The organism is Allolucifera butyrica, from assembly GCF_900476375.1.
GTDB lineage: Bacteria > Bacillota > Negativicutes > Sporomusales > UPPP01 > Lucifera > Lucifera butyrica.
This window is the reverse complement of record NZ_UPPP01000061.1, coordinates 57,672-115,342: the sequence shown is the minus strand read 5'-3', so window position 1 is coordinate 115,342 and position 57,671 is coordinate 57,672. Positions and strand designations below refer to the sequence as shown.

The window sequence follows — 57,671 nt, the reverse complement described above, 5'->3', positions numbered from 1 at the left end:
CGGCATTATTTTCGCCGAAATTCTTCAACAGCCCCGTTCAAAACAGATATTGAAAAGCCGCTTTCCCCGGCGCCGCTAAGAAAATAAATGATTTTTTGCCGCTTGAAGTTGTCAAAAATTTAGCAATTTCAAAGCGGCATTTTTTTTCCGTTTTCGCTAACACTAAAATAACAAATTGAAAATTCGACGAAAAAAGGGGGGCAGACACATGTCACAATATAAAGGCCGGTTAACCTATGCAAAGGGAACGTATGTGGAATTTGTCGTTGCTCCTGCTGAAGATGTTGACTTTGGGGATATTTTGGTTATTGAAGGAAAAAATCAGGACCGATTTTATGTGCGGGCTTATGATTTTAAAGTAAAATCCCGCTGGTCAGGAATAAACGGGGTTGGTTATTTGATGAGCAAACTGGATGAAAATGGCCAGGTAGTCAACCAAGAAGAACTGGACTTTTATTTAGGCGGCAACCATACCGTAAAGATTGCCATGGCTGAACAATTATGCTATGCCGATGCCAGGGGACACCTCTTAAATCCAAAGACTTGCCCGGATTTCTTTTGTGAAGTCCGCGATCTGAGTACGAGTGATACGGCCCTGTTATCGGAAATTAAGGGTGACTTGGAAATTGGTTATTTGAAGAGCGGACGGGGTATTCTCAATCTGCCCGTAGGGCTTTATGGTTCCAAGGCAATTACCGAACATATCGGCATATTTGGTACCACCGGTTCAGGCAAAAGCAATCTTGTAAAGGTACTGGCCGGTTCGGTTCTGGATAATGGAAATTACGGCTTGCTGGTTTTTGATGTTCATAATGAATATTCGCAAGATCTGTCTGGGCATCGCAAGGCCAACGAACGCCTGATTATTTACGATGCGAAGCCGGAAGACGATTCGGTACGCAGACTTGCCTTTAATTATGCCGAAGTCGAACCGGAAGACATTGTTGCCTGTGCCACCTTTACGGAACCCCAACTGGATGCCCTTTACAAGTTGTTTTCTATTTGGCGGGCCAATTGGCTGCAGTATGTTCTTAAATATGACACGGCGGATATTATTGATGAGCTGGCCGGCAGCACCGGACAAAAATTCCAATCCCGTACGATCAGCAAGATTAAAAGCATTTGCTGGAATTTACAGCAGGAATTGAATATCCAGGAACAAGAAGCAGAATCCGTGGTAGGCGATATGTTAAAAGAAATTGAAACCGGAAAAGTTGTTCTGATTGAACTAAAACACATTTCACCGCTTGGCGAACAGGCATTATCCACATTATTGTCCAAAAAATTATTGCAGTACTATGCCGCTAAAACAGAAAAAGAGAGGCAAAAGGTGAAATCTACTTTGATCGTTTTAGAGGAAGCGCACCGTTTTCTGGGCAAAAAGGAACACCCCGGCGGCAGTGCATTTGCCCAATTAGTGAGTGAAGCGCGTAAATTTAATCTGGGACTCTGTGTCGTTGACCAGCAGCCCCGTTTGCTTGCCGACAAAGTTCTGTCCCAATTAAATACACTGTTTATTTTGGGACTGGCCTCCAAAGCAGATCGAAGTAAACTGGAAGCCATGTGCCGCAAAGACATTTTACAGCAGCGCAATGAAATAAAAAACCTGGACTGCGGCGAAATGATCGTCGCTACCAATTATATGCGGTTTGCCGCTCCCGTCAAAGTTCATAAATTTGAAGATTTCCTGGCTCGTATTAATAATGAGTACGAAAGTGCAAAAACCGGTATGCAGACTGAACCTATTTTACCGGTAAGTAATCTGACCATCCCAATGGTTGCAGGCACAGCATAACCATCAAAATCCAATTACCAATTTCCAATTACCAAAAGACCGCTCTAAGCGGTCTTTCTTTGTATTAAAGAAAAATATTAAGCATACCATTTATAGGAGGGGGAGTAGCATGCAAAGGAATAAAAAGAGAAAATTACAAGCTCTTGCGGGCTTTTTGGAAATTCCCGAAGATATTGTCCTTGATTTGCCACGAATTACTATGTTAGGCAATAAACAATTATTGATAGAAAATCATAAAGGAATTATCGAATATACATCCTCGTTGGTACGAGTCAAGTTAAGCCAGGGAGAATTAATTGTCAACGGAAGCGAACTGATGCTTGGCAATTTGCAAATAGAACAAATTTTAATTGAAGGTCTGATCGGAACGTTAAAATATGAGGTATAAGGGGTGCTCGCTATGCTTACCTATACTGTACTTAATTATATCAACGGTATTATCCGGATTCGCGTTAGCGGCACGATGCCGGAAAAGTTTATTAATTTATGCATGGCGCAAAATATTTTTTTATGGGGAATCATCAAGCTGGATGGAGACTTGTATGTAAATTTGCGGCTGCCGGATTTCTTGCGCATCAGACCCTTGGTAAAAAGAAGTCAAACTCAGGTTCGAGTCATTCATTATAAAGGCCTGCCGTTTATTTTAAAACGGATTAAGCACCGTAAAGCGTTACTGGCCGGAGCGTTATTATTTGCCGTTATTTTACAGGTTCTGTCCTCTTATGTCTGGTTCGTTGATATTAGCGGTGCGCACTCTCCGTTGGAGAATGAAATCCGCGAGGTTCTAATTGAAAATGGTTTGCACCCGGGTGTCAATAAAGACAAAATCAATAGTAAAGCATTAGAAAATACGCTGCTGTTAAAATTTCCCCAATTGGCCTGGACCGGCATTCATTTTACCGGAACCCGGGCTTTTGTCGAAGTTGTGGAAAAAACCATGCCACCGGCGGAAGATAAAAATCCTTCCAATATTATTGCCGATAAAGACGGTATTGTAACGGAAATCATTGCTATTTCCGGTCAACCTCTAGTGAAAAAAGGCGATACAGTAAAAAAAGGCGATCTTTTAATTAAAGGTGTTATGCCTGTATTGCCCCCGGCTACCGGTCCGGAGCATTCACCCGGGGTTACGCCGCCGGTGCCGGAACAATTAGTTAAGGCTAAGGGGATTGTAAAAGCAAGAGTATGGTATGAAGGCTACGGGGAAGGATATTTAAAACAGGAAGTCTTTGAGCCGACGGGAAACCAGACAGTTGCTATTATGCTGCGTCTTGGCAGCCGGCAATACATATTGAAGCAAGCGGCAAAAAATACTTACCGGTACTTTAATACGGAGGTAATTGAGAAAAAGCTTCCCTGGTGGAGGAATAGTAACTTTGCTGTCGAATCAAATATTATTGTATATCATGAATTAGCTCCGGTTTTACAGGAACAATCTGCTGAGGAAGCCCGTAACGAAGCAAAAGCGAAAGCAATGCGGGCTGTTCAGGCATTGGTATCAAAAAATGCCTATATTTTGTCGCGCCGTGTTGAAGTGATAAACACGCCGGAACCGAATCCTGTCCGGGTTAAGGCGAGCATTGAGGCGATAGAAGACATTGGCCAGAATGTTAGTATAACGCAGTAATATGAGGGGGCAAGCCTTTGTTGGAAAAACGGATAGGGTTTACCGATAATCAGGAAGCGGTAGCCGTTTTAGGTCGAAATGATGAAAATTTGCGGATTATTAGTGAACAATTCGCTGGCAAAATTACCGCCAGAGGCGATGAAATAATTATTAGGGGAGAGGACCGGGAAACTGAGAAAATCAGTGATTTGTTAGCGGAACTTCTTTTTTTATATCGGGAGGGAAATCGGATTACTTCCCATGATGTACGTTACAGTCTGCAAATGATTCAGGAAGGGCGGAAAGACAAGCTGCACCAGATGTTTGCCGATACGGTGCTGATAACGGCCAAAGGACGTTCGATTAAGCCGAAAACATTAGGGCAGCGGGTCTATTTGGAAGCAATACGAAACAATTATATTACCATTGGAATAGGACCGGCGGGAACCGGGAAAACTTATCTTGCTGTGGCAATGGCAGTATTTTCCTTAAAAAATAAGGAAGTGGAACGGATTATTTTAACCCGGCCGGCTGTGGAAGCCGGTGAAAAACTCGGTTTTTTACCAGGCGATTTACAGGAAAAGGTAGATCCCTATCTGCGTCCCTTATATGATGCTCTTGATGATATATTAGGCATGGATACTTTCCAGAAATTTATGTCCAAAAACATTATTGAAGTCGCCCCGTTGGCATATATGCGGGGACGGACTCTGGATGATTCTTTTATTATTCTGGATGAAGCACAAAATACTACGCCGGAACAAATGAAAATGTTTCTCACCAGGATGGGATTTGGTTCCAAAATGGTCGTTACCGGGGATATAACGCAAGTGGATTTGCCTCACGGAACTTGTTCAGGACTTCGTCAGGCGCGGCAAGTTTTAGCCGGCACACGCGGCATTGAAATCACCGTTCTTAATGAGACGGATGTTGTCAGACATGAAATTGTCGGCCGGATTATCAAGGCCTACGAACGTTTTGAACGAGGCGGCGACTGCCAAACCAGTCAGTAAATTCATCCCGCAATGGAGTTGAACATTTATGTCAGTAAACACCAAGTTGCGAAATATGTTTTTACAGCCAACCAGTATCTATGCCCGGCCCGTAACCAGGCGTATCGTATTATGGTTGATTTTTTTCACTTTGTTTATGATTGTATTGTCCGCAGAATTTATTCCCGATAAAGTCTATTTAACGGTAGGACAAGTAAGTGACCGGGATGTAATTTCCCCGCGGACGGTTTCGTATGTCGATACGGCCAAAACGAAAAAACTGGAGGAAGAGGTTCTTGCCAGCGTAGCCAGTGTCTATGATTTGGATGTTGGCGTTATAACCCGGGCCGAGGAAAGCGTATCGGCTATCTTCCACACGGCAAAAATTGTAATCAATGACAAACAGTTAGTTTCCACCGAACAAAAAACAGCCAAAATGAAAGAATTATTGACTGTTTCCTTACCGAATACGGTTTTAAACGGTTTGGTTAATCTTCAAGCCAATGATCTAGCCCAGGCGGAAGAAGATACCCGGGCTATTTTGCGTAAATACTTACAACGGGGCATCCGGGATGATGACCTCGATCTTGCCCGCAAGCGCATCGTAATGGATACGGAAGAAATGAATTTGGGGAAAAGTACGGAAGCGGTGGTAGCCGGGATTGCGCAGACACTGCTCCGTCCTAATTTTATATTAAATGTCCGGGAAACGGATAAACGGAAGCAAGCCGCTCTGGCAAGCGTTGACCCTGTGCGGGAAACTGTAAAAAAAGGGCAGGTTTTAGTCCGGCGCGGCGATGTTGTAACGGAAGAACAAATCCATGCCATTGAGGAGATTGGTTTATACAAAGGTCAAATCAGTGAAATCCGTATTTTTGGTTTAGCAATTTTTGTTCTTATCATCATGACAATGATGTTGGGATATTTGTATAAATTTGCCCAGCCTGTTTATGCCAACGACCTGCACCTGGTTTTATTGGGGCTCATCTTTCTCGCCATCTTACTGTTGGGAAAAACATTGCACTATTACTCGGATTTTGTGGCTCCCATTGCGGCCGGCGCCTTATTGGCGGCCATTCTTATTGATGTCCGCGTCGGGATACTGTCCGGTGTAATGCTGGCTTTATTATACGGGGTAATTGTCGAAGATGATTTGCGCGCCGTGGTTACTGTTTTAATCGGCAGTATGGCCGGCGTGTACAGCGTGTCCAAACTGTCACACGGCTATAGCCTTACCCGGACCGGACTATGTATTGCCGGTGTTAATTTAGTGGTTATTGCATCCACCGGCTTTATTGAGCAGGTAAATAGTCATCAGCTTATGATACAGTCGTCGCTGGGAGTACTTGGCGGGCTTGCCTCAGCCATACTTGCCACCGGCTTGCTGCCTTATCTGGAACATACATTCACTATTACAACGCCCATAAAACTGCTTGATTTAGCCAAACCGAACCATCCTCTCCAGCAACGGTTGCTGCTGGAAGCTCCCGGTACCTATCATCACAGCATATTAGTAGGCAATCTGGCTGAAACCGCGGCTGACCGAATCGGAGCCGATGCTGTTGCGGTAAGGGTGGGCGCCTATTATCACGATATCGGCAAAATAAAACGACCTTGTTTTTTTATTGAAAATCAGGTGGGCACTGAAAATCCGCATGATAAAATCGCTCCCTCCCTAAGTACGCTGATTGTCACCTCCCATATTAAGGACGGAGTGGATTATTGCAAAGAATATAAATTACCGCAGGTCATCCATGACATTATTCAGCAGCATCATGGCACTACCCTGGTTTCGTATTTTTACAAAAGAGCTTCGGAAACGGAGCATGGCGACTGTCTGGTGGAAGCGGATTTCCGTTATGAGGGACCAAGACCACAGACTAAGGAAGCAGCACTGGTTATGCTGGCTGATTCCTGTGAAGCGGCGGTACGCTCGATTGCCAAACCGAATGTGAACCGTATTGAAGCGACGGTGCGGAAAATCATTCGTGAACGTTTGCTTGACGGTCAGCTGGATGAATGTGACTTGACCTTGCAGGATCTTAATCTGGTGGGCGATGTGTTTATCCGGGTTTTATCCAGTATGTTTCATACTCGCATCGAATATCCCGATGCGAAAGATTTTGAGAGGAGAAAAACGAAGAGTGGAAATAGTAATAAGCAACCGGCAGGAAAAGATGAATTTCACGCCGCAAATGGAGCAAATGGTGAATGCGGTGTTAAAAAAGACAGCTGAAGTTTACGGGTTGGAAGAGGGTTCGGAAGTTAGCGTGATTCTTGTCGATGACGAATATATTAAAGAATTGAATGCTGCGTACCGGGGAAAAGACATGGCTACGGACGTATTATCCTTTGCTTTGAACGAGGGAGAAGAACCGGAAATTATTGACGGCCCGCAGGAAACGCTGTTGGGTGATATTGTAATTTCAATTGAGACGGCCCGGCGTCAGTCGGAGGAATATGGACACAGCCTGGAAAGAGAGCTGGCTTATCTTACCGTGCACGGAATGCTGCATCTTTTGGGATATGACCATGAGGAGGAAGCGGCGAAAGAAGAGATGAGGACGGAAGAAGAACACGTGTTGTCGTCACTGGGATTGGTCCGTGGTGTATGACCATGTTATTGCTCCGTTTCGGCAAGGCTTTTCAGCATGCTGCGGCAGGAATCATTTATGCGCTCCGTTCCCAGCGAAATATGACCGTTCATGTGACGGCGGCGGGAATTGTTTTAATTATGGCCTGGCGGCTTCATCTGGCCCGCAGTGAAGTACTGATGTTAGTGGTTGCGGTTACCCTGGTAATTATGGCGGAACTGTTTAATACCGCCATTGAATCCGTAGTAGACCTGATTTCGCCCGGCTATCATCCCCAGGCCAAAATCGCTAAAGATGTTGCGGCCGGCGCCGTGCTAATTGCTGCGATCATGGCCGTAATTATTGGCATAATATTGTTTGTCCCCCGACTTTGCTGAATTGTGTTCGGGACCCGTAAATAAGATAGACAAAACAGAGATATTGGAGATGGCTGTGAATGAATACGAATTCTGATTTTAAGTCCGGCTTTGTCGCTGTAATTGGCAGGCCGAATGTTGGTAAATCAACGCTGGTTAACTCTTTAATCGGGCAAAAAGTAGCGATTATGTCGGACAAACCGCAAACAACACGCAATAAGATTCTGTGCATTTTGACATTACCGGATGCGCAAATTCTTTTTATTGATACACCGGGAATTCACAAACCCAAGCATAAACTGGGGGAACTTATGCTGCGTGCCGCTGAAAATACCTTGAAGGAAGTGGATGTGGTATTGTTTGTTGTCGATGCCACGGCCAAAAAAGGCCCCGGGGAACAGTATATTTTAGACCGGCTGGCCAATATACACACCCCGGTTATTTTAGTAATTAATAAAATCGATCAAATCGCGAAAACGGAAATTCTGCCGATTATTGAACAGTATTCATCCCTATATTCCTTTCGCGGTATTGTACCGGTATCGGCATTAGAAAAAAATAATCTGGATGCGGCAGTCGCCGAAGTAAAAAAATATTTGCAGCCCGGACCGCAGTATTATCCGGAAGATATGATAACGGATCAGCCGGAACGGTTGTTAATCGCCGAACTGATCCGGGAAAAAGTACTTCATTTAACCAGAGAGGAAATACCCCATGCGATTGCGGTTGATATCGAAGAAATCGCAACCCGGGCCAATGAAAATTTATATATTCGGGCGACTATCTATGTGGAACGGGAGTCACAAAAGGGGATTGTGATCGGTGCGGGTGGCTCTTTGTTAAAAGAAATTGGTAAATTAGCCCGTCAGGATATCGAAAACTTGTTAGGCTCCAAGGCATATCTTGATTTATGGGTGAAAGTAAAAAAAGACTGGCGCAACCGGGATGGAATTTTGCACTCCTTTGGCTATGAGTAATCTTTCTGTCTTAATTCAACATAGTACCACATTTCGCCCCTGAACTTATGGAGACAATTATTGTCGAATGAAAAAGGACTGCGAAAAGTGGGATAGTAAGGATTTGGGTGATAACTACCGGCTGCCGGTAGTTATTTGTTTTATTGACCGGAAATCGCAGGAATGGTATGATTTGTAATAGAGGTGTATTATGAAAGCATTATCCAAGTATTTTATAAATGGACTCATTGTTATCACACCCATGGTTTTTACCGTATTTGTTGTGATGCAGATCTTTTCGGTAGCGGAAGGACTATTGGGGCGTCATTTACCCATCCATTTTCCCGGAGTGGGGCTTATTGCCGCAATTTTACTGATCTTGCTGGTTGGATGGTTGTCTTCCTTATGGATCCTGAAAAGTATATTAAACTATATTGACCGTCTGGTAGGATCCATTCCCGTAGTCAAATTTATTTACAACAGTGTCAAACAACTATCCGCCGCCGTATTTGAGTCACAGCAGTTATTTAAACATGCTGTGCTTGTTCCTTATCCCCATCCGGGAGTAAAAGCATTAGGATTTGTCTTGCCGACCTTAACCGAACCATTAGCTAAAAATTTTACCGAAGAATATGTTTGTGTATTTGTGCCAATGAGCTTGAATATGACGGCAGGGTTTAATATAATGGTACCTAAGCGGGACATAATACCTTTAGACGTAACTGGCGAAAGTGCATTGCAATATGTCCTGACCGCTGGAGCTGTTATGCCCCGTGGGAATGAGTGACCAAACTCCGAGGAGAGATGCTCTATCGATTCGCCACTTTACAGTTCTGTCAAATTATTAATCGCATTGTGTTTAGTATTATTAAATGGATTTTTTGTCATTGCTGAATTTTCCCTGGTCAAAATCAGAAAGACCCGTTTGGAAGAATTGGCCCATTTAGGGAATAAGCGGGCTGGATTGGCTTTAGAGGTAGTATCTTCGTTTGATACGTACCTGGGAGCAACTCAACTGGGAATTACGCTGGCATCCCTGGCTCTCGGCTGGTTGGGAGAGCCTGCTGTGGCTTCCCTGATAGAACCGTTGGCAAAACAGTATATACCGGGTTCCAGTTGGCTCCATGCCAGCATCAGTGTTGCCCTTGGCTTTATCCTGATTACTTTTATGCATATTGTGTTAGGAGAACTGGTTCCTAAATCAATGGCAATTCAACGTACCGAAAAACTGGCTTTACTGGTAGTATGGCCGCTTTACATTTTTCGTAAAATCGGGTTTCCCGTTATTGTCTTATTTAATCGGACAGCGCGGGGAATATTAGAGATTATGGGTATGAAAGCGGCGAATGAAGCGGAGCTGACTCATTCCGAAGAAGAGTTGCGTATGATTGTGAATGCCAGTCATCGCGGCGGGGTTCTCGATCAGGTGGAAAGCGAGCTCATTGATAATGTTTTTGATTTTGCCGACCGTCTAGCCCGTGAAGTGATGGTACCTCGCCAGGACATGGTCTGTTTATTCGTAGATGATTCTTTTGAGGAAAATATCCGGGTCGTTCGGGAAACCGGTCATACCCGTTATCCGCTGTGTGTTGAAGATAAAGACCATGTCGTGGGAATGATCCACATCCGTGACCTGATGGATTTGGAGTTAATGTGCGGCACCTCGGGAAAGGACCTTCGCAATATAATGCGGGAGATTCTGGTTGTTCCCGAAGGGTTGTCGGTAGCTAAATTGCTGCAATTTATGCGGCGCAAACGAACTCATCTTGCGGTCGTCGCCGATGAGTATGGCGGAACAGCCGGCTTGGTTGCCATGGAAGACGTTATTGAAGAAATTGTTGGCGATATTCAGGATGAACATGATAATGAGGAAACGGACATTGTGCACTTTCCTGACGATTCGTTTGAATTCGACGGACGGGTCCTTCTCGACGATGTTGCCGAGCTTTTAAATATCCGCCTTGAGGAGCATGAAGAGGATACCATTGGCGGTTACATTTTCGGTTTATTGGGGAGGCGGCCGGAGGTAAGCGACATTCTACAAATCGGCGATTACAATTTTGAGGTATTAAAAGTAAACGGATTTCGGGTTGTAAGGGTTAAGGCTACACCACTTCTTGATCAGCCACAGGAAACCGACAATGAGCAGTAATCTTGGCATGAATTCTATCATATGCGAAGGGATGATGTAGAGTGTTATTGCGCGATCTGATGTGGGAAATTTTCCAAAGCACCGGACATATTGGAGCTTATCTGGTATACAGAGAGTGTTTAGAAAGTGACATTCTTCACCCTGAAACGTTAAAACATAAAACTAATATTATTTGAGGTTCTTACAATGCAATATCAAACGGAAGCCATCCTGTTGTCAGTTCGCGATTGGGGAGATGCCGACAGGATGGTCACTTTGTTTTCCGGGCAATTCGGCAAGCTGCATGCCGTCGCGTATGGGGCTAAGCGGCCACGCAACCGACTTGCCGGCAGTTTGCAGGTCTTTTCCCATGTGGATGTTATGCTGGCCGCCGGCAAAACATACGAATCAATCAGACAGTGCGAAATAATCAACAGCAACCGGGCGCTGCGGGAAGACCTGAACTTCATGGCCTACGCTTCTTTTCTGGCGGAACTGGCCGCAGAACTATGGCCGGAAAGAGAACCGGAGCCGCGTGTCTTTGCCCTGTTAGCGGCGGCATTTTCCCTGATTCATGAACGGCATCCCCGGCTGGTTGCCTTAGCTGGAGCCTGGCAACTACTGGTGTTGGCCGGCTATTATGCTCATAGCCGGTGTTGCCGGATTTGTGGTAAAAAAGTAAGCTTTCCGGCAAACTTTATCGCCCGTAACGGCGGCTGCACCTGTCTGGAATGTTCCGGCGGCAAAACAATGCTTGAAATCGGGGAACCGGCTTTTTCGCTGATAGAGCGATTTCTGGAACTTGACTGGTCCAGCCCCGGCAGCTTTACAGTTCATAAATCAGCCTTACTGCAAGCAGAAATGCTGCTCCTTGGTTATTTGACGGAAGTGTTGGATAGGCCACTTAAATCAATCAATTTTTTAAAACATGTCGCCTTACTGGTGTAAACCCACATAAGAGATTGATGGATGAAAACGGCGAATCGGAGAAACACTAACTAAAAAACGGCCGGGAGGGACAATTATGGAAGGGATTACTCTGGATAAGATTGACCAATTGCGGGAACGCCTGGGGGTTTCTTATCGGGAAGCCAAAGAGGCATTGGAACAGGCAGGGGGAAATGTTATCGAAGCATTAATTGCACTGGAAAATAAGAAACAGGGCAACTGGACAGAAGAATTCTCCGTGCGGTCCGGTGAAGTAGTTGATAAGGTCAAAGAGTTAATCCGAAAGGGAAACGTTAACAAAATCCGCGTTAAGCAGGATGATAAAATATTAGTGGAAATTCCCGTCGGCTTAGGTGCGATTGGTGCGGTAATTCTTCCGTCATTGGCTGCTCTTGGTGTATTGGTGGCGGTATTTAAACGGTGCACTATCGAAGTTGTCCGGAGCGGCGATGCGGAAGAAATGCCTGATTCGGCCGAAACAGAAGTTGTACCGCCAGTGGAATTGGATCGCTGAATTCTGTTTGACAAAACGGAACTCTTTTGTTATATTTAAATAAAATTAACGCAATGCGGGAAACAGTAGCTTGTAACTACGGCAGCGATCCGGGAATAGTGTGAGCCCGGAAAGACAAGCGAAAGGCACTCCCAAGCCGCGAGAGGAAATTTTCCAGGAGTACGGCGTACTTTTGAAAAAAGTAAAGCTCGCCATATTTATAAGGTGGGTCAAATGGCCAATCAGGGTGGAACCGCGGGAATAGACTCTCGTCCCTGTAACTTTATTGTTACGGAGGATAGAGGGTTTTTTATTTTTATAAGTATTAATCAGGGGGCGATAATATGACCTTTCAGGAAGTCATTCTGACGCTGCAGAACTTCTGGGCCGAACAAAAATGCATCATTCAACAGCCTTATGATGTGGAAAAAGGGGCCGGAACAATGAATCCAGCCACTTTTTTGCGTGCTTTGGGACCGGAACCATGGAATGTGGCTTATGTTGAGCCGTCAAGACGTCCAACCGACGGCCGCTACGGTGATAATCCCAACCGTCTGTTTCAGCACCATCAGTATCAAGTGATCATGAAACCTTCACCAGCCAATATTCAGGAACTATATCTCGCCAGTCTGGCCCGTTTGGGCATTGATCCCGGTAAACATGATATCCGGTTTGTGGAAGACAACTGGGAGTCTCCTACCCTGGGAGCCTGGGGATTGGGTTGGGAAGTCTGGCTGGATGGTATGGAAATTACCCAATTTACTTATTTCCAGCAGGTAGGCAGTATCGATGTAAAGCCCGTATCGGTTGAAATTACGTATGGCCTGGAACGTTTAACCATGTATATACAAGGCAAGGAAAATGTATTTGATATTGAATGGGTTGACGGGATTACTTACGGTGATGTATTTCACCGGAATGAAGTGGAACAGTCTCATTACAACTTCGAAATTGCCGATACCCAATTATTATTCCAACTGTTTGATATGTATGAAAAAGAAGCGATCCGGGTTGTGAATGCGGGTTTTGTCCTGCCGGCGTATGATTATGTTTTGAAATGCTCCCATGCGTTTAATTTACTTGACGCCCGTGGTGCCATCAGTGTAAGCGAGCGAACGGCGTTTATCGGCAGAGTGCGAAATATGGCCAGGCTTTGTGCCCAGGGATATTTGGAGCAAAGAGAAAAGCTGGGATTCCCTCTCTTAAAGGAGGCAAAGAATCATGAGTAAAGATTTACTGTTGGAAATCGGCACCGAAGAAATTCCGGCAAAGTTTATGCCCGGTGCTTTGGCTCAACTAGAAAAAATAGCCCAAGAGAAACTAAGTGAACAGCGTATTTCTTACCGGGAGATTCAAACGGTGGGCACCCCGCGGCGGCTGTCCCTTATCGTGCGGGATATGGCGGAACAGCAGGCCGATAGAAAAAGTGAAAACAAGGGACCTTCCGTAAAAATTGCCTTTGATGCTGCCGGACAACCGACAAAAGCTGCACAAGGCTTTGCCAGGGGACAGGGCGTTGCTGTAGCGAACCTGGTAGAGAAAGACGGTTATGTATATGCAGTCGTTCAAGAAGTTGGACAGGCCGTCGCCGGCCTGTTGCCCAGCCTTTTACCGGAAATGATTCACAGCATCAGTTTTCCGAAAAATATGCGCTGGGGTGATTTGGACCTGCGTTTTGCCCGACCGATACGCTGGCTGCTTGCCCTTTATGGAAGCGAGGTCATTCCGTTCACCATCGCCGGTGTTTCTTCCGGCAATAAGACACGGGGGCACCGTTTCTTAAGTAAGGGTGATATTGTTGTAAATTCAGCCGATGATTATTTCGCTAAACTGGCCGCCAACCATGTCATGGTTGATCAAACGATTCGCCGACAGGTAATCCGCGAACAGATCGTAAAAATAGCAACCCAGCAGGGCGGTATTGCCAACATTGATGAGGATCTCTTAGAAGAAGTTATATACCTTGTAGAATATCCCACAGCATTGTGCGGCTCTTTTGAGGAGAAATATTTGGCACTGCCGCCGGAAGCGGTGATTACTCCCATGCGGGAACACCAGCGATATTTTCCGGTGTTCAGCCAGGACGGCAAGCTTTTGCCCGCTTTTATTACCGTACGGAACGGAGGAGCCGATTACATTGATATTGTGCGTCATGGTAATGAACGGGTATTGAAAGCGCGTTTGGCGGACGCTAAATTCTTTTTCGAAGAGGATAAAAAAGTTCCTTTGCGTGACCGGGTCGAACGTCTTAAAACCATAGTGTTCCAAGAAGGATTAGGTACACTGTATGATAAAACGCTTCGCCTGGAACAGCTCTCCGTATTCATTGCGCAAAATATGGGCGTTGCAGCCGATCTTTTGCCGCTCATTAAACAGGGCGCCCATTTAGCGAAAGCGGATTTAGTCACCGGCATGGTGTACGAATTTACCGAACTGCAGGGTGTAATGGGGCGCGAATATGCCCGTTTAAACGGCGAGAATGCGATTGTGGCCGACGCCATATTTGAACATTACCTGCCCCGGTTTGCGGGGGATGCCCTGCCGGAGCAGATTGCCGGCAGAATTATTAGTATTGCCGATAAACTAGACAATATTGTCGCGACCTTCAGCCGTGGATTAATTCCTTCCGGTTCACAGGATCCGTTTGCTTTGCGGCGCCAGGCGCTGGGAATCGCCAATATTATGATCCGGGCACAACTGCAGTTATCTTTGCCGGCATTGGTACAAAAGACTATGGATTTACTGCAGACTCATGATCCGGAACGGCGTGAGCGGTTATTGCAGGAGGTTACAGAATTTTTCCGGCTGCGGCTAAGAAACATTTTAGCTGATGAAGGTGTACGCTATGATGTTATTGACGCAGTCATAACGGCTGGAACAGATAATATCTACGACGCCTGGTGCAGAGCAAAGGCTATTGCGGCAATTACCGGTACCGATGCGCTCTCAAAGGCGGTACAGGCCTTTTCGCGGGCAGGCAATCTGGTAAAGAACTTTGCCGCTGCTGCCATAAATACCGATTTGTTTATGGATGAGGCGGAAAAAAAATTATATTTGGCTTATGAGGAAGCACGCACTAAAATTGATGCCTTAAGGGTCCGGCAGGACTATGAAGAGATTTTAACGGTTATGGCAGAAATGGCGGCTACGATTGACGCCTTTTTCGGGGCCGTAATGGTTATGGTTGAAGACCTAAATATCCGTAACAACCGCTTGGCATTGTTAAAAGCGATAACCGGACTTACCGCTTCCCTGGCCGATGTAAGTAAAATTATCATATAAGAAAAACCGTTGCGCGGTTTCCGGCTCATGGCGCAAGAATTGACAATCCCATCATATTCCAAAACAAAAACCCCGATGACGGGGTTTTTGTTTTAAGTATAAGTCTGCTTAAAATAGAGGATTTAGCATACGTTTAGCGTATACTACTTTTAGGTTAAACAAAACTGTCATGAACGCAACACGCAGTTGCTGCTGCACAGTTGGCTGTTTCCGTTTCAGCAACAAATATGGGAAAAGGGGGTAAGCATTATAGCTGCGCCAATTATTTATGTATTATCCGATTCAATCGGCGAAACAGCTGAAATGGTGGCCAGGGCTACCGCCAGCCAGTTCGACACCGAAAAACTGGATATTATTCGCATTCCATACATTCATTCGGTACAGCAAATCGAGGAAGTGGTAGAGGAGGCCGTCCGTCATACCTGCGTTATTTGTCATACCCTGGTGTCGCCTGACTTAAGGGACGCATTGACAGCACAAGCTTCGCAGCATAATATTCCTACGGTTGATATCATGGGGCCGATGATTTCCGGAGTGCAAAATATTGTGCAGTCGCCTCCCAGGTTAAAACCAGGTTTAATGCATAAATTAGACCAGGAATATTTTAAACGGGTGGAAGCGGTAGAATTTGCCGTAAAATATGATGACGGAAAAAATCCGTGGGGTCTATTGAAAGCCGACATGGTTATTATCGGCGTATCCCGTACTTCTAAAACTCCCTTAAGCATGTATTTGGCCCATAAAAAACTCAAAGTTGCCAACGTACCGTTAGTGCCGGAGATTCCACCGCCGGAGGAATTATTTGAGGTATCGCCGCAACGGGTCGTAGGTTTAATCATCGATCCCCAAAAACTGAATAGCATTCGTTCGGAGCGTTTAAGAATCATGGGTTTGGGACCGGATTCCAAATATGCCAATGTCGAACGGATTGAGGAAGAATTACACTATGCCAAATCAATTATGGACCGGATCCATTGTCCGGTCATCGACGTATCCAATAAGGCAATTGAAGAAACCGCCAATACGCTTCTGGAAATTGCTTATAAAAATTGCGTATTACAGAAAGGGCCCTAAGGGTCTTTTATATATAAAAAGAAACCTCCGGCAAATCCGGAGGTTGTCCATATTATAAAATGGTATTGGTTGCAACATTATAATTTACACTGTCGGCACTGTACGCGTTGCCGTTTTGCGACACCTGTACATGACCGCTAAACACGGCAATTTTATTTTGCCAGTTAAAGTCTACCTGATCCGCCGTGATTGTTAAGCCTGTACGGGTCAGCTTAACACCGCCGTCAATTTTGGCTTGGTCTTGAGCACCATAAACATAAACACTGTCACCCGTAAAGTTAATATCGTCCTGGGTTACGGTAACGCCGCCGGAACCCCATACTTCAAGGCCGGCAACATTGACTTTAGCCTGACCGGCGGTGATAATACGGTTGTTAACTTGAATATATACATTCCCATTGAGTACATACAAACCCGTATTGATGTCAAAATATGTATTGTCGGCTCGAATAACGGGTTTAGCGGCAAATCCGGTTGTAGTTAAAAGAACTAGTAAAAAAATAACAAGTAAAAAGATTCTACGTTTCATTTTTCACTCCGCCTTTCACGTCCATTATAACAGATTCAATAAAAAAGAGGTATGGAAATGCATGGGAGCCATGGTAACAGGAGGAGGTTCTATGAATATTCGTGAACGAATTGAACAGCAGGAATATAGTCTATTATCTCTCTATGCGGCAAAAAGTCAAGAGGCAAAACGAAATTACCGGGAAGAACCCTGTGAATTCCGTACCGCGTATCAGCGTGACCGGGACCGGATCATTCATAGCAAAGCATTCCGAAGGTTAAAGCATAAAACACAAGTTTATATAACACCGGGTGACCATTATCGCATGCGTATGACCCATAGTTTGGAAGTGGCGCAAATTTCCCGGACTATTGCCCGGGGCTTACTGTTAAATGAAGATTTAACGGAAGCAATTGCCCTTGGCCATGATGTCGGCCATACGCCTTTTGGCCATGCCGGCGAAGAGGCACTCCGGGAAATTGTCGGTCATTATAATCATAATGAACAGAGTTTGCGGGTTGTAGAATATCTGGAACACGAAGGCCGGGGCCTTAATCTAACCCTGGATGTTAAAGACGGTATCCTCAATCATACCGGGCCAAACCTGCCTTATACATTAGAAGGAAATATTGTCCGGATTGGTGACCGGATTGCTTATTTATGCCATGATTATGATGATGGAATACGGGCCGGGATGATTCGTCCTGACGATTTGCCTGACCGGGTAACGAAAGTGCTCGGCACCAAACCGTCAGCTATGATTACGTCAATGGTAAAAGACATGATTGAGTCCTCAAATGGGCATAATGAAATTAGCATGTCGCCGGAAGTTCAGCAGGCAATGCACGAATTGCGGGAATTTATGTTTGCTAAAATATATCGTTCTCCAGCCTTGGAATTTGATAGAAAAAAGGCTAAATTTGTGGTTGGTAAATTATTTGATTTTTTTATGAATAGCCCCGATGTTCTACCGCAAGAATTCCAGAACCGGGAACAAAAATGGGGACTGCAAACAACGGTCGTCGACTACATTGCCGGGCTGAGCGATTTATATGCCATTCAATTATTTAAAAAAATCTGTATTCCTTCAACCTGGGGTGGCTCAGACTAAATTCTTATAATGATCCAGAATGATTTGTCAAGAGGGAAAAGGATATTAAAAACTTTTATTGAATATCTTATAATCAGAAGCAAAAAAGAGAAAATGTAAGGGAGCAGGATTTGAGAAAAAAATGTAGAATACACATAAGCTTGGAGCGGATCATACGTATCAAAGCGGATTCGGAAACTAAGAAAGGGATACTTTTATAAACCGTATTTATATTTACATGCTTGTAGTGGTGAAAATATGAAAGATGTACAGTATGAAGACCTGATTGAACGATTGCGAGCCGAAGGGGATATTGTAAATATTATATCTGATTATGTACCGCTAAAAAAAAGAGGGAAAAATTTTTGGGGTTGCTGTCCATTTCATCATGAAAATACGCCTTCTTTTTCGGTTACGCCCGATAAAGGTTTTTTCTATTGTTTTGGCTGTCATACGGGAGGAAATATTTTTAGTTTTTTGATGAAAATTGAAAATGTCGGTTTTATGGAAGCCGTAAAAATACTGGCCAATAAAATGAATATTCCTTTGCCGGAAAAAGAAAAGTCCGCTTACGAAAGAGAAAGAGAAAAGGAAATCGCCAGTTTATTTCAGGCTAATGAACTGGCCCGCAATTTTTTCCATTCTTGTCTGACTAAGACCGATTATGGCATAAATGCCAGAAATTACTTAGCCCACCGTGGTATTACCGCCGAAATTGCCGTGAAATTTAGGCTGGGTTACGCTCCGGCTGCTTGGGATAAACTATCTAATGCCCTTTTAAAACGAAATCTGAAGGCCGATATTTTACTGAAAGCAGGATTAGCAGTACATAAAAACGGGGGAGAAGGTTTTTATGACCGCTTTCGTGACCGGATTATATTTCCCATATGTAATGCCAGAGGCAAGGTTGTCGGGTTTGGCGGCCGCATTATGGATCAGACCCAGCCCAAATATTTAAATTCGCCGGAAACGCCCATTTTTAACAAACGTCATATTTTGTATGGATTGGACATTGCCGGTGAACATATCCGTAGTTCCGGTCAGGCCATTGTGGTAGAGGGATATATGGATGCCATTACGGCTCACGCTCATGGAATGGCGAATGTCGTTGCTTCCCTGGGTACCGCGTTTACGGCGGAACAGGCAAAGCCGTTATTGCGTTACGGGGCGGAAATCATTTTTGCCTATGATAGTGATGCTGCCGGCCAAAATGCTACTTTGCGCGCTTTATCCATCGTGCGCGTTTTAGGCGCGAAAGTCCGGGTGGTGAAAATTCCCGATGGCAAAGATCCCGACGAATTTATCCGTAAGCATGGTATTGAAGAATTCCGCACTCTCGTAAAAAACGCGGCGACCCTTATCGATTACCAGCTTCAGCTGGCTCTGGAAACCATCGATCATACCACGCTGGAAGGAAAAGTAGCCGTTGTTGGCAAAATTGTACCGGTACTGGCGGATTCGAATAATGCGGTGGAAGTCAACGCTTATATTATCCGTCTTTCCCAGACCCTGGGAGTTGCCGAAAGTGCCATTCGCAGTGAATTGCGGAAATACTTAACAACGACTCAAAAGGATAAAAATGTAAAAACGGGTAAAAATATGGACATAATAACAATGCCTAAAGCTGTTGACACTGCCGCCGTACAAGCGGAACGTCAAATGATCCGTCTTATGTGTGACGACAGTGCTTTGATCCCGTACGTACAAGTCCAAATTGATGCTGATTCAATTGAAGATACATGGCGGCGTGAAATCGTACATTCTTTATTTAATGCCTTTGCGGCAGGAGGAAAGATTGAGCCGGTAATATTGGCGATGAATTTGAGTGAAAAAGCCAATGCCGAATTTTCCCATATTATGTTATTGGAGTTTCCGTGTACTGATGTAAGCAGAATGATTGATGATTGTATTAGGGCAGTTAAATTGTCGCACTTAAACTTATTGTATGAACAACATCGTTTGCGAGCCGATGAATTACAACGTATGGGGGATAGTAACTTTCTGCAGGAATTAGCGGAAAGTCAGCGAATTAAAGATGAAATTAGCAAATTATATAAACCGTAATAATCAGTTTCATGTCTTAAACGGGCCAACCAACGGAGGGGGGGAGATAGAATGACAGAGAAAAAAAATATTACAACGGATAATGTAAATGAACTCTTGCATACAGCCAAAAAACGTGGTGGGGTATTAACTTCCGGTGAATTTATGGACCGCTTGCAAAGTGAGGATTTATCACCGGATGAAATTGACGACATTTACGAGCTGTTTCAAAATAAAGGAATCGAAATAGTAGATGAAATTCCTGACGTTGATAATCTAGAAGGCCCGGATATTTCAGAAATAGAAGTAACGCAGGAAGAGGTAGACATCGATTTAACCATTCCTGAGGGTATTAGCATTGATGACCCGGTGCGCATGTATCTTAAGGAAATTGGCCGTGTACCCCTTTTAAGCGCCGAAGAAGAAATTCAGTTAGCCAAAAAAATGGAACTGGGGGATGATGAGGCTAAGCGCCGTTTGGCCGAGGCCAATCTGCGGCTAGTTGTCAGTATCGCCAAACGTTATGTTGGGCGGGGAATGCTATTTTTAGATTTGATTCAGGAAGGGAATCTTGGCTTAATTAAAGCGGTAGAAAAATTTGATTATAACAAAGGGTATAAATTCAGTACTTATGCCACTTGGTGGATTCGTCAAGCCATCACCCGCGCGATTGCCGACCAAGCCAGGACAATTCGTATACCCGTTCATATGGTAGAAACGATCAACAAACTAATCCGGGTTTCAAGACAGCTGTTACAGGAATTGGGGCATGAACCATCGCCGGAAGAAATAGCCGGTGAAATGGATATTAGTGTGGACCGGGTACGGGAAATCATGAAAATTGCACAAGAACCGGTATCGTTGGAAACTCCAATTGGAGAAGAAGAAGATTCGCATCTTGGTGATTTTATTGAGGATCAGGATGCTCCGGCTCCGGCGGAAGCCGCTTCCTTTATGCTTTTAAAGGAACAGTTGGAGGAAGTATTGGAGACGCTTACACCGCGGGAAGAAAAGGTGTTGCGGCTGCGTTTCGGATTGGACGATGGAAGGGCGCGTACCTTGGAAGAAGTGGGACAACACTTTGGGGTGACGCGGGAACGGATTCGTCAAATTGAGGCCAAAGCGCTGCGCAAGTTGAGACATCCCAGCCGGAGTAAAAAACTCAAAGATTTTCTGGAATAACACTTTTGATTCCAATTAAAAGTATTTAAAGAAATCACTTGACGTAATCCCTACATTATCGTATAATATTTCTTGTTGGTGACGTTCCTCGATAGCTCAATGGTAGAGCACTCGGCTGTTAACCGAGTGGTTGTAGGTTCGAGTCCTACTCGAGGAGCCAGCTTATCACAAGAGGTTTTAGACAGGCTTTCTTCGGAAAACCTGTTTTAAATATCTATAAGGGCCTATAGCTCAGCGGTAGAGCAGCCGGCTCATAACCGGCTGGTCCCTGGTTCGATCCCAGGTGGGCCCACCACCTTTTTTATTAGCATGGCCCGTTGGTCAAGTGGTTAAGACACCGCCCTTTCACGGCGGTATCAGGGGTTCGAATCCCCTACGGGTCACCATGTGGGCGATTAGCTCAGCCGGGAGAGCGCCTGCCTTACAAGCAGGATGTCGGCAGTTCGATCCTGTCATCGCCCACCAATTTTATAATATCTTTTCTAAGAGTTCGATGCAAAGCGGTAATTGCTTTGCGTTTTTTTGTGGGACCAGAAAGTAAAGACCCTTTGGGTCTTTCTTATGATATTATTGATATTATTGATATTATAGAGCAGCAGGATTTTTTTTTCGCTAAACGAATATTACTAGAGAATTGCGAGGGAATACTATTGAAAATCAGTGAGCGGTTAATGGCAATCGCCTCTTTTGTGCCACCAGGAGCGGCTGTGGCTGATATAGGCACAGACCATGCCTATTTGCCGGTTTATCTGATACAGCAAAAAATCGCCCCCCGCCTTGTCGCCGGCGATTTACATACCGGTCCGTTTCGGGCAGCGCAAAATATCGTAAAACAACATTCATTGACCGACCGGATTTCCTTGCGCCAGGGAGACGGCTTTACCATTATTTCTCCTTATGAAGTGGATGTCGCCGTCATTGCCGGCATGGGCGGCTCTACCATGCTGCATATACTGACAGCCCGGCCGGAAGTAGTTGCCTCTTTATCGCACTTGATTTTACAGCCAATGATTGGGGCCGGCGAGGTCCGTCAGTGGTTGGCTGCCAATGGCTGGAAGCTTACGCAGGAAACGCTGGTGAAGGAAGACGGAAGACTATACGAGATCCTTGTTGCCGAAAAAGGCTTAATGGACCCCATCGAGCCGGTATTATATGAGGTAGGGCCATTATTATGGCGCCGGCGTCATCCATTATTACGGGAACACATGGAGCTATTATTGGGGCAATGGGAAAAAGTCCTCACCCAAATGAACGGCAGTAAAGAAGCGGTTCTTACGGTTAAGTATTACGAATTGTTGAATAAAATTCAACAGATGGAGGCTTATTTAAAATGTCTGTAACTTGTCAGATGGTGATAGACGAAATGGAAAAATTAGCTCCTGCCTATTTGGCTGAAGACTGGGACCATGTAGGCTTGCTTGTGGGGGACCCGGCGCAGAAAGTTAAAAATATTCTGGTCGTTTTGGATGTTACTTTGCCGACGGTCCTTTATGCCGCCGAGCAGAAAGTAGATATGATAATTTCCCATCATCCCTTATTTTTTAAAGGTCTGGACAAGATTCGCACCGACAAAAACCTGGGGAATATATTGGCGGTCTTATTAAAAAATAATATTGCCGTTTATGCGGCGCATACCAACCTGGATATTGCGCCCGGCGGAGTCAATGATGTCCTGGCCGGATTAGTAGGCTTACAGGACATTTTAATTTTACAGGTGACCCGTGTTGAAAAATTTAATAAACTGGTTGTTTTTGTGCCCCGTCCCCATGCCGAACCGGTGAGAGCAGCGATATTAGATGCCGGTGCCGGACACATCGGCAAGTATAGCCATTGTTCGTTTACGGCGGCAGGAATGGGAACCTTTATGCCGCTCGCAGGAACAAGCCCTTATATTGGCCGGCAAAACAGATTGGAATCAGTGGAAGAAGTCCGGCTGGAAACAGTAGTACCGGCCTCAATCAGTACGAAGGTGATTCAGTGTTTAAAGGCGGTTCATCCGTATGAAGAAGTTGCTTATGATCTTTATCCCTTGACGAATCCGGTTGTATCCTTCGGTTTAGGCCGTACCGGCAGCCTGAAAAAACCTCAGTCATTGACTTCGTTTGCCTCGCAAGTAAAACAGGTATTGCAAATACCGGCGGTAAAAGTGGCGGGGGATGCAAATCAGCCAATTCAGAAGGTAGCTGTATGCGGCGGCAGCGGCGCAGAATTGATTCCTGCCGCAGCCAAAGCCGGTGCGAAGGTACTGGTAACCGGCGACGTAAAGTATCACCAGGCCCAAGAGGCGGTATCAATGGGATTGTCGGTTATAGACGCCGGACACTTTGCGACAGAATACCCCGTCCTTAGCCATGTTGTGAATTATTTAAAGCAGTCCGCCGCCAGCAATCAATGGGATTTGACGGTTCATTCCGGCGGCGCCAATCAGGATATTTTTCATTGGTATGATTGACAGGTAGTGTAATTCTGCCTGTCTTTCTATTTTATACTAATAAGTGAGGAGTTGGTGGTATGAAAGAGGATTTGCAGTTGCTTTGGCAGCTTCAGACTTTTGAACGGCAGGAAAATTTACTAAAGAGTAGGCACCAAAATATATGTTCGGAAGAAGTGAGACAATTATGGCAGGAAATTAAGCTGCTTATACAAAGCGTGGCTGCAGACCGCGAGAAATTGGTCTGTATGAAAAAAGTGTGCGCCCGACAAGAAACGGATCTGTCTCATATCATTCAACAATATCACCAGTTCGAAACACGTTTATATAGTGGTGAAATTACCAATTTAAAAGAAATGGAACAGCTTAAAACAAAATATGACGCGGCCAAACGGGATATTGCCATGCGGGAAGAGGAAGTATTTGAAGGAATGGATGAATCCGAAAAATTGATGCAGAAAATTATTCAGGATGAAAAACAAATTGAAGAGAAGAAAAAAGAACATTTGGTCAAGCAGCAGCAAATTTCACAGGAAATTGCTCTGATTGAAACGGAGGTCAGCCAATTGCAGTCTCAATATGATAACGTGGCGGCTCAGGTTGATCCGGTTGTTTTAAGCCGTTATAAAGCATTGCAGAGGAAAACCTCTTATCCCCTTGCCAAACTGGAAAATGGCGTATGCGGTGGTTGCAGGATGAGCGTTCCCGCCGTTCAACTGTCGATGACGCAGGATATTGTATATTGTGACAATTGCGGGCGCATACTGCTTATAGAATAAAAAACGGTTTAAGAACTTGATTAGTTGCTCCGACTGTGTTATAATTGCGAAAGATTTCATGCTATGAGTAGGAAAGATGATCGCGGATATCGACAGGATATTCGAGGAAAGTCCGAGCTCCGCAGGGCAGAGTGCTGGATAACGTCCAGCGAGGGTGACCTCAGGGAAAGTGCCACAGAAATGTAGACCGCCCGGTATAAAAACCGGGTAAGGATGGAACGGTGCGGTAAGAGCGCACCAGCAGCCAGGTGACTGGCTGGCTAGGTAAACCCCACTTGGAGCAAGACCAAATAGGGAAGGGATGAAGCGGCCCGCTGAGCCTTCCGGGTTGTGTCGCTAGAACCGTCAGGCAACTGCCGGTCCAGATAAATGATCATCACCGCATAGTTTTGCGGAACAGGACTCGGCTTATTGAATACTCATAGCTGGATTGTCTCCAAATCGTGGTTGGCGTTTCGGTCAACTGCGATTTTTTTTGCCGGAAAAAGTGTGAACCGCCTTGTAACTGTAAATTAAACATAGTGCGGATTGACTTTTTCCTCAAAACTTATTAAAATAGAATTACCCCCGGGGATGGGGTAGGGTATGTGATTAAAAAGTTTTTATTTGTTTTATACTATAAGAAAAACCGTTAACGGCTATTCAAAGTTTACTTTCTATACTTATAAAAAAAGAGACAGGGAGGCAAAAAAATGAGTGTAATTACGATTTCCAACCAGGAAGAATTTGATTCAAAGGTATTAAAGGCCGCTAAACCCGTTTTAGTCGATTTTTGGGCGCCTTGGTGCGGTCCGTGCAAAATGGTTGCCCCGGAAGTAGAGGCTGTGGCTCAAACCTATGAAGGCCAGGCTGTTGTAGCTAAAGTCAATGTGGATGAGCAGCAGCAAATTGCAAGCCAGTATGGCGTAATGAGCATTCCTACGCTGGTTGTCTTGAAAGACGGACAGGAAATCAACCGGATTGTCGGTTATCGTCCCCGTAAGGATATCGGCGCCGTAATTGAACGGGCCCTGTAAATAATAGTTTTGCCAAAAAGCCGCTAGTATGCTAAAATATTGCCTGATTGAGACGTTATGAAGGGGAGAAAGATATGTCAGGACACTCAAAATGGGCAAATATTAAACACAAAAAGGGAAAATTAGATGCATTACGGGGTAAAATTACGACTAAAATCAGCCGGGAAATTACGGTTGCGGCCCGTTTGGGCGGAGCAGACCCTACCGGCAACATGAAGTTAAAGCTGGCATTGGAAAAGGCCAGAGCCAATAATATTCCCAAGGAAAATATTCAGCGGGCTATCCAAAAAGGGTTAGGTGCCCTGGAAGGCAGTAATTACGAAGAAATTATTTATGAAGGCTACGGGCCCGGCGGTGTTGCCGTAATGATTGAGGTTATGACTGATAACCGGAACCGGACGGCGGCGGACTTACGGCATCTATTTTCCAAACACGGCGGTAATTTAGGCGAGACCGGGTGCGTATCCTGGATGTTTAAACAAAAGGGATTGTTTGTTGTCGATAAAGAGACCGGCGTCGAGGAAGAAGAATTAATGCTCCTTGCCCTGGAAGCAGGAGCGGAAGATTTCAAGACCGACGACGATGAATTTGAAATCATAACGGTGCCGGAGCAATTTGATGCGGTACAGAAAGTATTGGAAGAAAATAAAATCGTTACCGCCGTGGCTCAAGTTACCATGGTTCCGGAAACATCGGTTTCCCTCGCCGCTGAAGACACCGCAAAAATGATAAAACTTATCGATGCGCTGGAAGAACATGATGACGTGCAGGATGTATATGTTAACTTTGATATTCCTGATGATTTTGAAGATTAAACTCGCATTTTTGAATTAAACAGGCCGCCGGCCTGTTTTTTGTGGGATCAGAAAGTATAACTTTCGGGTTGTTTTTTAAATAACACATGCTTCCTAAAAAAGCTGAAAAGTAAAATACTTTCCTTCCATTTAAAGACCCTTTGGGTCTTTCTTATATGTTTATGGCAAGACGACATTTCTACCTGGTGGCCGCCCAAAATGAAAGGTTTCCCCGCGCCCTAAGTCCTGCGCCACGAGCCGAAAGATCGCGTCAGCGGTCTTTCTTGAATAAGTTTTGTATTTTTTGGTAATAATGTAGACAACACGAAAAAGGAGTGTTTTCGATGTTGTCTTATTTAAAAAAGCGCAAAACACAAATATTTTTAATCAGCAGTGCCGCTCTTATCATTACGGCGGCTACCTACTGCTATGTTCAGTATACCGCGAACAACGGCTTCAAGCCCCCTTTAACGCAGGATACCGAAGTAACCAGGAATGGGGGTATAAAAATCACCCCGGATACGGTATTGGTGCAGAAAATTGTCTATTTAAAATGCCACGACGTAGAGACTTTGCGCACCAAACCGGCGGACAACCTGATTGGCTTAAACTATGCTCAATTGCAAAAAGTTTATTCCGGCTGGACAATTGACAAATTTGACCCGCCGGAGGTGCAAATGACGCTGGAGGTGGACAGTTTTTGCCGCGAACATGCCAATAATATGTTTATTGGCATTAAAGACGGTTATGTAGCGGTTTTCTACGGAAAACCGGGTCCGAAAGCCATTGTCAAAGAAGTCACTAAGATTTCCGCGAATAAGCTGACCGACCAGGATTTAGACGAATTAAGACGGGGTATGATTGTAAAGTCCAAAGAAGACTTATTGCGAACTCTGGAAGGATTACAATCTCGTTAAAAGACTTGAATCGAAAGACCGCGTTAGCGGTTTTTCTTATGCCCAAATGGTAAAAGGAATAGTGTGCCAGAATGTCGAATGAATATGTATACAGAAGGAGGACGCTATCAATGCTGACATTGGGAATAGACCCCGGTACCGCAATTTGCGGGTATGGGTTTGTAAAAATAGAAGGAAGCCGTTTAAAAGCGCTTGACTACGGGGCGATTCAAACAACCCCGGCATTGGGGACCGCTGAACGGCTGGAAGTCATTTTCCGGGAAATTGACCAGCTTTTGAAACTTTATCGGCCGGACAAACTGGGGATTGAGCAGCTTTTCTTTAATAAAAACGTTACCACCGCAATGACGGTGGGACAGGCCCGAGGAGTCATCTTATTAGCGGCGGTCCAAAATTCCGTCCCAATTGTGGAATTTACGCCATTACAGGTTAAACAGTCCGTTGTCGGGTATGGGAAGGCTACGAAGGAACAAGTGATTTATATGACCCAAAAATTGCTGAATCTGACAACGAAGCCCAAACCGGATGATGTGGCTGATGCGTTGGCTGTTGCTATTTGCACGGCTCATGCCGGTGATATGAAAGCAGTATGGGAAGGTAAAGTATGATTGGCTATTTAAGAGGTACGGTATCTCATTTATTTGCTGACTATTGTTTTCTGGATGTACAGGGTGTGGGATACAGGGTTTTTATTCCCTATTCGACCCGGCAGAAATTATCCGCCGGTAATTCCGCCATGCTGTTTACATATCTTCACGTGCGGGAAGATGCCCTGTTATTATATGGTTTTTCGAGTCAGGAAGAGTATGATCTTTTCTTACAACTGTTATCTGTTTCCGGCATCGGTCCTAAAGTTGCCCTAAGTATCATGTCCGCCGCCAGTCCGCAGGAATTCCGGCGCGCTGTAAGCCAGAAAAATATTGCGCTTTTAACCAGGCTTCCCGGAATCGGTAAAAAAACGGCCGAAAGAATCATTGTGGAATTAAAAGATAAAATGAATCAGGAACTGGATGCATCTGACAACCCGGAATCCTTTATCCAAAATGGAACCGGTCATGATAACGGCAGACAGGAAGCCTTAATGGCCCTTATGGCTTTGGGCTACAGCCAGGCGGAATTAATGCCGGTAATTCGCAAGGTAACCGACGGAACGGAATCGGCGGAAGAAATCATAAAACGGGTGCTGAAGGAATTTGGCAGGAGGTAGCATGGAAGAACAACGTATCATTGCCGGCGGGGAACAGGACGCGGACGGCTGGCAGTACAGTCTGCGGCCTCGCCGGTTAATGGAATATATAGGACAGGATCAGGTCAAGCACAATCTTACGATTTTTATTCAGGCCGCCCTTGCCCGCAAGGAGGCTTTGGACCATGTCTTGTTATACGGTCCGCCGGGATTGGGAAAAACGACGATGGCGGGGATTATTGCCAACGAACTGGGCGTAAATTTCCGGATCACCTCCGGGCCGGCCATTGAAAGGCCCGGAGATTTAGCTGCTCTATTAACCAATCTTACGGAAAAAGATGTTCTGTTCATCGATGAAATACATCGTTTGTCCCGCAGCGTGGAAGAGATTTTATACTCCGCCATGGAGGATTATGCCCTGGATATCATTATCGGCAAAGGCCCCAGTGCCCGGTCAATCCGGCTGGACTTGCCCCGTTTCACGCTGATTGGAGCAACAACCCGCGCCGGGGCGCTGGCACCGCCGTTACGCGACCGTTTTGGAGTAATGTGCCGTTTAGAGTTTTATGAAACGGCACATCTGGTATGTATTGTCAAGAGAGCGGCTGAAATATTAAACATTCCGATTGAAGAACGGGGCGCTCAGGAAATAGCCCGCCGTTCCCGGGGTACGCCGCGTGTGGCCAACAGACTGTTAAAACGGGTACGGGATTATGCCCAGGTAGCCGGAGACGGTATCATTACCGACCGGATTGCCGACCAGGCCCTGGCATTGCTGGAGGTGGACCAGTGCGGCCTGGATAAAACAGACCGGTCCATGCTGGTGACAATTATCCAAAAATTCGACGGCGGTCCAGTGGGACTGGAAACACTGGCGGCGGCGATCAGTGAAGAAACCGACACCATAGAAGATGTATATGAACCGTTTCTGCTGCAATTGGGCTTTTTGAATCGTACTCCCCGGGGGCGGGTTGCAACCCGGGCTGCTTATGAACACCTAAAGATACCTTATAAAACGGCGGAGCAGGATAAAGACCAAGAGCGGTTATGGTAAAAAGGGGGGGATGTTGTGTCTAGTTTCGACTCGTTGGGAAAATTGATTATGTTTACGGGATTTATTTTGCTGCTCCTTGGCGCAATCATTCATTTTGGCGGTAAATTTTTTCCGTTAGGAAAACTTCCCGGCGACATCTCTTTTGTGAAAGGGAATGTAAGCTTTCACTTTCCGATTGTTACCTCGATTATTTTAAGCATCCTGTTAACAATTATTTTAAATATTCTGCGTTAAATGAAAGGATTCATGATGAAAGCAAAGCTTACTTTCTTTTTGCTTATTTTGGGGAGTATTTTTTTCTGTTTTAAACCGGGTTACGCCGCAGCGGATCATAGTCCCTTAATTCATGTAGGAATCTGGACACATCAGAGTAGTGTGATTGTCTCGGCGGACTGTAATTTTACGATTGTAGATACGGAGACTTCACAAATTGTAGGTAAATTTGCCGCCAAGCAGAAAGTCATTGTTGCGGAGAAACCGGCAGGAATCGTTTTGAACGGGGTGCCAGCCCATGCCCGTACGCTGCGGGTTAATGTTACGGATGAAAAAGGAATTACGGAAGTAAACCGGCGCGGTTACCGGGGCGTTATAGAGATTGATTCTCAGGGAACAGTCCAGGGTCTAACGGTGGTGAATACGCTTCCTCTTGAGGAATATTTATACGGTGTTATCGGCCGGGAAATTTCGACGGACTGGCCCCTGGAAGCCGTGAAGGCGCAAGCCGTGGCGGCGCGGACCTACGCTCTTTATAATCTAAGGGAACACGGCGCCGGCGGCATTGACGTTTATGCTACGACGGACAACCAGGTTTACGGCGGCACGGAGTGTGAGACAGCACGGGGAATTCAGGCCGTCAATGCGACCCAAGGACTGGTAATAACGTATCATGCTAAGCCGATCGCCGCTTATTTTCACAGCAGCGCCGGCGGCTATACGGAAAACAGTGAGAACGTCTGGGGCACGGCATTGCCTTATTTGCGGGGGGTGGAGGACTTTGATCAGGGAACTCCCCACTATAAATGGGAAAAACAATGGACTGCCGCCGACTTAAACAATGTGCTCCGCCGGGCCGGTTATAAGATAGGTGCACTGCAAGCCATCGAATTATCCCCGTTAACCTCTCCGCCGGTGAATGCGGCTGACCGCGGAGTATCCGGCCGGATTAAAAGTCTGCAGCTAATCGGGTCAGCCGGACGGGTTCAAATTCAGGGCACTAAATTACGCACTCTGCTGGGTTTGCCCAGCACGTTATTTGATATCAAGGTGGTTGTACCGGTCCAAAAGGCCATTGACTTACAGGTTACCGATACTTATGGCGATACGGAAGATAAAACAATTGAAATTAATTTACCGCCGGCGGCGGCGGCAACAGGAATCATGAATAATCCCGCCTTTCGCCGCATTACCGGCTCTCCCCGGGAAATGATTGTTTTCAGCGGCTTTGGCTGGGGTCATGGTGTCGGCATGTCACAATGGGGGGCAAAGGTTATGGCGGAAAAGGCACCGGCCGGCGCCGCCGCATATTTTGAGACGATATTGAAACACTATTACCATGGTGTGGAAATTGAAAAATTATATTAACCCACTTTCCGCAGTCCTCTGTCACTCGACAATAATTCTCCTGAGAAAGATCAGCTTGATAAATTTTCAAACGAAATATAAACTTGTTATTTACTTCGTGGCTATAAATTGGGAGAATTATTGTCGCCATAAGTTCAGGGTGCGGAATGTGGGTATTAAGGAGTTCCATACATGCAGTTATCGGATTTTGATTATTTCCTGCCACAGGATTTGATTGCCCAGCGCCCGTGCGAGCCGAGGGACCATTCCCGGCTGCTGGTGCTTGACCGGCAAACGGGACGGATTGAACACAAGTCCTTTTATAATCTGAAACAATATTTACTGCCGGGCGACACACTGGTATTTAATGATACAAGAGTAATCCCGGCCCGTCTGATTGGCTCGCGTTTAGATAGCGGCGGAAAGGTGGAAGTTTTTTTACTAAACCGCCATTCCGGCAATGAATGGGAAACTTTAGTGAAACCGGGCAAAAAGGCCCGTCCGGGAACTGTGGTTCAATTCAGCGAGGAATTATCCTGCGAAATATTGGCGGCAACAGACTATGGCGGGCGGATTGTCCGCTTTGTTTTTGAGGGAATTTTTGAAGAAATTTTAGACCGTTTGGGGGAAACGCCTCTACCGCCCTATATTAAAGAAAAATTAAGCGATAAAGAACGCTATCAGACCGTATATGCCCGGGAAAGAGGTTCCGCCGCGGCACCGACGGCGGGACTGCATTTTACCCGTGAGTTAATGCAGGAACTGGCGACGCAAGGTATCAATCTGGCTTTCATAACGTTACACGTGGGACTGGGAACCTTTCGCCCCGTAAAGGTAGCCGATATTGAACAGCATGTCATGCACAAGGAGTATTATTCGGTCTCGGCCCAAACCGCCGCTTTAATTAATGAAACCAGGCAAAAGGGCCGAAAAGTAATTGCTGTCGGCACAACGGCCGTCCGTACCCTGGAAACGGCGGGAAGCAGCGGAACGCTGGAAAGCAAATCAGGCTGGACGGATATATTCATTTATCCGGGCTATCCGTTTAAAATTGTCGACCGCATGATTACTAATTTTCATTTACCCCAATCAACCCTATTAATGCTGGTCAGTGCATTTGCCGGCCGCGATGCCGTTCTTGCCGCTTATGAGGAGGCAGTCAGACAAAAATACCGTTTTTTCAGTTTTGGCGATGCCATGCTGATTCTTTAGTTTCTTTCAATGTCGGAGAGGTGATACGATTGGCTGTTTCCTTTGAATTGATTAAGCAGTGTTCAAAAACGGGAGCGAGGGCGGGCAAATTATATACGCCCCACGGAGTGTTTGAAACCCCTATTTTTATGCCGGTAGGTACCCAGGCGACCGTAAAGGCGATGACGCCAGATGAGTTAAAAGCGATGGGGGCCGGTATTATTTTAAGTAATACTTATCATTTGTTTTTACGGCCGGGTCATGAACTGGTTGCCGAAGCAGGCGGCCTGCATGGTTTTATGCATTGGGACCGCGGTATTTTGACGGATAGCGGCGGCTTTCAGGTTTTTAGTCTGGGTTCGCTGCGTAAAATCAGTGAAGAAGGCGTCGCCTTCCGTTCCCATATTGACGGTTCCAAACAATTTCTGTCGCCGGAAAAAGCGACGGAAGTTCAAATGGCTCTGGGGGCAGATATTATCATGGCTTTTGATGAATGTGTTCCCTACCCTGCCGAGTATGACTATGCCCGGCAGTCAACAGAGCGTACTACCCGTTGGGCGGAACGGTGTAAAAGGGCGCACGCCCGGAAGGACCAGGCCCTTTTTGGAATCATTCAGGGCGGTATGTATAAAGAATTAAGGACGGCCAGTGTACGGGATCTGGTATCCCTGGATTTTCCGGGATATGCCATTGGCGGTCTCAGTGTGGGGGAGCCGAAACCGCTGATGTATGAGATGCTGGAGCATACAGTGCCACAGCTTCCGGCCCGCAAACCGCGCTATTTAATGGGTGTTGGCACGCCGGATTGTCTGGTGGAAGGGGTTATGTACGGTATCGATATGTTCGATTGTGTGTTTCCCACCCGCGTTGCCCGCAATGGCACGGCCATGACGGCAAGCGGCAGGCTGGTTGTGAAAAATGCGGAGTTTGCGCGCGATTTCCGTCCCCTGGATATGGATTGCGACTGCTATACATGCCGGAATTTTTCCCGGGCTTATATTCGCCATTTGCTAAAAAGCGAAGAAATTTTAGGCTTACGGCTGACGACAATTCATAATTTGCATTTTCTGTTGCGATTCATGGGTAAAATGCGGCAGGCAATTATGGAAGACCGCTTTCCGGCATTTAGACAGGAGTTTTGGGATAAATATCAGGGGCATTAAAGGATTTGGCAGGATCTATGTGGAATATATTGGAGAAACGACAGAATTAGGGGGTGAGCGAAATGCCAGGATTTCCGGCAGAAGTTACGCAAATCATTCAGGCATCATGGCCGCTTATTTTAATGGCGATCATATTCTATTTTTTATTGTATCGCCCGCAGCAAAAACAGCAAAAAAAACGGGCTGAAATGCTGAACGGCCTGAAAAAAGGGGACCGTATCGTCACGATCGGCGGTTTATTTGGTACCATAACGGCAATGACGGACAAAGCTGTAACCTTAAAAATAGCGGAGAAAGTAGAAGTAGACATTTCCCGCAGTGCGGTGAGCCACTATCAAAATGCAGCGAAAAATGCCTGACTTCAAGCAGACCAAAGCGCAGCTCCGTCAAGAACTGTTAAAGGTGCGCCGCAGTCTGGAAAGCAAAGACATTGAACGGTATAGCCAATTGATGGGCCGGCATTTATTTTCCTGGTTGGACTATCAACAGGCCAACCGGGTGATGATTTATTTATCTACGCCGGACGAACCGGGCACGGATGATATGATCCGGCATGCCCTGCAGCACGGCAAAACGGTTTGTGTGCCGATGATGCGGGCCGAGTACGGCCTTATGGATAGCGCAATCATCCATGATTTAGCTGATTTGCAACCGGGACGGCTGGGAATCCGGTCACCAAAACCGGAAAGAACGACAATCCTGGCTCCCGCCAAGATTGATCTGGCTATCATTCCGGGAGTAGCCTTCGATATTGCGGGAGGACGGCTTGGTATGGGGGCCGGTTATTACGACCGTTTTTTGTCCCTGGCAGGACAAGCTGTTTTTTTGGGAATGGCTTGGAGGTTTCAAATTAAGCCGACATTGCCGCAGGATACGCATGATGTAAAGATGCATTATTTACTGACAGAAGATGGGATATTAACTTGTAGGGGAGGCAAAATGTGACCGCCGGTTGCATTTTGCCTTCCCCTTGCGAAGTACAGGAAAAAATATTAGCCAAAATAATTTTTTTCCGCACTTTAAAGTTATGGTACAAAAGACAATCTGACATACTAGTAATGCTGTTTGCTATTGTCAAATGATTAAGCGAAGACAGCTTGACACGACCTATGTCAGGAGGAAACCCAATGATCACGGTAGATATGCTCAAAACCGACCATGAAGTAACAGTTTATCTTACCCGCAGCACGGAATATTTAGCTTCCTTGGGATTTACCGAGCATGGATTGCGCCATGCATCCATTGTTTCCGCTTTATCCCAGAAAGTTCTGGAAGAGTTGTCCTATCCGGAAAGAGACTGTGAATTGGCCGCCATCGCCGGCTATCTTCATGATATTGCCAATATGATTAACCGGTATAACCACGGTGGTACCGGCGCAGTTATGGCTTACACGATTTTATCCCGGCTGGGCATGCCGCCGGAAGAGATTGCGTTAACCGTTTCGGCAATCGGTAACCATGAAGAGGAACGGGGCCATGCTGTAAATCATGTAGCCGCCGCTTTAATTCTGGCAGATAAGTCGGACGTGCATCGCACACGGGTTACCAATCGGGACTTTGCTAAATTTGAAATCCATGACCGTGTCAATTATGCGGCAAAAAGCAGACAGCTGCTGATTGACGCTTCCCAGCGCACGGTAACACTCGAAATTGCTATTGATATGGATATCTGTCCCGTTATGGAGTATTTCGAGATTTTTTTGAGCCGTATGGTCATGTGCCGGCGGGCAGCAGACTTGCTAAAATGTCATTTTCATCTGGTAATTAATGACAATGAATTGTTGTAGTTTCCCGGATTCCGTTGACATTGTCATATTAACCCAGATATAATTAAATTCGTGCATAAAAGTATATGACAAGAGGATTGGGGGAGAAATCTTTGAGATTGGGGAATCTGACGAAGTTTTTAGTGGTGGTCGCAGCAATTTTTGTGCTTTCCGGTTATTACATTTCGCCCCTGGCTTATTCCATTAAACAGGGTCTTGACCTGCAGGGAGGCACCCATGTGGTGATGGAAGCGGTTGATACGCCGGAAGCCAAGGTTGATGAGGACGCCATGCAAAGAGCTGTCAAAATTATCGAACGCAGAGTCAATGAACTGGGGCTGACGGAGCCTCTCATTCAGCGCCAGGGCCCGCGAAGAATTATCGTGGAACTTCCAGGCGTGAAAGACCCCGAGAAAGCCATTGAACTGCTCGGTAAAACCGCTTATCTGGAATTTAAAGATGAAAGCGGTACAACGGTTTTAACGGGAAAAGATTTAAAAGACGCCAAAGCGGAAATTGACCAGTCCCACCGTAATCTGGTCGCTTTGGAATTCTCCGATGAAGGAGCAAAAAAATTCGCTGATTTAACCGCGAAAAATATTGGTAAGCATATTAGCATTTTATTGGATAAAAAAGTACTTACCAATCCGGTAGTGGAAGAAGCCATTCCGAATGGTAAGGCGGTCATCACCGGCAACCGTACGATTGAAGAAGCCCAACGGCTGGCTATTTTGCTTCGCTCCGGGGCGCTGCCGGTAAAACTGAACATTATGGAAACCAGAACAGTGGGTCCCACCTTAGGGCAGGACTCAAAGGCAAAAAGTATCGTTGCCTTTGAAATCGGCATCGTGGCCATTCTCTTATTTATGTTGCTGTTTTACCGCTTATCCGGTTTTGTTGCCAATGTTGCCCTTGTCTTGTATGTCATGATGCTCCTTATCGCCATGAAGATGCTCAATGCGACATTAACCTTGCCGGGGATTGCCGGTATCATTTTATCCATGGGCATGGCTGTGGACGCCAATGTGCTCATTTTCGAACGGTTTAAGGAAGAATACCGGGGCGGGAAAACCTTGCGCGCAGCGCTTGACGCCGGATTCTCCCGGGCATTTACCACAATTTTGGACTCCAATGTAACTACCTTGATCGCCGCGGCCGTATTATTTTTCCTGGGAACCGGTTCGGTCAAAGGATTTGCCATTACTTTAGGTCTTGGCATCATTTTAAGTATGTTTACGGCGATTACAATTACCAGATTTATGCTCAAAATGCTCATGAATGCCAATGTATTTTCCAATGGCAAATTTTTTGGGGCGTAGGGGGTGGATGAAATGAAGATGAAATTCGATATTATAGGAAAACGCTACTGGTGGTTTGCCCTTTCTGCGCTCATTATCATTCCCGGCTTAATTTCGATAGCGGTTCAGGGGTTCAACTTTGGTATTGATTTTACCGGCGGTACGATGCTGGATTTAAAATTTGCCAAACCGGTCGCCGTGGTGGAAGTCCGCGATGCCTTAAAAGACTATCATCTTGAAAATAGTACGATCCAGTTGGTTTCTACTGTTCAGGTCGAAAAGGCGCCGGAAGTATTTATCCGGACCCGGGTGCTGAATGAAGAGGAACAGCGGAACGTTCTTGCCGAATTGAAAACAAAACTGGGCGATTTCGACACGCTCCGGGCGGAAAAAGTCGGTGCCGTGATCGGCTCGGAATTAACCCGTAATGCCGTGATTGCCGTGATTATTTCCTGGCTGCTCATGATTGTATATATTACATACCGTTTCGAATTTAAGTTCGCAGTAGCCGGAATTGCGGCTCTTGTCCATGATATTTTAGTTGTAGTGGGACTCTTTTCTTTGTTGCGTAAAGAAATTGACGCCACTTTTGTTGCCGCCATTTTAACAATTATCGGTTATTCAATTAACGATACAATTGTTATTTTTGACCGCATCCGGGAAAATTTAAAGACCCACCGCAAATCGGAAAGCTTTCAGGAACTGGTTAACCGTAGTATATGGCAAACCATGACGCGTTCCATTTATACCGTGCTGACGGTGCTGTTTGCCACGGCCGCCCTGTTCTTTTTCGGCGGCGAAACAACGAAAAACTTTTCTCTGGCTTTACTTATCGGTTTTACCAGCGGCGCTTATTCTTCCATATTCAACGCCAGCCCGATCTGGGTTACCTGGAAGGAATATGCGGATCGGCAACGTCTCGATGCCAAAACTAAGGGTGCTAAGTAAGAAAAATGCTGATGCGTTTTTCGGTCCATGAGAGGGGCGCGAAAAGCTCAAAAACTACTTTCTAAATAGAAATAAAAAACGGGCTCTTGCCCGTTTTTTTATTTACCAGAAAAGCTTTAAAAGATTGCATTCTACAGATCGGGGATTCATCAATGTATTGAGTCCTACGGCATAAGTTCTTATGGAATCGTAGTCTCCTTTTCCAAAATCCAATTTCCAATTACCTAAATCGCGTTAAGCGGTTTTTCTACTATTCATGAATCACCATTACAAAGAACGGATAATATTATAGTAGCACAGTGAGGTGGCTGATTCATGTGGATGATCATACCAGCATTATCGTTAGCCCTGGCCCATATTGCCGGTGATAATATAGCCGTTGTACCGGACATGGCCGTTTTAACGGGAAACGGGATTTACCTAACTGTATTTATTGCCTACTTTGTATTAGGCTGCATTGTCACCGGTATCCTGGCCTGGATCGGGATGAAAACCGGTCTGGAATTACAGTTAATAATCCGGCGTTACTTTGGACGCTGCGGTAAAATAGTCTGGGCGGTTACGATCCTGGCAATCTGTATTCCCGCCAGTGCATTAACCGGGTGTTACTTTGCCGGCTGGATTCTGCATGAGTCCACTGGTATTGAACATTCCCTGGGGGGATTGATTTCCCTGCTTCTTTTTTCCTGGCTGGCTTCAGGCCGTTGGCCGGAAGTGCTGAAAACTTCCAATTACTTCGCCTTGTTACTAATACCGCTGATTTTTATTCTCGCCGTTATTCATGGGGTTTCTGTACCGTCAGGTCCGTGGTATGCCGGTCCAATCAATTGGTGGCTGGTGCTGGCATTAGTCGCTTATAATGCCGGCGGCATTCATTCCATTCTGGTTGTCGAAGCGGCGGCTCATTTGTATAAAAGAGGGAATAAAGCCATTTGGCTGACGGTCATTGCCAAAATTGCCGAAGGATTATTTACCTTTTTTGTAGCCGGACTGGTAATCGGCACCGGCGCCCAGGGGCCGCTCTCGTTAATGACGTTAGCGGATCAAAGCTTTTTGGCCGGCCTGGGCGGCTTATTTAATATTATTTTATTTTGTGTTTTACTGAATACGATGGTTCCGGCCATGATTGTAAATGCCAAACAAATCGGCATACTTACCAATTTTTCGTTTAGGGCTTCTTTAGGAATTGCGGCAATTGCAGTATGGCTGATAAGCCGCATTCATTTTGCGATAATTCTCTCTATCTTAAGTGCCGCCGCCTGTTTGATGATCTTGTTAATCGTTTACACAATGGCATATTTACATATGTATCGTCAAACTCAGCCAAAATAATAGCGTAAACTAATATTGAGCTGAAATTGCGGTGATTACTTTGCTCGTCAATTTTGCCGCCGCTGTCATTATGGCTGCAGGTACGGTTCTTACGCTATTTCCCCGTTTTCACGGTAATCTGTTTATTTTAGCCGGTGCCTTTATAGCTATCAACGGGAATGGAAAAATCATACCCCCGTATTTATTGCTGGAGCTGACAATTCTGGCGGCGGCGGCGGAAATTGGTTCGGTCTGTCTGCGGTGGTTCCTGACAAAAGATTATGATCTTGCCCCGTCAATATGTATCAATTCCGTAGTTGGTCACATAGCCGGTTTAGTAATTACAGGCGCAATACTGGGATTGGTCAGCGGAACCATATTATGGGAGATTTTTGTGGGAAAAACATTGTTGCCACGCTTTGATGTTATGACCAAAGTAATGGTCCGGTTAGCGATGGTCGCAGCGTTTCGATGGGTTTGCGGCTGGCTGATGGTGCTGATTATTTTCCGTTATCTAGCCACGGTTCAATAAAATTTAGATCGTTAGCGAATTTTTCAGTGCAGCCGGGAAACTGCACTTATTTTTGTATGTTTCCAAATTAAGGGGGTAAAATAAAAGAAAAATCGGGGGGAATGGGTGTGAATTTGTATGGTAATCTGACCAGACATAGTGGAAACCGGGACTTGTTCCGGTCGATTGAGATGTCTGTTATGGCTCTAAATAACGGTCACCCTTTTCATTTGCATGCGGAAGGTCTTCGAGGAACCGGCAAAACAACAATTATGCGGGCCGCCAGGGATTTACTGCCGCCAATTACCCGGATTGCCAATTGCCTGTACAATTGCCGGCCCGATAAGCCGCACTGTCCGGCCCACCGGCATTTATCATCCCGGGAAATCAGCGCCATCGGCACCGAAATCGTACCCTGTCCTTTTTTGGAAATCTCGCATGCCTCCAAGATTGGTACCGTTGTGGGCAGTGTAGACCTGCAGCGGCTGACCGATCCTGCCAGACCGGCGGCGGCTTTATTGCCCGGAATCATCCCGCAGGCTCACCGGGGAATTATATTCATTGACGAAATTAACCGCTTAGCCGACACCTCCCCCGAATTGGCCGATATATTACTGGATGTAATGGGAACGAAACCGGGCCGTATCCAAGTGGAGGAATCCGGCTTGCCGGTGATTGACTTAGCCGTAGAAGTAACGGTGTGGTCGGCTTCCAATCCCGATGAGGACCCGGGCCCTTTATCACAAATCAGGAAACAACTGGCGGACCGCTTTGATATGGTAATTACCATGGGGCGTCCCGAGGTTCCCCAGGATATTCTTAACATATTGGACAAGCAGACGCCTGGTAAAACCCGGATGGAAGAGACAGGAGCCTATACTAACCTGCAGAAAAATGTTGCTTCCGTACAAATTAGTGAAGATATTTATAATATTTTAGCGTCCATATACATTGATTTTAGCCTGGAAAGCATCCGGGCCGTGGAAGCGATGGAAATGGGGACAAAACTGGCCGCCCTTGCCGCAGGCCGGGAATTGGCAATGATTGATGACGTGGCCGCCGTTGTTCCTTTGGTATTAGGCCATCGAACCGATAATAATACAATTATGAGTATATTGAAATATCTGGAAAGGCTGAATGGAATTCATTCAGCGGAAAAGGCCGCTCCTGTTACTCCTGTTCCCAACAGCAGTGAATCCAGACCCGAGTCGTCCCCCTTTCAGGCCGAAAAAAAGTTTTGGTGGCGGGATATCTGGCAAAAAATGATAGCCAAACTCAATCTCAATTTAACGGGAGCGGGCAGTAATCAGTCAAACAGGACGGCAGCCCCCACGGGCGGCAGTACTGCCCGCTATAACAGTTCAGGCGGTATGACTGTTGCCGATCCATTAAAATCCGCTGTCGTTGCTCCGCCGCAACCGGCGATTCCCTTGAGCGGCCTGCCGGCGGAAGAATTTGTCAGCAGTGAGGAACATAAGACCCATGGATAGAAACATCTGGAGTATTGATGTCAATTTTTTAGCGCATGTTCTAAAACCGGCGCAACAAATTAGCGAGTATGCAGCGCAAAACCAAGGAGTAAGAATCGGCCAAAGTACGGTAGCCAGCCGTAAAGTTCATGCTTTCCGTCCGGAAAAACCGGAAGTTGTGCAAATATTGCAGCATGCCGATGCGGGACAAACTTTTTATCAACGGCGGGAGGCGGGACTGATTTTTCATCTGGATATCTTTCATGAATGCGCCCGGATCGATCATCACCAGGTAGCCGGCAGCATACGTGCCGCCGTTGAAATGTATAATTTTCAATATAAGATACAAAATGCACCGTTATTAAATTGTGAAACCGGCGTAAACCTAGACTGGATTGATGTGCAGACGGGAACCGGCGGCGGACGAATTACCGGAACCTTGGCATACGGGCAAAAAGCCTCCTTGCGCCGGGCCCATGAAAATCATGTACACGTGGCAACCTTGCTGCCGGAAGAACATTTGCCCTGCTTATTCTTTATTGTTCAGGCCGTCGAACAGATCGTGCTGGCTAATCATTTTGAACTGCGGCGCAATGAGAAAATCGAACATATGGCTGATGACGGCAATGGGCAGCTGGACTTATCCGCTTATGCCGATCACTCCGATTCCTTTTTGCAGGAAAAACAGGGGGGAAACGGTTCATATCTTGGGAAAGAACAACAATACCGGCAGGATGTTGTTGATTTAATGGACAACTTTGATACCCTGCCGGATTTGAAAGAGTTTATGGATAAAGTAGCGAAAAGTGCCAGTGCATCCCAATTATCGGTTTATCTCGAGGGAAGAAACGGGGATGCGGCAAGAGTGATTGAACAAATGAATGCAATGGGGATTATTGAGCCGGATCCCAAGCATCCTCAGCTTAGTCAGTATGGTAAAGAGTTTAATTTATATTTGAAATATCATCTGCCGGATATGGAAGCCTATCTGAAATCGGTTTTTCGGCGCATCAGGCCGGAATCGTCTCAAAGCGGACGCAGCAAATGGCTGCGAAAAAAGGAAACCGGCGGCAGCGGTCAATGGATACTGCAACCCCTTGACAATACCGGCACCAAAAGAGAATTGACCATTCCCGACACAATTACCGCCGCAGCCCGGCGAATGGCGGTCGAGGGTACATCCGGCCATTTTTCCATACGCGCAAACGATTTGACCTATTATTCACGACGTAAAAAGAAAAAAAATGACCTTTGCCTGCTCGTTGACGGCAGTGCCAGTATGGCCGGCCAAAGAATCCGGGCCGCCAAGTTTTTAGCCCGTCACATGCTGTTGTCAACTCCGGACCGGGTGTCTGTCATTGTTTTTCAGGACGAATGGGCTAAAATTCAAGTGCCGTTGACCCGTAATTACCGTGAAGTGGAGGATAGTTTGCGCAATATTGTTACGTTTGGTTCGACTCCGCTGGCCAAAGGATTAACGGTGTGCCTGCAATATTTGCAAGAAACGGTTGTCTATAATCCATCGATTATTCTTATTACGGATGGTGTGCCGACGCTGGGATGTGCTTCGCAGGATCCACTGGCCGACTCTCTGGCGGCGGCCAAAGAAATAAAGCGCGCGGGGTATGGTTTTGCCTGCATCGGCCTAAAGCCCCATAAAAACTACTTGGTTCAGCTGGCACAGGCTGCCGGCGGCAGTATTTACATTCTGGATGAATTGGAGAAACAGGTCCTGGTTAATGCGGCGTGGGCGGAAAGGGAAGAACGCTGTCAATAACAGGCCCTTTTTCTTTTATATGCAAAAGGATTATTCATTTTATTGCGAGAATATTAATACTATAGGAAAAAACTCCTATGGTGGTGTAAATAAATGCAATATATTTTTTCGGCATTTGTCTTTTCTTTGCTGGTAGCAATCTTTGCCGTGCAAAATTCACTTCCCGTAACTTTAACCTTTATGGCTTGGAGTTTCCAACTGTCGCTGGTTGTCATCATTCTGGGCGCGGCCACATTTGGTGCTTTAGTGATCCTCTGTCTCGCCATGCTGGTACAATTCCGTTTGCGGCGAAATCTGTCCAAAGTCCGGCAGCTTAACGGAAAATTAGAAGCAGAAACTACAGCTTTAAAAAGTAAATTGGAACAGTATGAGCAGAACGCAGAAAAGAAGGAAACAAAATCCTAAAATTTGCATAATACGGCAAGATTGGTTATAATTATTGGCGTTATGGAGGAATTATGGCCAGACTACAAAAATTATGGCGATTGGCTCCCGTCAGGGCCGAATTGCAAAAAAAACTTGCCGCTGCCTTGGAGATTTCGCCGGTGGTTGCACAAATTCTGATTAATCGCGGCATTGCCGACGAGCCGGCGGCGAAACGGTTTCTTTTTGCCGGCATGGAAGAGTTAGGGGATCCATTTCAGTTAAAAGATGTGCGGAAAGCAGTTGAGCGAATTGCCGCTGCGATGGCCCGCCAAGAGAAAATTACCGTTTACGGTGATTATGATGTAGACGGCATTTCGGCCAGCGCACTACTTTACCAGGTACTTCGCCGTCTGGGAGCTAATGTTGAATATTACATACCCGAGCGCCAAAGCGAAGGTTACGGATTGAACGAAGGCGCGTTGGAACATTTGCAGCAAACAGGGACCGGACTGGTCATTACAGTTGACTGCGGCATTAGCGGCAACGCGGAAGTACGCGCAGTGGCAGGCCGTTTGGATATTATTATCACCGACCATCATCAACCGCCGCCGGAATTGCCGCCGGCCTATGCTGTGATAAACCCGAAACAAAAGGATTGTCCTTATCCTGAAAAAAATTTAGCCGGAGTGGGTGTCGCTTTCAAATTGTGCCAGGCGTTGTGGCAATTTTTTTATGGTCAGGGCGCGATTTTGGCCGATTATTTTGATTTGGTCGCCTTAGGGACGGTAGCGGATATTGTGCCGCTGACCGGGGAAAACCGGATTCTGGTTCGGGTGGGTATTGAGCAGTTAAAATCGTCGCCCAATACCGGTTTAAAAGCGCTGCTGACGGTTTGTGATTTACGGCCGGACCAGCTTGATGCCGGTAAAATCGGATTTGTCCTTGCACCGCGTTTGAATGCGGCCGGACGTTTGCAGCATGCTGCCGTCGGGGTTGAACTGCTGATTACGGAAAATACCACTAAAGCACTGGAATTGGCCCACAATTTGAACGAGGAAAATGGTAAACGGCAAACCATCGAAAAAGAAATTTTGCAGCAGGCGGAAAGTTTATTAAGTAAGCAGGATATGGAGCAAGAAAAAGTAATTGTCCTTGCCGGCGAGAATTGGCATCCCGGTGTCATTGGCATTGTTGCTTCCCGGCTGGTTGATAAATATTACCGGCCCGTTGTCATGATCAGCAGCAAAGAAGGAATCGGCAAAGGCTCCTGCCGAAGTATTCCGGCTTTCGATATGGTCGCTGCTTTAGAACAGTGCCGCGACCTGCTGCTGCAGTTTGGCGGCCATCGTCAGGCTGCCGGACTCAGTGTAGAAGCGTCTAATATTCAGGCTTTGCACGACCGTTTAAATGCAATTGCGCAGCAATCACTCAGTGAGGCTGATTATGTTCCCGTGTTACATATTGACGCTCTGCTTACATTGCCGGAGATTAACAATGCTTTTATTGAGCAGTTAGCCTGCCTTGCTCCCTACGGCATGGGAAATCCGGGTCCTGTATTTGCCTGCAATCATCTTGTTCTTGCGGGGATACGGAAAATCGGCCAGGATGGCAAGCACCTTAAATTGCAAGTACGGACAGCCGGTACCGCCGGTGAAGCCGTAGCCTGGAATATGGGGGAAGCTGCAGAAGGTTTCTGCCTCAATGAAAAAATCAATCTGGCTTTTATTCCGGAAATTAATGAGTGGCAAGGCCAAAGCAACATTCAGCTTTGTGCCCGGGATATATGTAAAACCAGCGCACCTGACCGCGATATGGTCGGTCAGGTTTACCTGACTGTGAAAACGGCAGCCCGCCGGCAGAACCCGACTGTAATCAGCAATCAGCAAATTATAACGGCAGTTCAAACTCTATATAATACTAGAATCAGTGAGGCTTTAGTCGAAAAGTGCCTTTGCATTCTGGCGGAAATCGGTTTATTGCAAATGAATCTTAGCAATGGGAACCGGGCAATGATTCTCTGTCCCGCTCCCGTTCAAAAATTAGACTTGATGCAATCGCCAACTTTCCGGGAAGGTGTCCAATCGTTTCATTTCGAGGAGGATGTTTATGGATTATAAACAAAAAATCAGAGTCATTCCCGATTTTCCCGAACCCGGTATCCGGTTTATAGATATAACAACCTTGCTGAAAGATGGTGCCAATTTCCGGTCAGCAATTGATGATTTGGCAGCAAAGTTTAAAAACGAAAGGATTGATCTGGTTGTTGGACCCGAAGCACGGGGTTTTGTCGTCGGCACTCCGGTCGCCTATGCTCTGGGAGCCGGTTTTGTTCCGGTTAGAAAACCGGGGAAACTGCCGGCGCCAACCAGCCGTTTCTGCTATGACCTGGAATATGGCAAGGACGCCCTGGAAATCCATAAAGACGCTATCAAGCCGGGACAAAGAGTGTTGATTGTTGATGACCTGCTGGCAACGGGCGGCACGACCAGGGCGACAATAAAACTGGTTGAAGAACTGGACGGCGTGATTGCCGGCCTGGCTTTTATGATTGAGTTATCCTATTTAAACGGGCGTCAGACGTTGCCTGATTATAAGGTTGTATCATTGGTTCAATATTGACGGATCATTTGCCATTAAACGAGGTGGGCGTATGGGCAGCGGGGAGACCTTGTATGCAATTGAAGACATAATAAAAAAAATAAAAAAATATCAGCCAGATGCACCGATTGAGTTGGTTATGAAAGCGTATGAAGTTGCCAGCAAAGCCCATCGCGGTCAATTACGGGTTTCCGGTGATGAATTTATTCAGCATCCGTTAGGTGTCGCGAATGTATTAGCCGATTTGCAAATCGATATAATTACGATCAGTGCCGCTTTGTTGCACGACGTCGTCGAGGATACACCCATTTCCTTAGAAGAACTGGAAAAACAGTTTGGCAGGGAAATTGCCATGTTGGTGGACGGCGTAACTAAATTAAACCGGATTGAATATAAGTCCAAAGAAGAGCAGCAACTGGAAAATTACCGTAAAATGTTTCTGGCTATGGCTAAAGACATCCGCGTTGTTTTGATTAAATTGGCCGACCGTCTGCATAATATGCGGACCTTAAAATATATGATCCGGCAAAAACAAAAAGAGATTGCCCGGGAAACACTGGAAATTTTCGCTCCGTTGGCGCACCGGTTAGGAATTTCCAATATAAAATGGGAGTTGGAAGACCTTTCTTTTCGCTATTTGGAGCCGGAAAAATATTATGAACTGGTAGAAAAGGTAAAACAGAAGCGTAAAGAGCGGGAAGCGATTGTTAATGAGGCTATCCGGGTTTTATCCGAACGCCTGGCGGGTATGGGCATTCGCAGTGAAATCCAGGGCAGACCGAAACATTTTTACAGCATCTACAAAAAGATGCAGAAAGACCATAAAGACTTAAGCGAAATTTATGACCTTTCCGCCGTACGGGTTATTGTCGATACCGTAAAAGACTGTTACGGAACCCTGGGAATTGTTCACACTTTGTGGAAACCGCTGCCAGGCCGGTTTAAGGATTTCATTGCCATGCCCAAATCCAATATGTATCAGTCACTGCATACAACCGTAATTGGCATTCAGGGGCAGCCGCTGGAAATTCAGATTCGTACCTGGGAAATGCATCATACTTCGGAATTCGGCATTGCCGCCCATTGGCGTTATAAAGAAGGGGCAAAAGGGGCCGACAAAGAATTTGATCAAAAATTAGCGTGGCTGCGCCAGTTACAGGAATGGCAGCAGGATTTGCGGGACCCTCGCGAATTTATCGAAACTCTCAAATTGGATGTTTTCGCCGACGAAGTTTTTGTTTTTACTCCCAAAGGAGATGTTATTGATTTGCCGGCCGGATCCATCCCGATTGATTTTGCTTACCGGATTCATACCGATGTGGGACATCGCTGCGTTGGTGCCCGGGTTAACGGCAAGATGGTTCCGCTGGAGTATAAATTGACCAACGGCGACATTGTGGAAATTATTACTGCTAAACAAGGCAATGGTCCCAGCCGGGACTGGCTGAATATCGTCGGCTCTTCCGAGACGAAAAATAAAATCCGTCAATGGTTTAAAAAAGAAAAACGGGAAGAAAACATTGGTAAAGGGCGGGAACTGATCGAGCGGGAGAGTAAAAAGCTGGGCTATGACTGGCGCGAGCTGATAAAAGGAGACCGGCTGCTTGAAATAGCAAAAAAATTGAATATTACCAATGAAGAGGATTTACTGGCTGCGTTAGGGTATGGCGGTATTACCTTGCATGGCGTCATGACCAAACTCATTGAGGCCTATAAGAAAGAACTGAAAAGCACTACACCGCCTGACTTGTCGCAAATTCTATCGGAACTGAAGCCAAAACACAGTAAAAGTAAAGGAAGCCATGGGATTTTAGTGGAGGGAGAAACGGGGGTTATGGTTCGTCTGGCCCGTTGCTGCAATCCCGTTCCGGGTGATGTCATCGTGGGCTATATTACCCGCGGCCGGGGCGTGTCGGTTCACCGGGCCGATTGTACCAACATTTTAAACCATCCGGAAGAATATGAGCGAATGATTGAAGTAAACTGGGATATAGCCACAGATCATGTATATAAGGTGGTTGTTGAACTGACGGGCGCCGACCGTCCCAACTTGTTATCCGATATCCTGATGGTGGCCTCGGAAAGTAAAACCAATGTAAGCTCGGTCAATGCCAAAGTCCATAAAGACAAGACGGCGACGATCACCTTGAGTTTGGATATCAGCAATCTGAATCAGTTAGAACACATTATGACCAAAATGCGGCGGGTAAAAGATGTATACAACGTGCACCGGTCAGCCCCCAGTACGGGAGGTGCCTTATGAGAGCAGTAGTGCAAAGAACGGATCTGGCCGCTGTGACAGTGGATAACCGGCCGGTTGCTTCGGTGGGAAAGGGATTGACGGTTTTCCTGGGCGTTGGTAAAGAGGATACCGAGGCGGATGTAGCCTATTTGGCGGAAAAAATTGTAAATTTGCGCATTTTTCCCGATGAGGCGGGAAAAATGAATTTATCGCTGTTACAAATACAGGGAGAACTTTTGGTGGTTTCCCAATTTACCCTTTTCGGCGATTGCCGCAAAGGACGGAGGCCTGCTTTTGATACGGCGGCTTCGCCGCCTATGGCGGAAAAACTGTATGAACTATTTTTAGCTGCCTGCCGCCAATATGGCATAAATGTGGGATGTGGGCAATTTCAAACGGAAATGATTGTCCGGTTGGACAATCATGGTCCGGTTACGATACTTCTTGACAGTAAACGAGCTTTTTAGGAAGACGGTGGATATCATGAAGGTAATTCGCTTTGAAGTGGGCAATCTGGGTACAAATTGCTATATTGCCTATTGTGAGCAAACCCGGCAGGCGGCGGTTATTGACCCCGGCGGCAACGCGGCGCAGATTCTCGATATTCTCGCTGGCCAAAAACTGCAGGTAAAACTTATTATCAATACCCACGGACATGTGGATCACATTGCGGCCAACGGAGAAGTCCAAAACGCAACGGGAGCCGCCGTGCTGATTCATCCCCGGGATGCGGGCATGCTGACGAATCCGCAGCAGAATTTATCGTCTTTTATCGGCGGGGAAGTAGTCCTGAAACCGGCCGACCGGCTCATCAATGACGGCGATATCATTCCTGTCGGCAATACGGAGCTAACCGTCCTTCATACACCCGGGCATACCCCGGGCGGAATTTGCCTTAAGGGCGACGATCTGTTATTCAGTGGCGACACTTTATTTGCGGAATCAATCGGCAGAACCGATTTCCCCGGTGGTTCTTATCAACAGTTGATTACGGCCATTCAAGAAAAATTAATGGTTCTGCCCGATGGGATGAAGGTACTGCCCGGGCACGGCCCGGAAACGACAATTGGTTGGGAACGGACTCATAATCCGTTTATTCAGTAAAGGTTGGGTGGCGGTTTAGGTGAGTAAACCGGTTTCAGCTTGGCTGAAAATACTAATCTCGGGCTTGGGAATAATCCTTCTCAGTCAGGTTACATCTATTTATTTGCCAATTATTCTGGCGGTTATTGCGGCTTTTTTATTAAATCCCCTGGTATCTTTTCTGTCAAAACCCCATTCCTGGTCCGGCAGATTTATTTTACCGCGTTCTTTGGCGGTCCTGGCAACCTTTCTTTTGGCCGGTTGCTTACTGCTCCTGGTTCTGACATTTTTGTTTTTGCCTTTTATTAAAGAATTTAACCGGTTTGTTGTCGATTTACCAACATTAGGGCTAAAAATTCAAAATATCAGCACGGTTATTGAAAAACATACCAATAGCATGATGCATCTGCCGGAAAATGTAAAGGGGCTGACGGAACAGGCCTTATCCGCCGCCACCACTTACTCGGTCGGCCTATTGCGCCGTATTTTTGATTCCATCCTGCATTTTGCTTCGCAAATTGTTCAATTGCTTGTCGTTCCCGTTTTGACATACTATTTCTTGAAAGACTGGCAAAGTTTAAAAGACCATTTTGTAGCAGTTTTTCCTGCGAACCTTCAGAATAAGCTGCGGCTGATGATAGAAGAAATGGGGGTTGTGGTAAGCGGTTATATCCGCGGCCAAATACTGACCAGCATTGTCATTGGTTTTATTGTCTTTTTGGGTATGTATCTGATGGATGTCAATTATCCGCTCGTGTTGGGGCTCTTGGCCATGCTGACCGAAACAATACCGATTATCGGTCCCATTATCGGTTCGGTGCCGGCCATCTTATTGGCTTATCTGGTATCACCCGCCCTGGCCTTGAAGGTGATTGTTTTCTATCTGATTGTCCATCAAGTGGAAAATCATATTGTTTTGCCCAATATTATGGGGCATACAATTGAATTGCATCCCGTCTTAATTATTATCAGCCTCTTAGTCGGCGGGCAGTTTTTCGGTATTATCGGCATGATGCTGGCTGTACCGGTCATGGCTTTGTTACGGGTAATCATCCGACACTTGTGGTATTTTGGGGAAAGTAGGTGACCAATCCATGTCCATTAATATGACCGACCTGCGGGAAAAATTCCGGGAGCGCCAATATAAACTGACCCCGCAACGCCAGACAATTTTACAAATCTTTGTTGACCATCCGGACAAGCATTTAAGCGCCGAAGATGTTTATGACATTTTGCGACAGCATGCTTCCGATATTGGCCTGGCTACGGTGTATCGTACCCTTGAACTGCTAAGTGATCTTGACATACTGCAAAAAATGGAATTTGGCGATGGCTGCAACCGCTATGAATTGAACCAAAACAATACGCTGCATCACCATCATCATCTGATTTGCATTGCCTGCGGTCTGGTGAAAGAATTCGAAGATGATTTACTGGAAACCTTAGAAACCGTAATTGCCCGCAAAAGCAATTTTACAATTACCGACCATCAGGTGAAATTTTACGGCTATTGTCAGGAGTGCCAAAAGAAACGTGAAGGTTGAACAATATTTTTTATGTGGTGATGCACTTGCCTATTCCGGCGCAGTAAACCAGATTATGGTGTTGTTTGAGGTGCTTCCGGCAACCTGTCCGTTAGGGAGTGATGTGAACCCTGATCAGCCCGGAGGGTTTTTGCCCGAAAATGCGGTTCTGATTCGTAACCGTATCTTGCCGGAGAAGGATGCGCAAATCGCATTGCTTACGGAAGGATTTTTCCGGTGTGCCGCCCATAAGCCGGGCAGGGTGGTCCGGCAGGCAACGGCAGCCATTGTTCCCGGTGAGCACGACCGGGAAATGAAACGGCTGCTTATGCATAATGTGTTATATATTATGCGAAAAATCACCGGCACCGACCCCGGTCCCTGGGGTATATTGCGCGGGGTCCGCCCGACCAAAATCGTGCACCGTTTATTGGACAAAGGGCTCAGTAAACAACAAATTACCGAAAAGATGACGGCTGATTATGCCGTGAACGCGGCCAAGGCGGAATTGGTCACAAAAATTGCTCTCTATCAGCGTCCTTTTTTATTGCCGGCGGAAGGAAAGGCCTGTGTCAGCATCTATATAGGCATACCTTATTGTCCGTCCCGCTGCTTGTATTGCTCCTTTCCCGCCTATGTCCGTCCGGAAAATCCGCGAGAGCTGCTTGTGTTTCTGAATGCACTGGAACAGGATATCGACACGGTAATTAAACTGATTGAACGGTATGGCTTGCAGGTTGAAACGGTATATATCGGCGGTGGTACCCCTACGAGTTTGCCGCCGGCTTCTTTTGCCCGTGTCCTTGACCGGGTGTCCCGGTTAATAACCGCTGAAACAAAGGAGTTTACCGTGGAAGCAGGAAGACCCGACAGTATTGACGATGGCCACATTGAAGCCCTGTGCCGTTACGGGGTAACACGAGTAAGTGTAAATCCCCAGACTATGCAGCAAAAAACCTTAAATCGTATTGGACGCCGACATACCGTAGAGGATATAATTAAAGTGTTTGGCAAATTTAGAAAAGCCGGCATTCCGGTAATCAACATGGATGTAATCGCCGGGTTACCCGGTGAAGATGAACAGGATATGGAAGATACCATGCAAAAAATCAGCCAATTAGGACCGGAAAATCTTACAGTACATACGCTGGCTCTGAAGAAAGGTTCCCTGCTGAAGGCCAACCTTGCCGAGTATGATTTGCCTGATGAAAAAACGACCGCCCGGATGCTGTCGATTGCTGACGGTTATGCCTCAACCCTGGGCATGAATCCCTACTATATGTACCGTCAAAAATACATGACCGGCAATTTGGAAAATATCGGCTACTGTCAACAGGGAACCGAATGTTTGTATAATATTCAGATGATGGAAGAAAGACAGACTGTAATCGGCATCGGTCCGGCCGCTGCAACCAAAGCCGTAGACAGGTCAACCTGGCGTTTGGAAAGCCGGTATAACGCCAAGGACGTCTTGACATATATAAACCGGCTGCCTTCTTATCTTAATGAACGCAGCAAACTGTTAACCAGATTATTTGCACACCGGGAGGAGGAAACTTAAATTATGTTAACAACGGGACCGCGCGGGACAAAGGATATATTGCCGGACAGCAGTAAGTATTGGCGGTATGTGGAAGAGACCGCCCGGGAAGTATGCAGAATGAATGCTTACCAGGAAATTCGTACCCCCGTATTTGAGCATACGGAACTTTTCTTGCGCGGTATTGGTGAGACGACCGATATTGTCGAAAAAGAAATGTATACTTTTAATGACCGGGGAGGCCGCAGTATTACTTTGCGGCCGGAAAATACGGCAGCTGTTGTCCGGGCTTATTTAGAGCATAAGTTATATGCCGGTCAGCCGCCGCTGAAAGTGTTTTATATGGGACCTATGTTCCGTTATGACCGTCCGCAGGCAGGACGGTTCCGGCAGTTTCATCAGTTTGGCGTCGAAGCAATCGGTGCGGCCGATCCAGTTATCGATGCCGAAATTATTACTCTTGCCATGCAATTTTTTCAAAAACTGGGGTTAAGTGAGCTGAAACTTTTTCTCAATTCGGTAGGCTGCCCCAAGTGCCGTCCTGTATACCGCCAAAAACTGCAAGCGTTTTTGCGCGATAAATTAGCCCATTTGTGTAAAGACTGTCAATCACGGTTTGAACGGAATCCACTGCGCATTCTTGACTGCAAAAATGAGACCTGCGCCCAATTATCCGCCGGCGCACCGCAAATGACGGACTGTCTTTGTGAAGAGTGCAGCGGCCATTTTACTCAATTAAAAGAATTATTAACGGCGGCTGAAATCCAATACAGCTTAAATCCCCGTCTGGTTCGGGGGCTGGATTATTATACGAAGACCGCGTTTGAAATTCAATATGCCCCGTTGGGTGCGCAAAGTGCGGTATGCGGCGGCGGACGTTATGACGGTCTGGTAGAGGAATGTGGTGGACAACCGACTCCCGGCATTGGCTTTGCAATCGGTCTGGAACGGGTCATGCTGGCTTTGGAGAAGCAGAATTTGCTGCCGGAACCGGCGGAAAAACTGGATGTCTTTGTTGCCCCTCTGGGTACTCCGGCACAGCTCCTGGGATTTAAACTGCTAACAAGGTTGCGTCAAGACGGATTTACCGCCGATATGGACTTTATGAACCGCAGCCTGAAAGGACAAATGAAACAGGCCAATAAACTTTCGGCCCGGTTCGCCGCCATTATCGGCGAGGAGGAAGTAGCCGCCAATCAGGTCATGTTGAAAGATATGCATACGGGCGAACAGCAACGAATGACGCTACCTGAGGTTATGAAAACATTAAATATGGGAGTGGAATTTTAACATGGATACAATGGCAGGTTTAAAACGTACGCATTCCTGTGCGTCTCTAACTAAAGAGGACACCGGCAAGGAAGTGGTTTTATGCGGCTGGGTGGCGCGCCGTCGCGACCATGGGGGACTTATTTTCGTCGATTTTCGTGACCGTTCGGGGATCGTCCAGGTTGTATTTTCGCCCGATACGAATGAAGCGGCCTTTAAAAAAGCCGAAACTATCCGCAATGAGTATGTTCTGGCTGTGCGGGGAACAGTCCGGCAACGGTCGGCAGCAACGGTCAATCCTAACATGGTGACGGGAGAAATCGAGGTGTATTGCACGGAACTGCGGATTCTCAACAGTGCGAATACGCCGCCCTTTTATATTCAAGACAATCTTGAGGTGGATGAAACCGTTCGCCTGAAGTATCGCTACCTTGATTTACGCCGTCCCGAAATGCAGCAGAACCTGATTCTCAGACACAAAGTTACCAAGGCGATGCGGGATTTCTTCGACCGGAACGGATTTATAGAAGTAGAGACTCCTATGCTTACCAAAAGTTCGCCGGAGGGAGCGCGGGATTATTTAGTACCCAGCCGGGTCAATCCAGGCAAGTTTTACGCTTTGCCCCAATCACCGCAGATTTTCAAACAACTCCTCATGGTTGCCGGTATGGAGCGTTATTTTCAAATTGTCCGCTGTTTTCGCGATGAAGATTTAAGGGCCGACCGGCAGCCGGAATTTACTCAATTGGATATTGAAATGTCTTTCATTGAACGGGAAGACGTTTTGACACAGATGGAGGAAATGGTTGCTTATTTATTCCGGCAAGCCCTGGAGGTTGATATCGTTACCCCCATACCGCGTTTAACTTATGAAGAAGCCATGTCACGTTACGGCTCGGACAAGCCGGATATTCGTTTCGGCATGGAACTGATTAATATTTCCGACGCCATTCGGGGTTCCGAGTTTAAGGTATTTGAAACCATTCTGGCTAACAGCGGACAGGTAAAAGCCATTAATGTAAAAGGCTATGCCGATATTCCCCGGCGGGAGCTGGATGGCCTGGTCAATTATGTTGGCAATTTCGGCGTAAAAGGATTAGCCTGGATGTGTTATACGGCCGATGGTATCAAATCATCCATAACCAAGTTTTTTACCCCGGAAATCATTACCCGGATTACCGAGACAACTCAGGCCGAGGAAGGGGACCTGCTTTTAATTGTAGCGGGAGAGTCCAATGTCGTGGCCAATGCCCTGGGACAACTGCGATTGGAAATGGCCCGTCGCTTAAATCTTATTGATCCGGATAAACTGTCCTTTTTATGGGTTATTGATTTCCCGATGTTTGAATACGACACGGAGGAAAAGCGCTGGGTAGCCATGCATCATCCCTTTACTTCACCGCGGGACGAGGATGTGGCATTTTTGGCCAGTGACCCCGGACGGATTAAAGCCAAAGCGTATGATATGATTTTAAACGGCACGGAAATCGGCGGCGGCAGCCTTCGTATCTATAACCGGGAATTGCAGGAACAAATCTTTAAGACGATTGGCCTGACCCAGGAAGAAGCGAATGAAAAATTTGGCTATTTGCTGGAAGCATTTGAATTCGGAACTCCGCCGCATGGCGGCATTGCCTTCGGCCTGGACCGGCTGATCATGTTAATGGCCAAACGTTCTTCCATCCGCGACGTCATTGCCTTTCCCAAAACGCAAAGCGCCAGCGATGTGATGGCCCAGGCGCCGTCGGAAGTCGCGCCGCGCCAGCTGAAAGAATTGCACATAAAAACCGATGTCCTGGTAAAAAAATAATGGTAAAACATTCCACGGGCAGCTTACTTGCAAACCGGCTTTATCTTTGATAAGATAAAAGACGAAAAGTTAAGAATATTTGGTTTGCCCTGCTGTGTGCGTGGGATGCCAATTGTTTTGAGCCAACACATTTACGAAGGGAGCCCTGACTCTGATTGTGGCCTGTAAGCCCTGCTTTACTGAAGGGAAATAGAAAGCAATCAGGCGGGCACCCACCTGCCTGGGGCAGGTTCAAAACAACGGCAATAACGGCATGGTGGGGGTTTTATATTGATTTGGCGCTCGGCCAAATCTTTTTATTTTAGCATTTAGAATAAAACGGGTGATTACTGTGGATTTGTTTACCTTAGCTCATCAGCAGGATAGGGAGCGGGAAGCGCCGCTGGCCGTACGGATGAGGCCGGAAACACTGGCTGAATATGTGGGGCAGGATGACATCCTTGGCAAGGGAAAATTTTTACGCCGGATGATTGAAAATGATAATATTCCGTCCATTATTTTATTTGGGCCGCCCGGAACGGGAAAAACAACGTTAGCTCATATCATTGCCAACGCCACCAATGCTCAGTTTGAACGATTAAACGCCGTCTCTTCCGGAGTGGGCGATATTCGTAAAATTGTAGAGGGGGCAATGGAGCGATTGCGGCTCTACAATCGCCGTACCATTCTTTTTATTGATGAAATTCATCGCTTTAACAAGAGTCAGCAGGATGCTTTGCTGCCTCATGTGGAAAACGGCGTAGTAACGCTAATTGGCGCCACTACGGAGAATCCTTATTTCGAAGTAAATTCTCCTCTTTTGTCCCGCACCCGGATTATTCGCCTGCATCACCTGGAGCGGGAAGAGGTGATACAAATCTTAATCCAGGCTTTGAACGACCGGGAAAGAGGTCTGGGAAAACTGGAACTGCAATATGAAAAAAATTCATTGGCATGCATTGCCGATTTAGCCGGCGGCGACGCCAGGGTCGCTTTGAATCTCTTAGAACAGGCCGCCTATGCTGCCGGCAACGGCGGTCGAATCTCGGCGGAAATGATCACCGCCATTGCGGGTGAGAAACGCCAGCTTTATGATAAACACGGTGATAATCATTATGATGTGGTATCGGCGTTTATTAAAAGCATGCGCGGCTCCGACCCGGATGCGGCGCTGCATTATTTGGCCCGTATGCTGGAAGCCGGGGAAGATTTGAAGTTTATTGCCCGGCGGATTGTCATTTGCGCGGCGGAAGATGTGGGCAACGCGGATCCGCAGGCTCTGGTCCTGGCGATGTCGGCGGCGCAGGCAGTACAGTTTATCGGCCTGCCGGAAGCCAGAATCCCCTTAGCTCAGGCCGTTACCTATATTGCTGCCGCGCCGAAAAGCAACGCCGCCTATATGGCGATTGACCAGGCTTTCAAGGATGTAAGGGAAAATAAGTACGGCCTGGTGCCGGCTCATTTGCGGGATTCCCACTATAAAGGAGCCCGGCAGTTAGGCCACGGTGAAGGGTATCTCTATCCGCACGACTATCCCGGCGGATACGTTTCCCAACAATATTTGCCCGATGCCCTCGCCGGTACGGTTTATTACCGGCCCACCCAAAACGGGGTAGAAGCGCTTTTGGCGGAACGGTTAAAAAAATTGCGTCAAGGCGGGTCGTAACTTTCTCGTTTCTTTAAAACAGCCGCCAATGGCTGTTTTTTTATTCGCCCGGGACCATAAGCCTGCACCTGAAATCACGGCCTCCTTTTCCAAAATCCAATTACAAATTTCCAATTACCGAAAAACCGCTAACAGCGGTTTTTCTCATATGCCTAATATTTTGGCTGTAAGAACCTAATAATATAACTGTGATTCCTTTGACAAGCGGCGATTTTTCTGCTATAGTTAAATCAAATAAAACCTATCGAAATAGTCGGAATAGCGGAGAGATTGCTTATGAAACTTTCAACCAAGGGCCGTTACGGGGTAGCGGCTATGTATGATCTGGCCCTGCACCGGGGAGAAGGTCCCATATCCCTGAAAAGTATTGCCAGCCGGCAAGGTATTTCGGAGCATTATTTGGAACAGCTGATGGGAACGCTGCGTAAAGCCGGATATGTGAAAAGTGTCCGGGGCTCACAGGGTGGCTATGCTCTGACCAAAGAGCCGGATCAAATATCGGTGGGTGATATTATCCGGGCTATGGAAGGGCCGATTGCTCCCGTCGATTGTGTGCTCACTGACAACGACACAGCAACCAATGATTATTGCGAAAGGGCCGGCTCTTGTGTTACCCGCGGTGTCTGGGCCAAAGTACGCGACAGCATTAATAACGTGTTGGATTCAATATCTCTCGCTGATTTATGCCGTGAAGAAAAGGTTCAAGGAGATGAATGCTGATGAAAAGAATTTATTTTGATCATTCCGCTACAACACCGGTAGACCCGGAGGTAGCTACCTTAATGCTGGAGTATATGACCGATAAATTTGGTAATCCTTCCAGTATCCACAGTTTTGGCCGGGAAGTAAAAAAAGCGGTCGATCAAGCCAGGCAAAGTGTAGCCGATCTGATTGGCGCCAATCCGAATGAAATATTTTTTACCAGCGGCGGTACGGAGGCCGACAATCTGGCGCTTAAAGGGGTTGCCTACGCCAACCGTAAAAAAGGAAATCATATTATTACTACCGCGATTGAGCATCATGCCATTTTGCATACTTGTGAATACCTGGAAAAACAGGGTTTTTCCATTACTTATCTGCCTGTCGATGAAAATGCGATGGTTCGCCTGGAAGATGTAAAAAACGCCATTACCGATCAAACTATCCTGATTAGCGTTATGTTTGCCAATAATGAAGTGGGTACAATTCAACCGATTAAAGAAATCGGACAATTGGCCCGGGAAAAGGGAATTTATTTTCACACCGATGCGGTACAGGCTGTAGGCAATTATCCCATTGATGTCAATGAATACAATGTGGACTTACTTACCTTATCGGCTCATAAATTTCACGGGCCTAAAGGGATAGGCGCCTTATATGTCCGTCGTGGTGTCC

The 57,671-nt window shown here is 46.3% G+C and carries 57 protein-coding genes, 4 tRNA genes and 2 other RNA genes (2 of these 63 cut by a window edge); 62 read left to right on the top strand and 1 reads right to left on the bottom strand.

What is annotated here, in order from left to right:
• The 17 genes from LUCIF_RS06405 to LUCIF_RS06325 all read left to right on the top strand — a co-directional run.
• On the top strand, nucleotides 1-79 hold the end of the coding sequence (locus LUCIF_RS06405; RefSeq protein WP_122627048.1) for a hypothetical protein. It extends 287 nt beyond the left edge of the window; the window shows 79 of its 366 coding nt (coding positions 288-366); the start codon falls outside the window, past its left edge; its stop codon occupies nucleotides 77-79.
• A gap of 129 nt (nucleotides 80-208) precedes the next feature.
• On the top strand, nucleotides 209-1,795 hold the full coding sequence (locus LUCIF_RS06400; protein WP_122627047.1) for an ATP-binding protein: 1,587 nt from the start codon (nucleotides 209-211) through the stop codon (nucleotides 1,793-1,795).
• 109 nt (nucleotides 1,796-1,904) lie between these two features.
• Nucleotides 1,905-2,183, top strand: a complete 279-nt coding sequence (gene yqfC, locus LUCIF_RS06395) for a sporulation protein YqfC (protein WP_122627046.1) — start codon at nucleotides 1,905-1,907, stop codon at nucleotides 2,181-2,183.
• 12 nt (nucleotides 2,184-2,195) lie between these two features.
• Nucleotides 2,196-3,422, top strand: a complete 1,227-nt coding sequence (gene yqfD / locus LUCIF_RS06390; RefSeq protein ID WP_122627045.1) for a sporulation protein YqfD — start codon at nucleotides 2,196-2,198, stop codon at nucleotides 3,420-3,422.
• A 17-nt stretch (nucleotides 3,423-3,439) separates the two neighbouring features.
• A complete protein-coding gene (locus LUCIF_RS06385) occupies nucleotides 3,440-4,414 on the top strand; it encodes a PhoH family protein (RefSeq protein ID WP_122627044.1) in 975 nt (324 codons plus the stop codon).
• Between the two features lie 28 nt (nucleotides 4,415-4,442).
• Nucleotides 4,443-6,629 carry an HD family phosphohydrolase gene (locus LUCIF_RS06380; protein WP_207857098.1) on the top strand — a complete coding sequence of 729 codons (2,187 nt, stop codon included), beginning with the start codon at nucleotides 4,443-4,445 and terminating at the stop codon, nucleotides 6,627-6,629.
• Nucleotides 6,589-7,008 (top strand): rRNA maturation RNase YbeY, encoded by a 420-nt coding sequence (ybeY, locus tag LUCIF_RS06375; protein ID WP_207857163.1) that lies wholly within the window; start codon nucleotides 6,589-6,591, stop codon nucleotides 7,006-7,008. Before LUCIF_RS06380 ends, ybeY begins: the two co-directional genes overlap by 41 nt.
• Complete coding sequence (locus LUCIF_RS06370) at nucleotides 7,005-7,364, top strand: diacylglycerol kinase family protein (protein WP_207857096.1); 360 nt, start codon at nucleotides 7,005-7,007, stop codon at nucleotides 7,362-7,364. Before ybeY ends, LUCIF_RS06370 begins: the two co-directional genes overlap by 4 nt.
• Nucleotides 7,365-7,423: 59 nt before the next feature.
• Nucleotides 7,424-8,320: a GTPase Era gene (gene era, locus LUCIF_RS06365; protein ID WP_122627041.1), complete on the top strand. Its 897-nt coding sequence runs from the start codon at nucleotides 7,424-7,426 to the stop codon at nucleotides 8,318-8,320.
• Between the two features lie 190 nt (nucleotides 8,321-8,510).
• Nucleotides 8,511-9,086: a DUF502 domain-containing protein gene (locus tag LUCIF_RS06360; protein WP_122627040.1), complete on the top strand. Its 576-nt coding sequence runs from the start codon at nucleotides 8,511-8,513 to the stop codon at nucleotides 9,084-9,086.
• Between the two features lie 66 nt (nucleotides 9,087-9,152).
• Nucleotides 9,153-10,451, top strand: a complete 1,299-nt coding sequence (locus LUCIF_RS06355) for a hemolysin family protein (protein WP_122627039.1) — start codon at nucleotides 9,153-9,155, stop codon at nucleotides 10,449-10,451.
• A 59-nt stretch (nucleotides 10,452-10,510) separates the two neighbouring features.
• Nucleotides 10,511-10,627, top strand: coding sequence for a YqzL family protein (locus tag LUCIF_RS27280; protein ID WP_370744940.1), 117 nt, complete (start codon nucleotides 10,511-10,513; stop codon nucleotides 10,625-10,627).
• 10 nt (nucleotides 10,628-10,637) lie between these two features.
• Nucleotides 10,638-11,378 carry a DNA repair protein RecO gene (gene recO / locus LUCIF_RS06345; protein WP_122627037.1) on the top strand — a complete coding sequence of 247 codons (741 nt, stop codon included), beginning with the start codon at nucleotides 10,638-10,640 and terminating at the stop codon, nucleotides 11,376-11,378.
• Between the two features lie 76 nt (nucleotides 11,379-11,454).
• Nucleotides 11,455-11,892: a DUF4342 domain-containing protein gene (locus LUCIF_RS06340; RefSeq protein ID WP_122627035.1), complete on the top strand. Its 438-nt coding sequence runs from the start codon at nucleotides 11,455-11,457 to the stop codon at nucleotides 11,890-11,892.
• Between the two features lie 323 nt (nucleotides 11,893-12,215).
• Nucleotides 12,216-13,100: a glycine--tRNA ligase subunit alpha gene (gene glyQ / locus LUCIF_RS06335; RefSeq protein WP_122627034.1), complete on the top strand. Its 885-nt coding sequence runs from the start codon at nucleotides 12,216-12,218 to the stop codon at nucleotides 13,098-13,100.
• A complete protein-coding gene (glyS, locus tag LUCIF_RS06330) occupies nucleotides 13,093-15,153 on the top strand; it encodes a glycine--tRNA ligase subunit beta (RefSeq protein WP_122627033.1) in 2,061 nt (686 codons plus the stop codon). The genes glyQ and glyS overlap by 8 nt, the downstream gene beginning before the upstream one ends.
• A 249-nt stretch (nucleotides 15,154-15,402) precedes the next feature.
• A complete protein-coding gene (locus tag LUCIF_RS06325; RefSeq protein WP_122627185.1) occupies nucleotides 15,403-16,227 on the top strand; it encodes a pyruvate, water dikinase regulatory protein in 825 nt (274 codons plus the stop codon).
• Between the two features lie 52 nt (nucleotides 16,228-16,279).
• On the opposite strand, the gene LUCIF_RS06320 is transcribed toward LUCIF_RS06325, so the two are convergent.
• Nucleotides 16,280-16,756 carry an LptA/OstA family protein gene (locus tag LUCIF_RS06320; RefSeq protein ID WP_122627032.1) on the bottom strand — a complete coding sequence of 159 codons (477 nt, stop codon included), beginning with the start codon at nucleotides 16,754-16,756 and terminating at the stop codon, nucleotides 16,280-16,282.
• Nucleotides 16,757-16,847: 91 nt separating this feature from the next.
• On the opposite strand from LUCIF_RS06320, the gene LUCIF_RS06315 reads away from it, so the two are divergent.
• The 45 genes from LUCIF_RS06315 to nifS all read left to right on the top strand — a co-directional run.
• Entirely contained in the window at nucleotides 16,848-17,846 is a 999-nt protein-coding gene (locus LUCIF_RS06315; protein WP_122627030.1) for a deoxyguanosinetriphosphate triphosphohydrolase, read from the top strand.
• Nucleotides 17,847-18,083: 237 nt separating this feature from the next.
• Nucleotides 18,084-19,889, top strand: coding sequence for a DNA primase (gene dnaG / locus LUCIF_RS06310; protein ID WP_122627029.1), 1,806 nt, complete (start codon nucleotides 18,084-18,086; stop codon nucleotides 19,887-19,889).
• 51 nt (nucleotides 19,890-19,940) lie between these two features.
• On the top strand, nucleotides 19,941-21,050 hold the full coding sequence (rpoD, locus tag LUCIF_RS06305) for an RNA polymerase sigma factor RpoD (RefSeq protein WP_122627027.1): 1,110 nt from the start codon (nucleotides 19,941-19,943) through the stop codon (nucleotides 21,048-21,050).
• Nucleotides 21,051-21,135: 85 nt separating this feature from the next.
• A tRNA-Asn gene (locus LUCIF_RS06300) sits at nucleotides 21,136-21,210 on the top strand.
• Between the two features lie 60 nt (nucleotides 21,211-21,270).
• Nucleotides 21,271-21,345 (top strand) — tRNA-Ile (locus LUCIF_RS06295).
• Nucleotides 21,346-21,361: 16 nt separating this feature from the next.
• Nucleotides 21,362-21,436: transfer RNA gene (locus LUCIF_RS06290), tRNA-Glu, on the top strand.
• A gap of 3 nt (nucleotides 21,437-21,439) precedes the next feature.
• Nucleotides 21,440-21,515 (top strand) — tRNA-Val (locus LUCIF_RS06285).
• A 59-nt stretch (nucleotides 21,516-21,574) separates the two neighbouring features.
• Nucleotides 21,575-22,390 (top strand): tRNA (adenine(22)-N(1))-methyltransferase, encoded by an 816-nt coding sequence (locus tag LUCIF_RS06280; RefSeq protein WP_165865906.1) that lies wholly within the window; start codon nucleotides 21,575-21,577, stop codon nucleotides 22,388-22,390.
• Nucleotides 22,381-23,502 (top strand): Nif3-like dinuclear metal center hexameric protein, encoded by a 1,122-nt coding sequence (locus LUCIF_RS06275; protein ID WP_122627024.1) that lies wholly within the window; start codon nucleotides 22,381-22,383, stop codon nucleotides 23,500-23,502. The genes LUCIF_RS06280 and LUCIF_RS06275 overlap by 10 nt, the downstream gene beginning before the upstream one ends.
• Before the next feature lie 59 nt (nucleotides 23,503-23,561).
• Nucleotides 23,562-24,260, top strand: coding sequence for a zinc ribbon domain-containing protein (locus LUCIF_RS06270; protein ID WP_122627023.1), 699 nt, complete (start codon nucleotides 23,562-23,564; stop codon nucleotides 24,258-24,260).
• 64 nt (nucleotides 24,261-24,324) lie between these two features.
• An RNA gene (rnpB, locus tag LUCIF_RS06265) (RNase P RNA component class A) lies at nucleotides 24,325-24,686 on the top strand.
• A 266-nt stretch (nucleotides 24,687-24,952) separates the two neighbouring features.
• Nucleotides 24,953-25,276, top strand: coding sequence for a thioredoxin (trxA, locus tag LUCIF_RS06260; RefSeq protein WP_122627022.1), 324 nt, complete (start codon nucleotides 24,953-24,955; stop codon nucleotides 25,274-25,276).
• Nucleotides 25,277-25,350: 74 nt separating this feature from the next.
• The gene (locus LUCIF_RS06255) at nucleotides 25,351-26,091 is read left to right on the top strand and encodes a YebC/PmpR family DNA-binding transcriptional regulator (protein ID WP_122627021.1); all 741 of its coding nucleotides are present in this window, start codon (nucleotides 25,351-25,353) and stop codon (nucleotides 26,089-26,091) included.
• Between the two features lie 323 nt (nucleotides 26,092-26,414).
• Nucleotides 26,415-26,987 carry a BofC C-terminal domain-containing protein gene (locus LUCIF_RS06250; RefSeq protein WP_122627020.1) on the top strand — a complete coding sequence of 191 codons (573 nt, stop codon included), beginning with the start codon at nucleotides 26,415-26,417 and terminating at the stop codon, nucleotides 26,985-26,987.
• Between the two features lie 110 nt (nucleotides 26,988-27,097).
• Nucleotides 27,098-27,595, top strand: coding sequence for a crossover junction endodeoxyribonuclease RuvC (gene ruvC / locus LUCIF_RS06245; RefSeq protein ID WP_122627019.1), 498 nt, complete (start codon nucleotides 27,098-27,100; stop codon nucleotides 27,593-27,595).
• The gene (gene ruvA, locus LUCIF_RS06240) at nucleotides 27,592-28,194 is read left to right on the top strand and encodes a Holliday junction branch migration protein RuvA (RefSeq protein WP_122627018.1); all 603 of its coding nucleotides are present in this window, start codon (nucleotides 27,592-27,594) and stop codon (nucleotides 28,192-28,194) included. The genes ruvC and ruvA overlap by 4 nt, the downstream gene beginning before the upstream one ends.
• A 1-nt stretch (nucleotide 28,195) precedes the next feature.
• Nucleotides 28,196-29,227, top strand: a complete 1,032-nt coding sequence (ruvB, locus tag LUCIF_RS06235; RefSeq protein WP_122627017.1) for a Holliday junction branch migration DNA helicase RuvB — start codon at nucleotides 28,196-28,198, stop codon at nucleotides 29,225-29,227.
• Nucleotides 29,228-29,242: 15 nt separating this feature from the next.
• On the top strand, nucleotides 29,243-29,461 hold the full coding sequence (locus LUCIF_RS06230) for a DUF2905 domain-containing protein (protein ID WP_243638693.1): 219 nt from the start codon (nucleotides 29,243-29,245) through the stop codon (nucleotides 29,459-29,461).
• A 12-nt stretch (nucleotides 29,462-29,473) separates the two neighbouring features.
• Nucleotides 29,474-30,808, top strand: coding sequence for a SpoIID/LytB domain-containing protein (locus LUCIF_RS06225; RefSeq protein ID WP_165865905.1), 1,335 nt, complete (start codon nucleotides 29,474-29,476; stop codon nucleotides 30,806-30,808).
• A 171-nt stretch (nucleotides 30,809-30,979) separates the two neighbouring features.
• A complete protein-coding gene (gene queA, locus LUCIF_RS06220; RefSeq protein WP_122627015.1) occupies nucleotides 30,980-31,999 on the top strand; it encodes a tRNA preQ1(34) S-adenosylmethionine ribosyltransferase-isomerase QueA in 1,020 nt (339 codons plus the stop codon).
• A gap of 29 nt (nucleotides 32,000-32,028) precedes the next feature.
• Nucleotides 32,029-33,141: a tRNA guanosine(34) transglycosylase Tgt gene (gene tgt, locus LUCIF_RS06215; RefSeq protein WP_122627014.1), complete on the top strand. Its 1,113-nt coding sequence runs from the start codon at nucleotides 32,029-32,031 to the stop codon at nucleotides 33,139-33,141.
• Nucleotides 33,142-33,203: 62 nt separating this feature from the next.
• Nucleotides 33,204-33,500 carry a preprotein translocase subunit YajC gene (yajC, locus tag LUCIF_RS06210; protein ID WP_122627013.1) on the top strand — a complete coding sequence of 99 codons (297 nt, stop codon included), beginning with the start codon at nucleotides 33,204-33,206 and terminating at the stop codon, nucleotides 33,498-33,500.
• Nucleotides 33,493-34,086, top strand: a complete 594-nt coding sequence (locus LUCIF_RS06205) for a 5-formyltetrahydrofolate cyclo-ligase (protein WP_122627183.1) — start codon at nucleotides 33,493-33,495, stop codon at nucleotides 34,084-34,086. Before yajC ends, LUCIF_RS06205 begins: the two co-directional genes overlap by 8 nt.
• A 182-nt stretch (nucleotides 34,087-34,268) precedes the next feature.
• Complete coding sequence (locus LUCIF_RS06200) at nucleotides 34,269-34,928, top strand: HD domain-containing protein (RefSeq protein ID WP_122627012.1); 660 nt, start codon at nucleotides 34,269-34,271, stop codon at nucleotides 34,926-34,928.
• Nucleotides 34,929-35,020: 92 nt separating this feature from the next.
• Entirely contained in the window at nucleotides 35,021-36,226 is a 1,206-nt protein-coding gene (gene secD / locus LUCIF_RS06195) for a protein translocase subunit SecD (protein WP_122627011.1), read from the top strand.
• A 12-nt stretch (nucleotides 36,227-36,238) separates the two neighbouring features.
• On the top strand, nucleotides 36,239-37,153 hold the full coding sequence (gene secF, locus LUCIF_RS06190; protein ID WP_207857090.1) for a protein translocase subunit SecF: 915 nt from the start codon (nucleotides 36,239-36,241) through the stop codon (nucleotides 37,151-37,153).
• Between the two features lie 315 nt (nucleotides 37,154-37,468).
• Nucleotides 37,469-38,485: a hypothetical protein gene (locus LUCIF_RS06185; RefSeq protein WP_122627010.1), complete on the top strand. Its 1,017-nt coding sequence runs from the start codon at nucleotides 37,469-37,471 to the stop codon at nucleotides 38,483-38,485.
• A gap of 31 nt (nucleotides 38,486-38,516) precedes the next feature.
• The gene (locus LUCIF_RS06180) at nucleotides 38,517-38,996 is read left to right on the top strand and encodes a hypothetical protein (protein WP_122627009.1); all 480 of its coding nucleotides are present in this window, start codon (nucleotides 38,517-38,519) and stop codon (nucleotides 38,994-38,996) included.
• A 107-nt stretch (nucleotides 38,997-39,103) separates the two neighbouring features.
• Entirely contained in the window at nucleotides 39,104-40,465 is a 1,362-nt protein-coding gene (locus LUCIF_RS06175) for a magnesium chelatase ATPase subunit I (protein WP_122627008.1), read from the top strand.
• Complete coding sequence (locus LUCIF_RS06170) at nucleotides 40,458-42,221, top strand: vWA domain-containing protein (RefSeq protein ID WP_122627007.1); 1,764 nt, start codon at nucleotides 40,458-40,460, stop codon at nucleotides 42,219-42,221. Before LUCIF_RS06175 ends, LUCIF_RS06170 begins: the two co-directional genes overlap by 8 nt.
• Before the next feature lie 93 nt (nucleotides 42,222-42,314).
• Nucleotides 42,315-42,626 (top strand): LapA family protein, encoded by a 312-nt coding sequence (locus LUCIF_RS06165; RefSeq protein WP_122627006.1) that lies wholly within the window; start codon nucleotides 42,315-42,317, stop codon nucleotides 42,624-42,626.
• Between the two features lie 53 nt (nucleotides 42,627-42,679).
• Entirely contained in the window at nucleotides 42,680-44,704 is a 2,025-nt protein-coding gene (gene recJ, locus LUCIF_RS06160; protein ID WP_122627005.1) for a single-stranded-DNA-specific exonuclease RecJ, read from the top strand.
• Nucleotides 44,694-45,206 carry an adenine phosphoribosyltransferase gene (locus LUCIF_RS06155; protein ID WP_122627004.1) on the top strand — a complete coding sequence of 171 codons (513 nt, stop codon included), beginning with the start codon at nucleotides 44,694-44,696 and terminating at the stop codon, nucleotides 45,204-45,206. Before recJ ends, LUCIF_RS06155 begins: the two co-directional genes overlap by 11 nt.
• 31 nt (nucleotides 45,207-45,237) lie before the next feature.
• The gene (locus LUCIF_RS06150) at nucleotides 45,238-47,448 is read left to right on the top strand and encodes a RelA/SpoT family protein (RefSeq protein ID WP_122627003.1); all 2,211 of its coding nucleotides are present in this window, start codon (nucleotides 45,238-45,240) and stop codon (nucleotides 47,446-47,448) included.
• Nucleotides 47,445-47,894 (top strand): D-aminoacyl-tRNA deacylase, encoded by a 450-nt coding sequence (dtd, locus tag LUCIF_RS06145; protein ID WP_122627002.1) that lies wholly within the window; start codon nucleotides 47,445-47,447, stop codon nucleotides 47,892-47,894. Before LUCIF_RS06150 ends, dtd begins: the two co-directional genes overlap by 4 nt.
• Before the next feature lie 16 nt (nucleotides 47,895-47,910).
• Nucleotides 47,911-48,531, top strand: a complete 621-nt coding sequence (locus LUCIF_RS06140) for an MBL fold metallo-hydrolase (protein WP_122627001.1) — start codon at nucleotides 47,911-47,913, stop codon at nucleotides 48,529-48,531.
• 19 nt (nucleotides 48,532-48,550) lie between these two features.
• Nucleotides 48,551-49,597 (top strand): AI-2E family transporter, encoded by a 1,047-nt coding sequence (locus LUCIF_RS06135; protein WP_122627000.1) that lies wholly within the window; start codon nucleotides 48,551-48,553, stop codon nucleotides 49,595-49,597.
• Between the two features lie 7 nt (nucleotides 49,598-49,604).
• A complete protein-coding gene (locus tag LUCIF_RS06130) occupies nucleotides 49,605-50,054 on the top strand; it encodes a Fur family transcriptional regulator (protein ID WP_122626999.1) in 450 nt (149 codons plus the stop codon).
• Nucleotides 50,044-51,594, top strand: a complete 1,551-nt coding sequence (gene hemZ / locus LUCIF_RS06125; RefSeq protein WP_207857088.1) for a coproporphyrinogen dehydrogenase HemZ — start codon at nucleotides 50,044-50,046, stop codon at nucleotides 51,592-51,594. Before LUCIF_RS06130 ends, hemZ begins: the two co-directional genes overlap by 11 nt.
• A gap of 3 nt (nucleotides 51,595-51,597) precedes the next feature.
• Nucleotides 51,598-52,863: a histidine--tRNA ligase gene (gene hisS / locus LUCIF_RS06120; RefSeq protein ID WP_122626998.1), complete on the top strand. Its 1,266-nt coding sequence runs from the start codon at nucleotides 51,598-51,600 to the stop codon at nucleotides 52,861-52,863.
• A gap of 1 nt (nucleotide 52,864) precedes the next feature.
• A complete protein-coding gene (gene aspS / locus LUCIF_RS06115) occupies nucleotides 52,865-54,652 on the top strand; it encodes an aspartate--tRNA ligase (protein WP_122626997.1) in 1,788 nt (595 codons plus the stop codon).
• An 83-nt stretch (nucleotides 54,653-54,735) separates the two neighbouring features.
• A non-coding RNA gene (gene ssrS, locus LUCIF_RS06110) (6S RNA) lies at nucleotides 54,736-54,919 on the top strand.
• Between the two features lie 127 nt (nucleotides 54,920-55,046).
• Complete coding sequence (locus tag LUCIF_RS06105) at nucleotides 55,047-56,297, top strand: replication-associated recombination protein A (RefSeq protein ID WP_370744938.1); 1,251 nt, start codon at nucleotides 55,047-55,049, stop codon at nucleotides 56,295-56,297.
• A gap of 276 nt (nucleotides 56,298-56,573) precedes the next feature.
• Complete coding sequence (locus LUCIF_RS06100) at nucleotides 56,574-57,017, top strand: RrF2 family transcriptional regulator (RefSeq protein WP_122626995.1); 444 nt, start codon at nucleotides 56,574-56,576, stop codon at nucleotides 57,015-57,017.
• Nucleotides 57,017-57,671, top strand: partial view of a cysteine desulfurase NifS gene (nifS, locus tag LUCIF_RS06095; RefSeq protein ID WP_122626994.1) — the 5' portion only. 554 nt of this gene lie beyond the right edge of the window; only the first 655 of its 1,209 coding nucleotides appear in the window; it begins with the start codon at nucleotides 57,017-57,019; the stop codon falls past the right edge of the window. The genes LUCIF_RS06100 and nifS overlap by 1 nt, the downstream gene beginning before the upstream one ends.

Excerpts from the sequence above, each read along its gene's own strand:
- LUCIF_RS06400 (WP_122627047.1), top strand. The coding sequence starts at position 209 with ATGTCACAATATAAAGGCCGGTTAACCTATGCAAAGGGAACGTATGTG.
- LUCIF_RS27280 (WP_370744940.1), top strand. The coding sequence starts at position 10,511 with ATGTGGGAAATTTTCCAAAGCACCGGACATATTGGAGCTTATCTGGTA.
- LUCIF_RS06140 (WP_122627001.1), top strand. The coding sequence starts at position 47,911 with ATGAAGGTAATTCGCTTTGAAGTGGGCAATCTGGGTACAAATTGCTAT.
- LUCIF_RS06340 (WP_122627035.1), top strand. The coding sequence starts at position 11,455 with ATGGAAGGGATTACTCTGGATAAGATTGACCAATTGCGGGAACGCCTG.
- yqfC (WP_122627046.1), top strand. The coding sequence starts at position 1,905 with ATGCAAAGGAATAAAAAGAGAAAATTACAAGCTCTTGCGGGCTTTTTG.
- aspS (WP_122626997.1), top strand. The coding sequence starts at position 52,865 with ATGGATACAATGGCAGGTTTAAAACGTACGCATTCCTGTGCGTCTCTA.
- rpoD (WP_122627027.1), top strand. The coding sequence starts at position 19,941 with ATGACAGAGAAAAAAAATATTACAACGGATAATGTAAATGAACTCTTG.
- LUCIF_RS06185 (WP_122627010.1), top strand. The coding sequence starts at position 37,469 with ATGTGGATGATCATACCAGCATTATCGTTAGCCCTGGCCCATATTGCC.
- dtd (WP_122627002.1), top strand. The coding sequence starts at position 47,445 with ATGAGAGCAGTAGTGCAAAGAACGGATCTGGCCGCTGTGACAGTGGAT.
- LUCIF_RS06250 (WP_122627020.1), top strand. The coding sequence starts at position 26,415 with ATGTTGTCTTATTTAAAAAAGCGCAAAACACAAATATTTTTAATCAGC.
- LUCIF_RS06130 (WP_122626999.1), top strand. The coding sequence starts at position 49,605 with ATGTCCATTAATATGACCGACCTGCGGGAAAAATTCCGGGAGCGCCAA.
- LUCIF_RS06380 (WP_207857098.1), top strand. The coding sequence starts at position 4,443 with ATGTCAGTAAACACCAAGTTGCGAAATATGTTTTTACAGCCAACCAGT.
- LUCIF_RS06255 (WP_122627021.1), top strand. The coding sequence starts at position 25,351 with ATGTCAGGACACTCAAAATGGGCAAATATTAAACACAAAAAGGGAAAA.
- ruvC (WP_122627019.1), top strand. The coding sequence starts at position 27,098 with ATGCTGACATTGGGAATAGACCCCGGTACCGCAATTTGCGGGTATGGG.
- ybeY (WP_207857163.1), top strand. The coding sequence starts at position 6,589 with ATGGAGCAAATGGTGAATGCGGTGTTAAAAAAGACAGCTGAAGTTTAC.
- LUCIF_RS06170 (WP_122627007.1), top strand. The coding sequence starts at position 40,458 with ATGGATAGAAACATCTGGAGTATTGATGTCAATTTTTTAGCGCATGTT.
- era (WP_122627041.1), top strand. The coding sequence starts at position 7,424 with ATGAATACGAATTCTGATTTTAAGTCCGGCTTTGTCGCTGTAATTGGC.
- LUCIF_RS06225 (WP_165865905.1), top strand. The coding sequence starts at position 29,474 with ATGATGAAAGCAAAGCTTACTTTCTTTTTGCTTATTTTGGGGAGTATT.
- LUCIF_RS06155 (WP_122627004.1), top strand. The coding sequence starts at position 44,694 with ATGGATTATAAACAAAAAATCAGAGTCATTCCCGATTTTCCCGAACCC.
- secF (WP_207857090.1), top strand. The coding sequence starts at position 36,239 with ATGAAGATGAAATTCGATATTATAGGAAAACGCTACTGGTGGTTTGCC.
- LUCIF_RS06370 (WP_207857096.1), top strand. The coding sequence starts at position 7,005 with ATGACCATGTTATTGCTCCGTTTCGGCAAGGCTTTTCAGCATGCTGCG.
- glyQ (WP_122627034.1), top strand. The coding sequence starts at position 12,216 with ATGACCTTTCAGGAAGTCATTCTGACGCTGCAGAACTTCTGGGCCGAA.
- queA (WP_122627015.1), top strand. The coding sequence starts at position 30,980 with ATGCAGTTATCGGATTTTGATTATTTCCTGCCACAGGATTTGATTGCC.
- yajC (WP_122627013.1), top strand. The coding sequence starts at position 33,204 with ATGCCAGGATTTCCGGCAGAAGTTACGCAAATCATTCAGGCATCATGG.
- ruvA (WP_122627018.1), top strand. The coding sequence starts at position 27,592 with ATGATTGGCTATTTAAGAGGTACGGTATCTCATTTATTTGCTGACTAT.
- LUCIF_RS06320 (WP_122627032.1), bottom strand. The coding sequence starts at position 16,756 with ATGAAACGTAGAATCTTTTTACTTGTTATTTTTTTACTAGTTCTTTTA.
- LUCIF_RS06100 (WP_122626995.1), top strand. The coding sequence starts at position 56,574 with ATGAAACTTTCAACCAAGGGCCGTTACGGGGTAGCGGCTATGTATGAT.
- ruvB (WP_122627017.1), top strand. The coding sequence starts at position 28,196 with ATGGAAGAACAACGTATCATTGCCGGCGGGGAACAGGACGCGGACGGC.
- LUCIF_RS06275 (WP_122627024.1), top strand. The coding sequence starts at position 22,381 with ATGTCTGTAACTTGTCAGATGGTGATAGACGAAATGGAAAAATTAGCT.
- dnaG (WP_122627029.1), top strand. The coding sequence starts at position 18,084 with ATGAAAGATGTACAGTATGAAGACCTGATTGAACGATTGCGAGCCGAA.
- glyS (WP_122627033.1), top strand. The coding sequence starts at position 13,093 with ATGAGTAAAGATTTACTGTTGGAAATCGGCACCGAAGAAATTCCGGCA.
- LUCIF_RS06205 (WP_122627183.1), top strand. The coding sequence starts at position 33,493 with ATGCCTGACTTCAAGCAGACCAAAGCGCAGCTCCGTCAAGAACTGTTA.
- LUCIF_RS06360 (WP_122627040.1), top strand. The coding sequence starts at position 8,511 with ATGAAAGCATTATCCAAGTATTTTATAAATGGACTCATTGTTATCACA.
- yqfD (WP_122627045.1), top strand. The coding sequence starts at position 2,196 with ATGCTTACCTATACTGTACTTAATTATATCAACGGTATTATCCGGATT.
- recJ (WP_122627005.1), top strand. The coding sequence starts at position 42,680 with ATGGCCAGACTACAAAAATTATGGCGATTGGCTCCCGTCAGGGCCGAA.
- recO (WP_122627037.1), top strand. The coding sequence starts at position 10,638 with ATGCAATATCAAACGGAAGCCATCCTGTTGTCAGTTCGCGATTGGGGA.
- trxA (WP_122627022.1), top strand. The coding sequence starts at position 24,953 with ATGAGTGTAATTACGATTTCCAACCAGGAAGAATTTGATTCAAAGGTA.
- LUCIF_RS06315 (WP_122627030.1), top strand. The coding sequence starts at position 16,848 with ATGAATATTCGTGAACGAATTGAACAGCAGGAATATAGTCTATTATCT.
- LUCIF_RS06200 (WP_122627012.1), top strand. The coding sequence starts at position 34,269 with ATGATCACGGTAGATATGCTCAAAACCGACCATGAAGTAACAGTTTAT.
- hisS (WP_122626998.1), top strand. The coding sequence starts at position 51,598 with ATGTTAACAACGGGACCGCGCGGGACAAAGGATATATTGCCGGACAGC.
- LUCIF_RS06165 (WP_122627006.1), top strand. The coding sequence starts at position 42,315 with ATGCAATATATTTTTTCGGCATTTGTCTTTTCTTTGCTGGTAGCAATC.
- LUCIF_RS06270 (WP_122627023.1), top strand. The coding sequence starts at position 23,562 with ATGAAAGAGGATTTGCAGTTGCTTTGGCAGCTTCAGACTTTTGAACGG.
- LUCIF_RS06150 (WP_122627003.1), top strand. The coding sequence starts at position 45,238 with ATGGGCAGCGGGGAGACCTTGTATGCAATTGAAGACATAATAAAAAAA.
- LUCIF_RS06105 (WP_370744938.1), top strand. The coding sequence starts at position 55,047 with ATGAGGCCGGAAACACTGGCTGAATATGTGGGGCAGGATGACATCCTT.